This window comes from Pseudomonas sp. MIACH, from assembly GCF_001269925.1.
GTDB lineage: Bacteria > Pseudomonadota > Gammaproteobacteria > Pseudomonadales > Pseudomonadaceae > Aquipseudomonas.
The window spans coordinates 227,338-284,060 of record NZ_LHVO01000056.1 but is presented as its reverse complement, the minus strand read 5'-3'; the positions used below and the strand labels follow the sequence as shown (position 1 = coordinate 284,060).

General features: G+C 59.4%; 52 protein-coding genes and 2 pseudogenes (1 of these 54 running past the window's edge). 28 read left to right on the top strand and 26 right to left on the bottom strand.

Annotated elements, in window-relative coordinates:
- A protein-coding gene (gene tam / locus AD670_RS24100) for a trans-aconitate 2-methyltransferase (RefSeq protein WP_053138292.1) crosses the window boundary here: on the top strand, positions 1–417 show its 3' portion. Its footprint begins 345 nt before the window's first position; the window shows 417 of its 762 coding nt (coding positions 346–762); its start codon lies off the left edge, out of view; its stop codon occupies positions 415–417.
- Between the two features lie 21 nt (positions 418–438).
- Here the strand turns inward: tam and AD670_RS24095 are convergent, their stop codons facing one another.
- Positions 439–1,002, bottom strand: a complete 564-nt coding sequence (locus AD670_RS24095; protein WP_053138289.1) for a cysteine hydrolase family protein — start codon at positions 1,000–1,002, stop codon at positions 439–441.
- Between the two features lie 96 nt (positions 1,003–1,098).
- Between AD670_RS24095 and AD670_RS24090 the strand changes: the two genes are divergently transcribed.
- From AD670_RS24090 to AD670_RS24080, 3 genes are all read left to right on the top strand, one after another.
- A complete protein-coding gene (locus AD670_RS24090) occupies positions 1,099–2,058 on the top strand; it encodes a GlxA family transcriptional regulator (RefSeq protein WP_053138286.1) in 960 nt (319 codons plus the stop codon).
- A 171-nt stretch (positions 2,059–2,229) separates the two neighbouring features.
- Positions 2,230–3,339: a DUF3182 family protein gene (locus AD670_RS24085; protein ID WP_053138284.1), complete on the top strand. Its 1,110-nt coding sequence runs from the start codon at positions 2,230–2,232 to the stop codon at positions 3,337–3,339.
- Positions 3,329–4,084: a S9 family peptidase gene (locus AD670_RS24080; RefSeq protein ID WP_053138282.1), complete on the top strand. Its 756-nt coding sequence runs from the start codon at positions 3,329–3,331 to the stop codon at positions 4,082–4,084. Before AD670_RS24085 ends, AD670_RS24080 begins: the two co-directional genes overlap by 11 nt.
- Positions 4,085–4,089: 5 nt before the next feature.
- Here AD670_RS24080 and AD670_RS24075 read toward each other — a convergent pair whose 3' ends face one another.
- The 3 genes from AD670_RS24075 to AD670_RS24065 are packed head-to-tail and all read right to left on the bottom strand — an operon-like array spanning position 4,090 to position 7,074.
- Positions 4,090–5,046 (bottom strand): lysylphosphatidylglycerol synthase domain-containing protein, encoded by a 957-nt coding sequence (locus AD670_RS24075; protein ID WP_053138280.1) that lies wholly within the window; start codon positions 5,044–5,046, stop codon positions 4,090–4,092.
- The gene (clsB, locus tag AD670_RS24070) at positions 5,036–6,298 is read right to left on the bottom strand and encodes a cardiolipin synthase ClsB (protein ID WP_053138278.1); all 1,263 of its coding nucleotides are present in this window, start codon (positions 6,296–6,298) and stop codon (positions 5,036–5,038) included. Before clsB ends, AD670_RS24075 begins: the two co-directional genes overlap by 11 nt.
- Positions 6,295–7,074 (bottom strand): endonuclease/exonuclease/phosphatase family protein, encoded by a 780-nt coding sequence (locus tag AD670_RS24065; RefSeq protein ID WP_053138276.1) that lies wholly within the window; start codon positions 7,072–7,074, stop codon positions 6,295–6,297. Before AD670_RS24065 ends, clsB begins: the two co-directional genes overlap by 4 nt.
- Before the next feature lie 188 nt (positions 7,075–7,262).
- Between AD670_RS24065 and AD670_RS24060 the strand changes: the two genes are divergently transcribed.
- On the top strand, positions 7,263–9,362 hold the full coding sequence (locus AD670_RS24060; protein ID WP_053138273.1) for a mechanosensitive ion channel family protein: 2,100 nt from the start codon (positions 7,263–7,265) through the stop codon (positions 9,360–9,362).
- Between the two features lie 11 nt (positions 9,363–9,373).
- Here the strand turns inward: AD670_RS24060 and AD670_RS24055 are convergent, their stop codons facing one another.
- The gene (locus tag AD670_RS24055) at positions 9,374–13,621 is read right to left on the bottom strand and encodes a DEAD/DEAH box helicase (RefSeq protein WP_053138270.1); all 4,248 of its coding nucleotides are present in this window, start codon (positions 13,619–13,621) and stop codon (positions 9,374–9,376) included.
- A 166-nt stretch (positions 13,622–13,787) separates the two neighbouring features.
- Between AD670_RS24055 and AD670_RS24050 the strand changes: the two genes are divergently transcribed.
- Positions 13,788–14,672, top strand: coding sequence for a sugar nucleotide-binding protein (locus tag AD670_RS24050; protein WP_053138340.1), 885 nt, complete (start codon positions 13,788–13,790; stop codon positions 14,670–14,672).
- Positions 14,673–14,797: 125 nt separating this feature from the next.
- Here AD670_RS24050 and AD670_RS24045 read toward each other — a convergent pair whose 3' ends face one another.
- The 5 genes from AD670_RS24045 to AD670_RS24025 all read right to left on the bottom strand — a co-directional run bounded on the left by AD670_RS24045 (position 14,798) and on the right by AD670_RS24025 (position 18,707).
- Positions 14,798–15,496 (bottom strand): OmpW family protein, encoded by a 699-nt coding sequence (locus AD670_RS24045; RefSeq protein ID WP_053138267.1) that lies wholly within the window; start codon positions 15,494–15,496, stop codon positions 14,798–14,800.
- A 94-nt stretch (positions 15,497–15,590) separates the two neighbouring features.
- Positions 15,591–16,112 carry a DUF3299 domain-containing protein gene (locus tag AD670_RS24040; RefSeq protein WP_053138264.1) on the bottom strand — a complete coding sequence of 174 codons (522 nt, stop codon included), beginning with the start codon at positions 16,110–16,112 and terminating at the stop codon, positions 15,591–15,593.
- An 11-nt stretch (positions 16,113–16,123) separates the two neighbouring features.
- Entirely contained in the window at positions 16,124–17,389 is a 1,266-nt protein-coding gene (locus AD670_RS24035) for an ABC transporter permease (RefSeq protein WP_027605183.1), read from the bottom strand.
- Position 17,390: 1 nt separating this feature from the next.
- On the bottom strand, positions 17,391–18,101 hold the full coding sequence (locus AD670_RS24030; RefSeq protein WP_053138261.1) for an ABC transporter ATP-binding protein: 711 nt from the start codon (positions 18,099–18,101) through the stop codon (positions 17,391–17,393).
- A 6-nt stretch (positions 18,102–18,107) separates the two neighbouring features.
- Complete coding sequence (locus tag AD670_RS24025; RefSeq protein ID WP_053138259.1) at positions 18,108–18,707, bottom strand: DUF2796 domain-containing protein; 600 nt, start codon at positions 18,705–18,707, stop codon at positions 18,108–18,110.
- Positions 18,708–18,838: 131 nt separating this feature from the next.
- Here AD670_RS24025 and AD670_RS24020 point away from each other — a divergent pair, with 131 nt between their 5' ends.
- Positions 18,839–19,186, top strand: coding sequence for a hypothetical protein (locus AD670_RS24020; RefSeq protein ID WP_053138257.1), 348 nt, complete (start codon positions 18,839–18,841; stop codon positions 19,184–19,186).
- Here the strand turns inward: AD670_RS24020 and trxA are convergent.
- The 4 genes from trxA to AD670_RS24000 form a co-directional block, all read right to left on the bottom strand.
- On the bottom strand, positions 19,183–20,055 hold the full coding sequence (trxA, locus tag AD670_RS24015; protein ID WP_053138255.1) for a thioredoxin: 873 nt from the start codon (positions 20,053–20,055) through the stop codon (positions 19,183–19,185). The genes AD670_RS24020 and trxA overlap by 4 nt on opposite strands.
- Before the next feature lie 72 nt (positions 20,056–20,127).
- The gene (locus AD670_RS24010) at positions 20,128–21,129 is read right to left on the bottom strand and encodes an Abi family protein (RefSeq protein ID WP_053138252.1); all 1,002 of its coding nucleotides are present in this window, start codon (positions 21,127–21,129) and stop codon (positions 20,128–20,130) included.
- Between the two features lie 263 nt (positions 21,130–21,392).
- Positions 21,393–22,046 carry a methyltransferase gene (locus AD670_RS24005; protein WP_053138249.1) on the bottom strand — a complete coding sequence of 218 codons (654 nt, stop codon included), beginning with the start codon at positions 22,044–22,046 and terminating at the stop codon, positions 21,393–21,395.
- Positions 22,043–22,498, bottom strand: a complete 456-nt coding sequence (locus tag AD670_RS24000) for a YbaY family lipoprotein (RefSeq protein ID WP_053138246.1) — start codon at positions 22,496–22,498, stop codon at positions 22,043–22,045. Before AD670_RS24000 ends, AD670_RS24005 begins: the two co-directional genes overlap by 4 nt.
- Before the next feature lie 139 nt (positions 22,499–22,637).
- Between AD670_RS24000 and nrdR the strand changes: the two genes are divergently transcribed.
- From nrdR to AD670_RS23950, 10 genes are all read left to right on the top strand, one after another.
- Positions 22,638–23,108: a transcriptional regulator NrdR gene (gene nrdR, locus AD670_RS23995; protein ID WP_027605190.1), complete on the top strand. Its 471-nt coding sequence runs from the start codon at positions 22,638–22,640 to the stop codon at positions 23,106–23,108.
- Positions 23,105–24,241: a bifunctional diaminohydroxyphosphoribosylaminopyrimidine deaminase/5-amino-6-(5-phosphoribosylamino)uracil reductase RibD gene (gene ribD / locus AD670_RS23990; protein WP_053138243.1), complete on the top strand. Its 1,137-nt coding sequence runs from the start codon at positions 23,105–23,107 to the stop codon at positions 24,239–24,241. Before nrdR ends, ribD begins: the two co-directional genes overlap by 4 nt.
- A 47-nt stretch (positions 24,242–24,288) precedes the next feature.
- Entirely contained in the window at positions 24,289–24,951 is a 663-nt protein-coding gene (locus tag AD670_RS23985; protein ID WP_032884562.1) for a riboflavin synthase, read from the top strand.
- A gap of 15 nt (positions 24,952–24,966) precedes the next feature.
- Positions 24,967–26,058 (top strand): bifunctional 3,4-dihydroxy-2-butanone-4-phosphate synthase/GTP cyclohydrolase II, encoded by a 1,092-nt coding sequence (ribBA, locus tag AD670_RS23980; protein WP_053138239.1) that lies wholly within the window; start codon positions 24,967–24,969, stop codon positions 26,056–26,058.
- 89 nt (positions 26,059–26,147) lie between these two features.
- The gene (gene ribE / locus AD670_RS23975; protein WP_003176356.1) at positions 26,148–26,624 is read left to right on the top strand and encodes a 6,7-dimethyl-8-ribityllumazine synthase; all 477 of its coding nucleotides are present in this window, start codon (positions 26,148–26,150) and stop codon (positions 26,622–26,624) included.
- Positions 26,621–27,121 carry a transcription antitermination factor NusB gene (nusB, locus tag AD670_RS23970; RefSeq protein WP_053138236.1) on the top strand — a complete coding sequence of 167 codons (501 nt, stop codon included), beginning with the start codon at positions 26,621–26,623 and terminating at the stop codon, positions 27,119–27,121. The genes ribE and nusB overlap by 4 nt, the downstream gene beginning before the upstream one ends.
- Before the next feature lie 18 nt (positions 27,122–27,139).
- The gene (gene thiL, locus AD670_RS23965) at positions 27,140–28,105 is read left to right on the top strand and encodes a thiamine-phosphate kinase (protein ID WP_053138232.1); all 966 of its coding nucleotides are present in this window, start codon (positions 27,140–27,142) and stop codon (positions 28,103–28,105) included.
- A gap of 242 nt (positions 28,106–28,347) precedes the next feature.
- Complete coding sequence (gene ribA, locus AD670_RS23960) at positions 28,348–28,965, top strand: GTP cyclohydrolase II (RefSeq protein ID WP_053138226.1); 618 nt, start codon at positions 28,348–28,350, stop codon at positions 28,963–28,965.
- Positions 28,962–29,381, top strand: a complete 420-nt coding sequence (locus tag AD670_RS23955; RefSeq protein WP_053138218.1) for a hypothetical protein — start codon at positions 28,962–28,964, stop codon at positions 29,379–29,381. The genes ribA and AD670_RS23955 overlap by 4 nt, the downstream gene beginning before the upstream one ends.
- Positions 29,378–30,166, top strand: coding sequence for a cobalamin-binding protein (locus AD670_RS23950; RefSeq protein WP_053138215.1), 789 nt, complete (start codon positions 29,378–29,380; stop codon positions 30,164–30,166). Before AD670_RS23955 ends, AD670_RS23950 begins: the two co-directional genes overlap by 4 nt.
- A gap of 18 nt (positions 30,167–30,184) precedes the next feature.
- On the opposite strand, the gene AD670_RS23945 is transcribed toward AD670_RS23950, so the two are convergent.
- From AD670_RS23945 to ycaC, 6 genes and pseudogenes are all read right to left on the bottom strand, one after another.
- On the bottom strand, positions 30,185–32,074 hold the full coding sequence (locus AD670_RS23945; RefSeq protein ID WP_053138211.1) for a TonB-dependent receptor domain-containing protein: 1,890 nt from the start codon (positions 32,072–32,074) through the stop codon (positions 30,185–30,187).
- Between the two features lie 93 nt (positions 32,075–32,167).
- Positions 32,168–34,066 carry a 1-deoxy-D-xylulose-5-phosphate synthase gene (gene dxs, locus AD670_RS23940; RefSeq protein WP_053138208.1) on the bottom strand — a complete coding sequence of 633 codons (1,899 nt, stop codon included), beginning with the start codon at positions 34,064–34,066 and terminating at the stop codon, positions 32,168–32,170.
- Positions 34,067–34,176: 110 nt separating this feature from the next.
- Positions 34,177–35,064: a (2E,6E)-farnesyl diphosphate synthase gene (ispA, locus tag AD670_RS23935; RefSeq protein ID WP_053138206.1), complete on the bottom strand. Its 888-nt coding sequence runs from the start codon at positions 35,062–35,064 to the stop codon at positions 34,177–34,179.
- Complete coding sequence (locus AD670_RS23930; RefSeq protein ID WP_003176346.1) at positions 35,061–35,303, bottom strand: exodeoxyribonuclease VII small subunit; 243 nt, start codon at positions 35,301–35,303, stop codon at positions 35,061–35,063. The genes ispA and AD670_RS23930 overlap by 4 nt, the downstream gene beginning before the upstream one ends.
- Before the next feature lie 85 nt (positions 35,304–35,388).
- Positions 35,389–35,520: pseudogene (locus AD670_RS32075) on the bottom strand (DUF4172 domain-containing protein); the annotation flags it as partial.
- A 93-nt stretch (positions 35,521–35,613) separates the two neighbouring features.
- On the bottom strand, positions 35,614–36,246 hold the full coding sequence (gene ycaC / locus AD670_RS23925; protein ID WP_027605204.1) for an isochorismate family cysteine hydrolase YcaC: 633 nt from the start codon (positions 36,244–36,246) through the stop codon (positions 35,614–35,616).
- A 261-nt stretch (positions 36,247–36,507) separates the two neighbouring features.
- Here ycaC and AD670_RS23920 point away from each other — a divergent pair, with 261 nt between their 5' ends.
- From AD670_RS23920 to AD670_RS23880, 9 genes are all read left to right on the top strand, one after another.
- Positions 36,508–37,197 (top strand): YjfI family protein, encoded by a 690-nt coding sequence (locus tag AD670_RS23920; protein ID WP_082341038.1) that lies wholly within the window; start codon positions 36,508–36,510, stop codon positions 37,195–37,197.
- A 17-nt stretch (positions 37,198–37,214) separates the two neighbouring features.
- Positions 37,215–37,913: a PspA/IM30 family protein gene (locus AD670_RS23915; RefSeq protein ID WP_053138203.1), complete on the top strand. Its 699-nt coding sequence runs from the start codon at positions 37,215–37,217 to the stop codon at positions 37,911–37,913.
- Positions 37,914–37,970: 57 nt separating this feature from the next.
- Entirely contained in the window at positions 37,971–38,531 is a 561-nt protein-coding gene (locus tag AD670_RS23910; protein ID WP_053138200.1) for a rhomboid family intramembrane serine protease, read from the top strand.
- A gap of 72 nt (positions 38,532–38,603) precedes the next feature.
- Complete coding sequence (locus tag AD670_RS23905) at positions 38,604–39,638, top strand: ion channel (RefSeq protein WP_053138197.1); 1,035 nt, start codon at positions 38,604–38,606, stop codon at positions 39,636–39,638.
- Complete coding sequence (locus AD670_RS23900; RefSeq protein WP_053138194.1) at positions 39,625–40,299, top strand: DUF2491 family protein; 675 nt, start codon at positions 39,625–39,627, stop codon at positions 40,297–40,299. Before AD670_RS23905 ends, AD670_RS23900 begins: the two co-directional genes overlap by 14 nt.
- 15 nt (positions 40,300–40,314) lie before the next feature.
- Positions 40,315–40,743, top strand: a complete 429-nt coding sequence (locus tag AD670_RS23895) for a DUF350 domain-containing protein (protein WP_053138190.1) — start codon at positions 40,315–40,317, stop codon at positions 40,741–40,743.
- An 18-nt stretch (positions 40,744–40,761) separates the two neighbouring features.
- The gene (locus AD670_RS23890; protein ID WP_053138187.1) at positions 40,762–41,469 is read left to right on the top strand and encodes a DUF1190 domain-containing protein; all 708 of its coding nucleotides are present in this window, start codon (positions 40,762–40,764) and stop codon (positions 41,467–41,469) included.
- Positions 41,470–41,481: 12 nt separating this feature from the next.
- On the top strand, positions 41,482–42,639 hold the full coding sequence (locus tag AD670_RS23885; protein ID WP_053138184.1) for a glutathionylspermidine synthase family protein: 1,158 nt from the start codon (positions 41,482–41,484) through the stop codon (positions 42,637–42,639).
- A 183-nt stretch (positions 42,640–42,822) separates the two neighbouring features.
- Entirely contained in the window at positions 42,823–43,059 is a 237-nt protein-coding gene (locus AD670_RS23880) for a hypothetical protein (protein WP_053138181.1), read from the top strand.
- 46 nt (positions 43,060–43,105) lie between these two features.
- Here AD670_RS23880 and AD670_RS23875 read toward each other — a convergent pair whose 3' ends face one another.
- Positions 43,106–44,977: a DUF2075 domain-containing protein gene (locus AD670_RS23875; protein WP_053138179.1), complete on the bottom strand. Its 1,872-nt coding sequence runs from the start codon at positions 44,975–44,977 to the stop codon at positions 43,106–43,108.
- Positions 44,978–45,001: 24 nt separating this feature from the next.
- Positions 45,002–45,385, bottom strand: a complete 384-nt coding sequence (locus tag AD670_RS23870; protein WP_053138177.1) for a nucleotide pyrophosphohydrolase — start codon at positions 45,383–45,385, stop codon at positions 45,002–45,004.
- Between the two features lie 877 nt (positions 45,386–46,262).
- On the opposite strand from AD670_RS23870, the gene AD670_RS23865 reads away from it, so the two are divergent.
- Together AD670_RS23865 and AD670_RS23860 are read left to right on the top strand one after the other, a co-directional pair.
- The gene (locus AD670_RS23865; RefSeq protein ID WP_053138174.1) at positions 46,263–48,365 is read left to right on the top strand and encodes a site-specific DNA-methyltransferase; all 2,103 of its coding nucleotides are present in this window, start codon (positions 46,263–46,265) and stop codon (positions 48,363–48,365) included.
- Positions 48,366–48,368: 3 nt separating this feature from the next.
- Positions 48,369–50,963 carry a DEAD/DEAH box helicase gene (locus AD670_RS23860; RefSeq protein WP_053138170.1) on the top strand — a complete coding sequence of 865 codons (2,595 nt, stop codon included), beginning with the start codon at positions 48,369–48,371 and terminating at the stop codon, positions 50,961–50,963.
- 264 nt (positions 50,964–51,227) lie between these two features.
- Here AD670_RS23860 and AD670_RS23855 read toward each other — a convergent pair whose 3' ends face one another.
- The 4 genes and pseudogenes from AD670_RS23855 to AD670_RS23840 all read right to left on the bottom strand — a co-directional run bounded on the left by AD670_RS23855 (position 51,228) and on the right by AD670_RS23840 (position 56,643).
- Positions 51,228–52,493 carry an HNH endonuclease gene (locus AD670_RS23855; RefSeq protein WP_053138168.1) on the bottom strand — a complete coding sequence of 422 codons (1,266 nt, stop codon included), beginning with the start codon at positions 52,491–52,493 and terminating at the stop codon, positions 51,228–51,230.
- 646 nt (positions 52,494–53,139) lie between these two features.
- Positions 53,140–53,943 carry an IS21-like element ISPsy20 family helper ATPase IstB gene (gene istB, locus AD670_RS23850; protein WP_053138165.1) on the bottom strand — a complete coding sequence of 268 codons (804 nt, stop codon included), beginning with the start codon at positions 53,941–53,943 and terminating at the stop codon, positions 53,140–53,142.
- Positions 53,936–55,400: pseudogene (gene istA, locus AD670_RS23845) on the bottom strand (IS21 family transposase). Before istA ends, istB begins: the two are co-directional and overlap by 8 nt.
- Before the next feature lie 466 nt (positions 55,401–55,866).
- A complete protein-coding gene (locus AD670_RS23840) occupies positions 55,867–56,643 on the bottom strand; it encodes a S24 family peptidase (protein WP_053138164.1) in 777 nt (258 codons plus the stop codon).
- Positions 56,644–56,723: the final 80 nt, after the last annotated feature.

Genomic DNA, 56,723 nt, shown 5'->3' with positions numbered 1-56,723 from the left:
GTCGACCAGCTGGCGCCTGGCGGCACGCTCGCCGTACAAACCCCGGACAACCTCAATGAACCTGCTCACCGGCTGGCGCGTGAAGTGGCGGCAGATGGCCCATGGGCGGCAAAGATCAGTACGTTTCAACACAATGAGCGCCACTCGGTGAGCTACTACTACGAGTTGCTGAGCAAACACTGCAGCACCGTGGATATATGGCGAACCACCTACCAGCACCCGTTGGCGGATCATGGGGCTGTGGTGGAATGGTTCAAGGGCTCGGGCTTGCGGCCATTTCTCGCGCCACTGACCGATAGTGAGAAAGCCGCCTTCCTACAGGAATACCAGGCGCGGATTACCCAGGCTTACCCAGCTCTGGCAGATGGCACCGTATTACTGCCATTCCCGCGCCTGTTTATCATCGCGACCCGCTAACGGCATCCAAGTAAGCAGCGGTTACGCCGCTGCTGCTTGCGCCTTCAAATACTCATCCGCTGACACCACACCCGCGTAACCAAACGCCAACGACGCCATATACGCGCCATGCACCTGTGCAGCCGGAATTACCTGCCCGTTGAACTCCAGATCGCGGGTGGCACATGCGTCATAAATCACCGTGACCTTGTAGCCCAGGTCCGCTGCGGCCCGCACCACCGCATCGATGCACATATGGCTCATGCTGCCGACCACCACCAGTTCGGTGATGCTGCGCTGCTCCAGCAAGGCGCGCAGATGGGTTTCGCGAAACGCATTCACGAAATGTTTAAGCACCACCGGTTCGCTGTCCTCGTTCAGCACCTTGGGGTGCAAGTAAGCGCCCTCGGAGCCAGGTGTGAAGAACGGCGCATCCTCGGACGTGAATTCATGGCGCACGTGAATCACTGCATCACCGTTCTGGCGAAAGGCCTGGAGCACTTGCGCCGCCTTGTCCGCAGCGGCCTCCACGCCATCGAGCGGCCACTTGCCTTGAGGGAAGTAGTCGTTCTGGATATCGATTAGGATGAGCGCTTGCTTGGCCATGGGTATTGCCTCGTGATGGGTTGATGGGGCCAGTATCTTAGCTGGCGCCGGGGCGCGGGATTGGCTGCACCGACAATAACAGGGGGAAAACTGACAATGGCGGTTGTTGAGCTGGGCGTGTTGATCTACCAGGGGGCGCAGTTGGCAGCGGTGCACGGCTTGACTGACCTGTTCGGTGTCGCCAACCGGATCGCCGCCGAGCATCAGTCTGCGCAGTTGCCGTTGTTGCGGGTCAGCCATTGGCAAGTGGACGCCAGTGGCCAACCGGTCCGGGGCTTCGACAGCCATCCCGGCCCTGATCAACCGATGATGGCCGTGCTGGTGCCACCGTCGATTGGCGAGTTCAGCGAAGAGCAGGCGCCCCCTGCATTGTTGGCGTGGATTCGCCAGCAACACGCGGCCGGCACCGTACTCGGCGGCGTGTGCATCGGCTCGATCATGCTGGCGCGCAGTGGGTTGTTGGATGGACGTAGCGCCACTACCCATTGGTCTTCCGCCAAGTCCTTTGCCGCACGTTACCCTGCCGTGCGCCTGGAAGCGGATAAGCCCATCGTCGATGACGGCGACTTGATTACCACCGCCGGGCTGATGGCCTGGTCCGAGTTGGGCCTACGCCTGGTCGACCGCCTGATGGGGCCGAGCATCGCCGCTGACACCGCGCGTTTCCTGGTCATCGAACACAGCGACAGCGCCAGCCAATGCGGCAGTAACTTTGCGCCGATCCTCAGCCATGGCGACGCGGCCATCCTCAAGGTCCAGCATGGATTGCAAGCCCGCGGCGCAGTGGACGTGTCTGTCGCCGCCATGGCGCTGGAGGCGGGGTTGGAGGAGCGCACCTTCCTGCGACGTTTCCGTAGTGCGACCGGCCTGAAGCCCACCGAATACTGCCAGCACCTGCGCGTGGGCAAGGCGCGGCAGATGCTGGAATTCACCAACGCCACCATCGACCATATCGCCTGGACCGTGGGCTACCAAGACCCCAGCGCCTTTCGCGCCATTTTCAAGAAAATCACCGGGCTGGCCCCCAGCGACTACCGCAGCCGTTTTGGCGTGTGAATCGTGCAGAACGCCGTGCGTTCAAGGCGGCGTCGTGCAGAATCAGGCAGGCCAACTGCCATCGCCTTTTCGGCAACGGCTTGATTTTAAAAGCATCCTCTTGGAAACAACCTTGGCGTGATACCTGCAGCCTTCCCCTCACACACATGGCGGGATGGCCAAGGGGGACGCATGACCCCGATTCAACGCAAAAAATGGATCGTCGCTCACTCCACGCGAGAGGGCGCGCCCCAGCATGAAGTCGAAACCAACCGCGCCTTGGCCCGTTGGCTGGCGCAGATCCTGGGGCTCAAATTCGGCGGCAGTTACGACCCACAAAAGCATGCCGACCGTGACCTCTACCTGCTACCCACACAAACGCTGGTAGGCCCTGCCCAGGCCCGCGAACTTCACGTCAACGGCCCGGCGGACCTGTGGGGCGGTTACGTCGATCACGACTTTATCTGCACCAAGGCCATCAGCCATGGGCTGCTAAGCCCCGAAGCGAAAGCCCCCGAGGGCTGGTCGCCGTTATTCTGCGAGCGTGTACGCGATGTTGTTCTAGCGGGGCTCAGCGTATTTGCCTTGGCGGATGCACGACCTGCCGCCGAACGCCTGCTTTACAGCGGGCCGATTCGCCTGAAACCCGTGCATGCCTGCGCTGGGCGCGGCCAGGAAGTTATCCACAGCCTTGATGCATTCGAGGCCGTGCTGGCGCGTCCGGAAGCGGCCCAGATGTTCAGCGAGGGCGTGGTGCTGGAACAAGACCTTCACGATGTGGTCACCCATAGTGTGGGCCAGAGTTTTATCGGTGATCACGTGTTCAGTTACTGCGGCGAGCAATACCTGACCCAGGACGGGCAGGGCGAAGAGGTCTATGGCGGCTCCAACCTGCTGGTGGTGCCGGGCGGCTACGAAGACTTGCTCACGCTCGACCTGCCCGACGGCGTGCGCCAAGCCATCGAACAGGCCCAGGTCTTCGATGCGGCCGCCGATGAGGCTTACCCTGGTTTCTACGCTTCCCGGCGCAACTACGACATCGCCCAGGGCCTGGACAGTCACGGCCAGCGTTGCAGTGGCGTACTCGAACAGTCCTGGCGCATGGGGGGCGCCAGCAGCGCGGAAGTCGCGGCGCTGCAAAGTTTTATCAACCATCCCGGCCTCAAGGCCATTCATGTGTCTTCGGTAGAAACCTACGTGGACCAGGCGCTGCCGGCGGACGCTATCGAGGTGTACCGAGGCCCCGCCGAAAACAGCGACTTTCTTCTCAAGTACGTGACGGTTAAATCTTATGACGGCTAGAAGCGAAAGCATTGCGATCGACATCGATGACGAACAGATGAGCGGCACGTTCCTCAGCCCCAAATCGAAGGTGCCAGGGGTGTTATTCGTGCACGGCTGGGGCGGTAGCCAGGAGCGTGACCTGGAGCGCGCCAAAGGTATCGCCGGCCTGGGATGCGTGTGCCTGACGTTCGATCTGCGTGGCCACGCGGGCACGGGTATCCCGCTGTCCCGCGTCACCCGTGAAGACAACCTGCGCGATCTGCTGGCGGCCTACGACCGACTGCTCTCGCACCCGGCCATCGACACCTCGGCGGTGGCGGTGGTGGGCACCAGCTACGGCGGTTACCTGGCGGCGATTCTCACCTCATTGCGCCCGGTGCGCTGGCTGGCGCTGCGCGTGCCGGCGCTGTACCGCGATCAGGAATGGCTCAAGCCAAAGCGTGACCTCGATAAGGCCGACTTGATGGATTACCGCAGCACGCTGGTGCATGCCGAAACCAATCGCGCGCTGCATGCCTGCGCGCAATTTACCGGTGATGTGCTGATCGTCGAATCCGAAACCGACGACCATGTGCCCCATGCCACCATCATGAGTTACCGCGCGGCGTGCCAGCAGACCCATTCGCTGACGCACCGCATCATCGACGGTGCCGACCATTCCCTCAGCGATCCGGTGTCCCAGCAGGCCTACACGTCGATCCTGGTGGACTGGATCACCGAGATGGTGGTGGGCGAGCGGTTGAGCATCATCCAATCCAAATAACGCGATCAAGCGGGTGTTTTCTTCACCCGCAACGCCTTCGCCTTGGCCTCGACCCCCAGGTACATCACCAGCGCGATGAGCAGCGGGCAAATAAAATAGATCGCCCGATAGGCAATCAGTCCCGCCAGCAAACTGCCCCGTGACGCCTCATGCTGCAGCAGTGCAATAAACACCGCCTCGAGTACGCCAAGGCCGGCCGGGATATGAGTGACCACACCGGCAATCGCGCTGATCAGCAGTACCCCGAGCACCAGCGGGTAGTCCAACTTGGCGGGCAGCAGGGTAAAAATCACCGCCGCCATCAGCGACCAGTTCAGCGCGCCCAGCGCCAGCTGCAAGCACGCCATGCGCAGCGACGGCAGGTTGATCTCGATCCCGCGAATCGACCACGCGCGTTTTTTCGAAAACTGGCACGCCGCCAGGTAACCCAGGCTGGCCAGTATCAGCAACACGCCAACCCCTTGCAGTGCGCCGCTGCTGAGCTTCCAACCCGGTGGCATCGTCACCAGCCCGCTGCTGAACACCACCCCGGACAATGCCATATAGCCAAACCAATTGGTGGCCAGGCTCAGGCCGAGAATCTTGGCGATATTGCCGGTGCTCACCCCCAGCCGCGAATACAGCCGGTAACGCATGGCGATCCCGCCGACCCAGGCGCTGAGGTTGAGATTGAACGCGTAGCTGATGATCCCGACCGGCAGGATCTGCTTCCAGCCCAGCGGCTGGCGGATGTAGGTGCGGCCGATCAGATCGAAGCTGGCGTAGACGAGAAAGCTACACAAGGTCAGCGTGCTGGCGATAAACAAGGTGCGCAGCTTGAAGTCGCCCAGGGTCTCAACCACTTCGCTCCAATCAATGCGCCGAGCCAGCAGGGTGAACAGCACGATCAGCGCGAGGAAGAAGGCGATGGTCAGCGGTTTTTTCCAGCGCTTGAAGCGTGATCCGTTGTTTTCAGACGTCATGGGCCTGACTCTCGAAGGGTTTCAAGCGTGGCTTGTGCGCCGGCAACCAGCCCGTCAGCGCGGGGAAGTGGCGCATCACATGGAACACCAGGAATCCGACGGTCAATCGCCATAGCCACAGGCGTGGCTTGCGGTTTTCCGGCATGGTCTGGCAATGCTCCTTGGCGAGTACGTCCAGGCGTTCGTATAGCTGCTGATTGAACGCGCGGTCACGAATCAGTACGTTGGCTTCCAGGTTCAGCGACAGGCTCAGCGGGTCGAGGTTGCTCGAGCCCACCGTGCTCCACTCATCATCCACCAGCGCGACCTTGCCGTGCAGCGGGCGCTGGCAATACTCATGAATCACCACGCCGTCCTTGAGCAGGTAGTCGTAGAGCATGCGCGCGGCCAGCTTGGCCAGCAGTACGTCGGGCTGGCCCTGCATGATCAATTGCACGTGCACCCCCCGGCGTGCGGCGTTGCGAATTTCGCGCAGCAGGCGGTAACCGGGGAAGAAGTAGGCGTTGGCAATCACCGCGCGTTGTTGGGCTTTGCTCAAGGCATGGATATACGCCTCTTCAATGTCGTCGCGGTGTTGCAGATTGTCGCGGTAAATCAGGCGCACCCAGCCGTCGCCTTTATCGGACGACCAAGCCGAAGGCCTTTGCTGGCGGCGCCGCCACCCGCGTCGCGTGCGCACCTGGCGGCCGCTTTGCGCGAGCGCGAAATGATGCAGGTCGGCCACTGCCGGCCCCGTGACCTGTACGGCGTAATCCTGCTTCGCTTCGGGGCCAAAGTCCCCCAGGTGATCGGCAGAAAAATTGATCCCGCCGATAAACGCCACGGCGGCGTCCACCACCACGATCTTGCGGTGCAGGCGGCGGAACCAGTTGGTCCGAATACCCAGGGTCTTGGACGCCGGGTCAAACATCTGTACGGCCACTCCGGCCTCGGCCAACTCTCCGAGAAAAGCGGGGCTCAGTTCGCCGCAGCCAAAACCATCCAGGCTGACCACCACCTTGACCCCACGCTGCGCCGCCTCGATCAAGATGCGTTGCAGCTCGTGGCCGACCTTGTCTTCGAAGAGGATAAAGGTCTCCAGCAGGATCTCCCGCTGCGCCCCACGTAAGGCCTCGAACACTTTGGGAAAGTACGCCTCGCCGTTCTCCAGCAACTCGACCTGATTGTCAGGCTGCCAGCCGTAATCGAGGTCGCGGGCCTTGGCTTCATCCGGCGGTTGATCGGTAGCAATGTGCTCGACGGCAATGTTCATAGCTCAATCTCCACCGACAGCGGTACGTGGTCTGACAGATGGGACCAGGGGCGGGAGGTCAGCACCCGGGGGTTATGAATCTTCAAGTTGCGCACATAAATGCGGTCCAGCGGCAGCAGCGGCAGGCGGGCAGGGAAGGTCCGCGCCGGTTTGCCGAGGGCGTGCACGAACACTTCCGTAAGGCCGCTTTGGCTCAGGTCGGCGCGCTGGCGCCAGTCATTGAAATCGCCGGCAACTACCAACGGCGCATCCGCCGGGATCTCGCTGATACGCTGCTCCAACAAGCGCAATTGCTGCTGGCGATGCACCTCACGCAAACCCAGGTGGATACAGATCGCATGCACTTCCTGCCCGGTCCCCGGCAGGCGCAGCACACAATGCAGCAGGCCACGGTTTTCATGGCCGCTTTGGGAGATGTCGAGGTTGTCGTAACTCACGATCTGGAATTTCGACAGCAACGCATTGCCATGGTCGCCATGGGGGTAGACCGCGTTGCGCCCGTAGGCGAACTGCGGCCAGATGCTGTCGGCGAGGAACTCGTACTGCGGCATGTTCGGCCAGTCGCTGTAGCGCTGGGGATGGCGCTCGTGGGTGCCGTGGATTTCCTGCAGAAACACCATATCAGCGCCCACACTGCGCACCGCTTCGCGCAGCTCGGGCAGGATGAAGCGTCGGTTCAAGGCGGTGAAGCCCTTGTGGATATTGACCGTCAGCACCGTGAAGCGAGTGATGGCGACGCTAGGGGTGATGGGCACCCAGTCGGGGATCGCAGCCATGATTGCTCCTGTGAAAGGGTGGGGGCCTGACCCCCGTTTATGGCTGACTGCGATTTTTGGCCGAAAGTTTCCATCGTCCTACGGGCGGCATAAACCCATTTGGATCAGTGCCCGGCAATCAAGCAGGGGAACGATCCAGGCTCAAACCCGTCAGTTCCTTACAGACCCTTCTGAAGGAGCCCGGTGTTTTGCTGAATCTAAAGACTGCATTACTGCTCGGCGCGCTGCTGTTTTGCGGCAGCGGCGCACTGCAAGCCGCGGCCACCGCGCCGGAAGCGCCGGCCAAGCCGGAACTGCTGGTGGAGGGCGGACTGCTCGGTGCCATCAGTTCCAGCATCGATGATGTGCAGAACAAGCTCGACCTCAATCAGAACCTCGTTGACGCCTGGCGCCTGCGCGCGGACCGCGCGGCGGATGAGGTCGGCCGGCTGGTTGACCAGACATCGGAGCGTTCGCCGTGGAGCGTAGCCGGCGATTTCCTGCTGCTGTCCGGGGTGTGGGCAGGTGCCTTTGCGCTGTTGACGCTGCTGGGACGTTTTATCGTGCGGCGCCTGAGTCGTCGCCCTTTCGTCGAACGGCGCAGGCGCCTGCAAGGCGTGCTGGGTTACGTGGTGCCCTACACGATCCCGGCGCTGATCTGCCTGCCGTTGACGCTCTACGTCAGCCACTTTTTACCCACCTCGATAGGCCGTGCGCTGGCGCTGTGTTTTGCCTACGCCACCAGCAGCGGCATCTTTTCCACCTCCATGCTGCTGTGCGTCATCGTCATGTTCAATGTCGGCCACAAGCGACCGGCGGTACAGATCATTCGTGACTACTGCCCCAAGCCGCTGTTCCTGATCGGCTTCCTCGCCGCCCTCAGCGACGCCCTCACCAGTCCGCAAATCGCGCGTCAGTTCGGCGGTAATATCACCAGCAGCATCGCCGTATTTACCGGCCTGTTCGCGGCGGTCATCTTTGGCGTGCTGGTGGTGCGCCTGCGCCGTCCCGTGGCCCACCTGATCCGCAATCGACCACTGGCCCAGCGCCTTAAACACCCGGCATTACAGCAATCGCTGCGGGTGTTTTCCGGGCTGTGGTATTGGCCGATCCTGTTGATGGTGCTGGTCTCGGCGATCAACCTGATCGGCGCCGGCGACGACAACCAGAAGGCCCTGCGCTGTGCGCTGTTCACCACCATTCTGTTGATTGGCACGGTATTCCTGAGCACGGTGCTGCAACACCTGTTCAGGTCCCGCAGCCAGGTGGCGATCCAGCGCAGCAGTGCCTACAAGGAACGCTTTCTCAGCCTGTTGCATGCGATCTTGCGCATCGTCATGGCGATTGCCTTTATCGAAATCCTCGGGCGCATATGGGGCATATCGCTGTTCGAATTTGCCCAGCGCAACTCAGTGGGCCGCGCGATCAGCGACTCCCTCAGCAGCATCGGCCTGATCCTGCTGATGACCTGGTTGTTCTGGGTGGTACTCGATACGGCGATCCAGGAAGCGCTGAAACCGCCGGTGAACAAACGCTCCAGCCGCCAGCCCAGCACCCGGGTGAAAACCATCCTGCCGCTGCTGCGCAATGCGATCAAAATCATCCTGGTGGTGATCTGCGCAATCACCACCATGGCCAACCTGGGCATCAACGTTGCGCCGCTGCTGGCGGGTGCCGGTGTGGTCGGCCTGGCGATCGGTTTCGGTTCCCAGCAACTGGTGCAGGACGTGATCACCGGCCTGTTCATCATCATCGAAGACACGTTGTCCATCGGCGACTGGGTGGTGCTCGATTCCGGCCACGCCGGCACCGTCGAAGGCCTGACCATCCGCACTCTGCGCCTGCGCGACGGCAAGGGCTTTGTGCATTCGGTGCCGTTCGGGCAGATCAAAGCGGTCACCAACCAGTCGCGGCAATTTGCCTATGCGTTCTTCTCGGTGCAGTTCACCTACGACACCGATGTGGACAAGGCCGTGGAACTGATCCGCGAGGCCGGGCAGTCGATTCGCGACGATGTGTTCCTCAAGTACAACCTGCAAGGGCCGCTTGAGGTGTTTGGCGTCGACAAGATGGACCTTAATGGCGTGGTGCTCACGGCGCAGTTCCGTACGGTGTCCGGTGGGCAATATGCGGTGAGCCGTGCGTTTAACCAGCGTTTGAAAAAGCTTGTGGATAACTGTGATGAGGTGCACTTCGCGCAGACTTATCCACAGCAGGTTTTGCTGCCAAAGCGTAACGCCCAGGTGGATGAGCCGGATGAAGAGATGCCAGCGTCGGTGGTGTTGACGGAGCAGCCCAGGCCTCAATGAGGCCTTCAACTTCAATGCCTGATCAGCTTCTCCTGCACCGCCTGCTGATCAACATCAAGCAACACCTGCTGCTTGCCGGCGACCCTCACCGCCGCCGGCAACCCATCCCGATACACAACCCGATTCCCACTCACCGCCGGCACCTTGCTGCCCGGCAACAGTGTGCCCACCAGGTTCAGCGGGTCAGCCCCACACACGGCAATCAAACTCCCGTCATGGGGCCGACGCCGCACTTCGCGCAGCAACGGGATCGCCTCCGGCAACGCAAACTGCTCACCCGCCAACCCGCTGACAAACCGTCCACCGCGAATCTCACCCCGTGCCTCCAGCCGATGGAATGTGCGCAGCAATTCGCGCCAACTCGGCAACCAATCCGCCTCGCGCTCCAGCAAGCGCCAGAACACCACGCCATAGCGGCGCAGCAAGGTCATCGCCACATGCTCCAGGGTCTCGGCCGAGTGCGGGGCGGCAGCGGTCGATGGGCGGCGAATCAGTGCCCAACGCCCGGCATCGTCCATACCGCCGATAAACGCCCCACGCCCGCGCCGACCGCTGCGCGCCTGGCGCTTGCTGGTCGGGGTGGTCAGCGCGCGCAGCCCGGCAAAGCTGTCGGCATTCACCAGCCCGGCGCCGACCAGCTCCTGCAAGGCGGTTTCCAGTTCGCTGCGCAGCAGATGGGCCTCGTGCACCAGCTCATCGAAAAACAGCGCGCCGTGTTCACGCAGGGCCAGGTGGACCTTCTGCGCCTTGGGCGACAGGGTCGTGCTGTCGGTGGGTTCGGTCAGCCCGCTCCACAGCGCCACCTGGGCACGCGGTAACAGCACCACCGGCGTGCTGCGCAGGGCAATGGCGCTGGCCTTAGTGCTCAAGCGCGTCCACACCAGCTTGCCGCTGCGGCACAGGTCGTCGAGCCAGGTTGATGAGTAATCCTTGATCCGTGCACTGAGCAGGTCACTGTCCCAGGCCGACGTGGCGGCGGCATACCCTTCGAACTGCCCGACAATCTGCGGCAACATCGCGCTGCCCTGGCCGCGCGTGCTGTCGGACAGGTGCTGCCAATCGAACAGGAAACGCATGAAATCCTGCAGCGCCACCGGCTCGATTTCCCGGCGCAGGCGTTTGACCGTGTAGCGATGAATGCGCGCGAGAAGATGCCGTTCGCACCATTGTTCCTCAAGTGCTCCGGGGCTGAAGCGACCGCGCAGCACGTAGCCTTCCTGCTCCAGACGGGCCAGCGCCTGGGTGACGTCGGTCACCGGTAAGGCCAGCGGCGCGGCGATCTCGATCAGGTGCTGCGGGCCGAAGCCACCGAGGCGCGCGCGCAGCACCTCGACGAGTGCGTCATCAAAGGTCCAGGGCTCATCGAAGCCGGGGAGCAGTGGCAAATTGTGGGGATAGATCGCCTGCAAACACCCCAGGCGTTCCACCGCTACCCACAGGCCATTGGGCAATTGAAAGGCGCGGCCGGCCTTGGCCAAGGCGTTCAGCCACTCTGCCCATTGCGCCGTGACTTCGTGGCTGGCGATGCACGCCAGGCTCATCAGCGCCTCATGCATTTCATCCACGCCATGGGGCGCCGGCCAGGCCTCTTCGCACACGCCGGCGATGGCGTCCGCATCCAGTGCGCCGAGGTCGTCGGTGCTCTGCGGGTCGCTCCAGCGGCGGTTGAGCACGGCCTGGGTGCGGCGTTCTTCCAGCGGTGCATCGTCGAGAAAGGTGTAGGGGCGCGCGCTGAGGATTTCGGCGGCCATGGGCGAGGGCGCCGGCAGGTCGCGGCTGATCAAGCGCACTTCGCCGCGCTCCATACGCCGCAGCAAGGCAAGCCAGGCGTCGCTGTCCATGGCTTCGTGCAGGCAATCGTCGAGGGTTTGCTCCACCAGCGGGTGCTCGGGCACTTCGCGTTCGCCGGCGAGGTTTTCCAGGCAGGCGATCTGGTCGGGGAACACACTGGCGATCAGGTCTTCGCTCTTCATGCGCTGGATCTGCGGCGCCACTTTGCGCCCGGCGGTAAAGCGCGGCAGCGCCAGGGCCACGCCGGCGTTCCAGCGCCAGCGCACGCCGAACAGCGGCGCATCCAGCACCGCCTGGATCAGCAGGTGCTCAGCACTGTTGCTGTTGAGGTAACGCCATACCTCATCCAGCTCGAAACTGTGGCTGGTGGACAGCGACAGCACGATCGCGTTTTCACTGGCCGCCGCTTGCAGCTCAAAGTTGAAGGTGCGGCAAAAACGCTTGCGCAAGGCCAGGCCCCAGGCCCGATTGACGCGGCTGCCGAACGGCGTGTGGATGATCAGTTGGGTACCGCCGGACTCGTCGAAAAACCGCTCCATGATCAACGTGTCCTGGGACGGCAACGCGCCGAGGGCCAGGCGCGCGCGGGCCAGGTAATCGAGGATCTGTTCGGCGCTGGCGCGGTTCAGGCCGAGGGTGCCGGTGAGCCAGTCTTGCGCCGGTTGCAGGTCGCCGGGGCTGGCGCTGAGCAGGCTGTCGAGTTGCCCCTGCAAACGCGCGACCGCAGCGGATAACTCATTGCTGCGCCCCGGCGCTTCGCCGAGCCAGAACGGAATGGTCGGCGGTTGGCCATGGGCGTCTTCGACCCGTACTTTGCCAGCTTCGACCCGCAAGATCCTGTAGGACGTATTACCGAGCTGGAAGATATCCCCGGCGATACTTTCCACCGCGAAGTCTTCGTTGACGCTGCCGATGTTCAGGCTCTGGGGTTCGAGCAACACGCTGTAGTCGGCATTGTCGGGGATGGTGCCGCCGCTGGTCACGGCGGTCAGCCTGGCGCCACGGCGGCCGCGCAGGGTGCGGGTCAGGGCGTCGCGGTGCAGGTACGCGCTGCGGATACCCTGGCGGCCGTTGTAGCCGTCGGCGAGCATCTGCAGCAGTGCCTGGTAGTGGCGTTCATCCAGGGTGGCATAGGGCGCGGCGCGGTGGATCAGGTCGAGCAGGGCCTGTTCCGGCCACTCCTGGGCACTGACCTCGGCGATGATCTGCTGGGCCAGCACGTCCAGCGGCGCCACCGGGATCTGCAAGGTGTCCAACTCGCCCCGGCGTACACAATCGAGCAGGGCGGCGCATTCGATCAGGTCGTCGCGGGTCGTGGCGAACAGGCGCCCCTTGGGCGTGCCGCCGACCTGATGCCCGGAGCGGCCGACCCGCTGCAGAAAGCCGTTGATGGAGCCCGGCGAAGCGATCTGGCACACCAGGTCGACATCGCCGATATCAATCCCCAGTTCCAGGGACGCGGTGGCGATCAACACTTGCAGCTCGCCCGCCTTGAGCCGTTGCTCGGCGTCCAGGCGCATTTCCTTGGCCAGGCTGCCGTGGTGGGCGGCGACGGCGCTCTTGCCCAGGCGCTCGCTCAAGTGCCGGGCCAGGCGTTCGGCCAGGCGCCGGGTGTTGACGAAGATCAGCGTGGTGCGGTGCTCACGGGCCAGTGCAGCGAGGCGGTCGTAGACCAGCTCCCAGACATCGTTGGCCATCACCGCCGACAGCGGCACCGGGGGCACTTCGATATCCAGGTCGCGGGCGCGGGCATGGCCGATGTCGACGATGTCGCACGTCCGCTCGGTGCCCACCAGAAAGCGCGACACCGCTTCGATGGGTTTTTGCGTGGCCGACAAACCGATGCGGGTCAGCGGCTCGGCACACAAGCCTTGCAGGCGCTCCAGGCTCAAGGCCAGGTGGCTGCCGCGCTTGCCGGCGGCGATGGCGTGGATTTCATCGACGATCACCGTGCGCGTGCTGGCCAGCATCTGCCGGCCGGAGTCCGAGCCCAGCAACACGTAGAGCGATTCCGGCGTGGTCACCAGGATATGCGGTGGGCGCTTGCGCATCAGGGCGCGGTCTTTTTGCGGGGTGTCGCCGGTACGCACGGCGGTGCGAATCACCAGCGGTGGCAGGCCCAGGCGCTGCAAATGCTCGGTGATCCCGGCCAGCGGGGTTTGCAGGTTGATCTGGATATCGTTGGACAGCGCCTTGAGCGGCGACACATACACCACCAGTGTCTCGTCCGGCAGTTGCCCGCCATTGGCCAGGCCCTGGTGAACCAGGTCATCGAGCACCGCGAGGAACGCCGTCAGCGTCTTGCCGGAGCCGGTGGGCGCCGCGATCAGCGTTGAACGGCGCTGGCGGATCAGCGGCCACGCCTGGGCCTGGGCGCTGGTCACCGAGGGGAAGGTGTGGCGGAACCAGGTGCTGACGGCGGGGTGGAAGCCGTTCAACACCGAGTCGGTTGATTCAGGAAGGTTCATGCCTAAGTTATGCGGTCCACTCCAACAAGTTGCAACCCCGCACTTTATCCGTGACGGTTGCGCTACAAACCCGCAAAATGCAAGGATTCTGGAATAACCCTACGGCATGCCTCACCCGCCTGCCGACAATAACCATCGTTCCAAACAGACCGGGCCTGCTCAATCTATGCGAATGCGCCTTATGTTACTGGGCGGCGGGAATGCCCTCGGGCAGGCGCTGATTCGCCTCGGTGCAGAGGAAGACATTGGTTTCCTCGCACCCAAACCGCCCCAAGACGGCTGGGATGCCGCGAGCCTCACCCAATTGCTCGACGACACCCGTCCCGATGCGTTGATCAACCTCGCCTACTATTTCGACTGGTTCCAGGCCGAAGCCGTCAGCGAAACCCGCCTGGCCGCCCAGGAGTTCGCCATCGAACGCCTGGCCGAACTGTGCCAGCACCACAACATTACCTTGCTGCAACCGTCCAGCTACCGCGTGTTCGATGGCTCCCGCGCCACTGCCTACAGCGAAAAGGACGAGCCGGTGCCCCTGGGCCTGCGCGGCCAGGCGTTGTGGCGTATCGAACAGAGCGTGCGCGCCACTTGCCCGCAACACGTGTTGTTGCGTTTTGGCTGGCTGCTGGATGACAGCGTCGACGGCACCCTCGGGCGCTTTCTTGCGCGGGCCGAAAAACCGGATGAGTTACTGATGGCGGATGACCGTCGCGGCAACCCGACGCCGGTGGACGATGCGGCGCGGGTGATCATTTCGGTACTCAAGCAACTCGATTGCGCGGCGCCGCTGTGGGGCACTTACCACTACGCCGGGCATGAGGCGACCACGCCGTTGGCGCTGGGCCAGGCGATCCTCTCCGAGGCGCGCAGCTACCACTCGCTGGCCATCGAAGCCCCCACCGCCCAGGCCCACGCGGCCCGGCCGGATGCGGCAGACGAACCGCAGCATGCGGTGCTGGCCTGCAAGAAAATCCTCCACACCTTCGGCATCAAGCCCCGGGCCTGGCGGGCGGGGCTCCCGGCGTTGCTCGACCGGTTCTATCGCCACAGCTGATACAACACAAAAGCAAATGTGGGAGGGGGCTTGCTCCCGATAACGGTGTATCAGTCAATGAATCTGTTGACTGACACGCTGCTATCGAGAGCAAGCCCCCTCCCACATGGGTTATGCAGTGTTGCTTAGAACTTGTAGCCGATACCCACCATGTAAACCATCGGGTCCACGTCCACATTGACCTTGGCACGGGTGCCAGGTGCCACGGCGTTGTTTTCCACGGTGGCCTTGGTGCTGATGTCGATGTAGCGCGCCTGGGCGTTGATCATCCACTTGTCGTTGATCATGTAGTCTGCGCCGATCTGCGCAGCCCAACCCCAGGAGTTCTCGGCCTTGAAGTTGCTGAAACCGGCTTCGGAGGCGCGGCTGCCGACGTGTTCGTCGTAGATCCAGGTGTAGTTGATACCGGCGCCTACGTACGGTTGGAACGGGGATTTGTTGTCCAGTGGGTAGTACACGACGCTCAGGGTCGGCGGCAGGTGTTTCAGCGTACCGAGCTTGCCGTTGGCGGCGCCGAGGGCGGTGCCCTTGATTTTTACGTCATGCTCGAACGGTGTGGCGGCCAGCAGTTCGATACCGACGTGGCTGGTCAGCATGTAGGCGAAGTTCAAGCCCAGTTGGGTGTCGCTGCTCATGGTCGCCTTGCCGCCCAGATTGGCGCCGGCCAGTGGGCCCTGGTCAACCTTGACGGTGCTGCTGTCCGCCTTCGGGTTCACGGTGATTGCACCGGCACGAATCAGAATGTCGCCCGCTTCGTGAGCGTGGGCAACCGGGGCGACGAGGGCGAGCGCGAAGAGGGACGCGCCGAGCAGGGACTTGTTCATGGGAGCTCCAGAGGACGTTTAAAAGTTGTACGTCCAATGGTAAAGATCGTTCCGTCCGGTCTTTTGACTCAGCTCAATGAAAGGGCGATCAGCGTTATTCCGGCAGTTCGTAGATATAAATCTTTTCGGCATCCATCTGGTAACCGGCATCGGCCAGTTCACTGGTGGACGGTTTGACCTGCATCGCGCCCTCGATCCAGTACGGCTGGTAGAGCTCATCGAGCTTCACCCCGACTTCACTTTTCACATGCACGATCTGGTTCGATGGCGGCGGGGGTACGTGGATGCACGCACCGAAATACGGCACCAGCAAGAACTCGGTGGTGCGGCCTTCTTCGCTGACTTCCAGCGGCACGATATAGCCGGGCAGACGGATGTGCTGGCCATCGAGGCTCTGCACCACCGGCGCATTGGGCAGATCCTGCTTGGCCGCTGGCGCCGCTTCGACGGACAAGGCATCGGCCATGTTCGACAGGTTGTGCAGCGGTTTCATGTTGGGAATTTCCGGCGGCGCGTCCGGCGGGATCATCTCCTGCCAGGACAGGTCCTTGGGCTGATCCTCCGCCCAGGCGGGCACCGCCACCAGCAGCAATAACGCAAACAGAACGCGACGCATCGAAGCCTTCCTCATAAACGTATGGACAGGCCATCGGCCAGGGATTGTCGGTAGGCGCGCCAGGCGGGCACGCTGCCCATCAACAGCGCTGCGGCGAGGATACCGGCGAGCAGGGTCCATTCATATTCGCTGGGCCACGACATCGGCAGGTCCAGGCCGTAATTGGCCTGCAGATACCCGCGCGAGGCGGCGATGCACACGTACAGCAAGCCCACGCCTGCGATCACACCGGACAGGGCCAGGGCGAAGGCTTCGAAGATCAGCAGCGTCGCGATATGCCATGGCCGTGCGCCCACCGAACGCAGGATGGCCATTTCGCGGCGGCGTTCGTTGAGGCTGGTGAGAATCGCCGTGAGCATGCCGATCAAGCCGGTCAGCACCACGAACAGCGAGATCACGAACAGGGCTTTTTCGGCGGTGCCCATCATGCTCCACAGCTCTTGCAGCGCCACGCCGGGCAAGATCGCCAGCATCGGCTCACCACGGAATTCATTGATCTCCCGCTGCAGGGCGAAGGTGGAAATCTTGTTGTTCAGGCCGAGCATAAAGGCCGTGATGGCCTGGGGGGTGAGGTCCATGTTGCGCGCCTGGTCGGCACTGATGCGGCCTTTGCCCTGGGCCGGTACGCCGTTGTGCCAGTCGATATGGATCGCCTCCATACCGCCGAGGCTGATATGCAGCGTGCGGTCCACCGGCGTGCCGGTGCGCTTGAGAATGCCGACCACGGTGAACGGCTTGTCATCGTGCTTGACCAGGCTGACCACCGCCACGCCGTGGGCCAGCACCAGCTTGTCGCCAAGCTTGTAGTGCAGGGCGTCGGCGACTTCGGCGCCGAGCACCACTTCGAACGGGTCGGTGGCGAAGGCACGGCCGCTGGCCAGCTCCAGGTTCTGTTTGCGCCCGTACTGGTAGTGCTCGAAGTACGACTCGTTGGTGCCCATCACCCGGTAGCCGCGATGGGAGTCGCCGAGGGAAATCGGGATCGCCCACTTCACCTGGGGGCTGGCGGCGAAGTGCTCGTAGCTGTCCCAGCGAATGTTGTTGGTGGCGTTGCCGATGCGGAACACTGAGTACAGCAGCAGGTTGACCGAACCGGAGCGCGCGCCGACGATCAGGTCGGTGCCGCTGATGGTGCTGGCGAAACTGTTGCGCGCCTCAACGCGCACGCGTTCCACCGCCAGCAGCAGGCACACCGACAAGGCGATGGCGAAGGCGGTGAGGATCGCGGTAAAGCGGCGGTTAGCCAGGCTGGCCATGGCTAGACGAAACAGATACATCTCAAACCTCTGCGGGCGTGGCGGCGCGATTGAGTTCGGCCAGCGACAGGTTGCGGTCGAACAGCGGCGCCAGGCTCTGGTCATGGCTGACAAACAACAGGCTGGCGCCGGCTTCGCGGCATTCGGCGAACAGCAGTTGAATGAAGGCTTCGCGGGCGTCGTAGTCCAAGGCGGAAGTGGGCTCGTCGGCGATCACCAGCTCCGGTTGGCCGATCAGTGCACGGGCGGCGGCCACCCGTTGCTGTTGGCCGATGGACAACGAGTCGGCACGGCGCTCCAGCAGGTCTTTGTCCTTCAAACCCAGGTGCGCCAGCAAGGTCGCGGCAGCCTGGTCGACGCTGCCGTGGCGTTGGATCGCCCGTTGCGCGCGCAGCTTGGAAAAGTGGCAGGGCAACTCGACGTTCTCGCGCACCGACAGGAACGGCAGCAGGTTGAACTGCTGGAAGATATAGCCGGTGTGGTCAACGCGAAAGCGGTCCCGCGCACCGGCCGAGAGTTCGGTCAGTTCCTGGCCGAGCAGGCGGATGCTGCCGCGGCTGGGCTTCTGTACGCCGCCGAGCAGGCCGAGCAAGGTGGTTTTGCCACTGCCGCTCGGCCCCTTGAGAAACAGGGTTTCCCCCGCTTCCAGGCGGAACGCGGGGATGTCCAGTAACTGTGGGTGACCGGGCCAGTTGAAGCCCAGGTCAGACAGTTCAATCAATGCGTGGGTCATGGGGACTCAGAACTTCAGGGTGGCTGCTGTGGCCGTCGCTTCAACACCTTGCTGGCCGCTCGGGCCGATCAGTTGTACCTGAATTTTCTGGGTGGCGGGGAAGGTCTTGAACACCTGGGTCAGGTCCAGGTTGCTCAGCGCGGTCGGCGTGGCACAGGTGAATTGGTAGTGGGCGTGGATTTCACTGTGATCGTGATGATGCTCGTGGGCGCCGTCTTTGGCGTCGTGGTCATCATCGTCATCGTGGTCGGCTTCCGGTTTGTCGCCGAACAGCGGGCTGTTGAGCTCCTGGCTGCTGATCACGCAACCGGCGGCCTTGGGCAGGCTGAACAGGGTCAGTGGGTTCTCCAGCTGTTTGCGGGCGGCGGCGACCTTGGCTTTGTCGGCTGCGCTGGTGGCGAGGTGTTCGAAGCCCACCAGGTTCATCGCCGGGCTATCCAGTTCAAGCTCCAGGGCCTGGCCGTCGAGTACCGCGTTAAGGCGGCCGACGCCATGTTCGTGGGCGCCGAGGCTGCCGTGTTCGTGATCGTGGTCATGCTCGTCGGCGGCGTGAGCAATGGCGAGTGGCAGCAGGGCAAACGGCAAAGCAAGCAACAGACGGCGCATGGGAAAGCTCCTGGAGATGAAAGTTTTGTTATGTGATCTTATAACAATAGTGCCGAGAGTTTGACCGCCCGCTTGGCGTTGCGCAAGCCGCATGGGAGCATGCTCGTCAGAAAAATGCAGGAGTAAGGACGATGTTGCGAATTCGTGGAACCATCGGCGACCTGCCGGTGGACTTGACCCTGGAGCTGGACGACGGCGATTGGGCGCGACTCGGCGCGCAGTTGCAGGCAACGCCCACGGCAAGCGCGCCCGCCGCGCCCGTAGCGCCGGTCAAGCACAATGATGATCTATGGCAGAGCGCCCAGGACCTGTTGCGCAACGCCGGGCAACTCAGCGGCCTGGAACTGCTTGATCGACTGGAAGGTTTGGCGGGGGATGCTGCGGCGGGCAAGCGCCTGTTGGTGCGCCTGCGCCACAGCGCCAAGGTGAAAGTGGCCAGCGGCGGGGATACGCCGCTGTACAGTTGGATCGGCGATTAGTACAGCGCGGCGAACAACTTGCGGCGGTACACGGTCACCAGCGGGTGATCATTGCCCAGCAGTTCGAACACCTGCAGCAAGGTCTTGTGCGGCAGGCCTTCGCTGTAGCTGCGGTTGCGGATAAACAGCTTGAGCAAGCCTTCCAGCGCCGCGTCGTATTGCTGGCGCGCCAGTTGCTGGATGGCCAGTTGATAGGCGGCTTCGTCGTCCTGCGGGTTTTGTGCCAGGCGGCTTTTCAGCTCGGCGGCGTCTGGCAGGTCGGCGGCTTGGCGCAGGAAGGTGATCTGTGCCTTGGCCCCGGCAAGGGCGGCTTTGTGGGTGTCGCTCTTCACCGCATCGAGCACGGTTTGGGCTTCACCCAACTCACCGCGCTCGGCCAGGCAACGCGCGTACAGAATCAACGCGGCGGCGTTGGTGTTGTCTTCACCCAGCAGCGCCACCAGCACGGTCTCGGCTTCGCTGATGCGGCCGTCAGCGAATAGCGTCTGCGCCTGTTCCAGAGGGTCGGCCGCAGCCGGTGGCGGCATCTTCACATGCGGTTCCAGCATCGCCCGCACCGCCGACTCCGGCTGCGCACCTGCAAATCCATCCACCGGCTGGCCATCCTTGAACAGCACCACCGTCGGCAGGCTTTGAATGCCAAAGCGCGCGACGATGTCCTGTTCGGCCTCGCAATCGACCTTGGCGAGCAGCAACTCGCCCTGATAACTCTCGGCAATCTGCGCCAGCATCGGCATCAACGCCTTGCACGGCGCGCACCACTCGGCCCAAAAATCCACGAGCACGGGTTTTTCGAAGGAATTCTGGATCACGGCCTGGTCGAAGTTGGCGCTGGTGACGTCGAAGATGTACGGCGTGGGCTCACTCATGGGGCGTCTCGAATAAAGCGGGAATGGGGCAACTATAAGGGCTGGCGAAGGCTACCGGAAGCCGCATGGTGCTCAGGTGCTGGACGCATGCCAAAAAGGGTCTTTATACCAATCGAGAGGGAAGCCCATCGCTTTCAGGCTAACTTCGGGAAATTCGCAAGTCAGTTGATGCAGGCGTTGGTCCCAGTGGCTGTTGGGGCTCAATTGATGCATAAAGTGATTGAGGATGCAGAGCGCTGCAAAAATGCGGGTGTGCGGCCCTGGCTGAAAGAGATGTCCCGGCCATAAGAAGTTGGCGCTCTTCGGAAGTTCGGGACGAATGCCTAGCTCCCGGTTCCACAGTCGCGAATGATGGGCACACATGTTGCGAATGGTAGTCAGGGTGTGCAGCCAAGACTGCATCAGGGGCGCCGCAAGTCCCAGGCGCTTGGCAATGGCTTTTTTGTCCGCGTCTTTCGCCAAGCCTTTATATAAATGGGATAAATCACCCAGCGTCAGTTCTTCCAACATGGCCCAGCCTGGCATAAGAGGTGGATGGGCGTATGTAACGGTGTAGTGGCGGGCGTAGCTTTCTTTTGCCCTTTGGCGTTTAAGCAGGCTTTTTCTCATGTCGTCGGCGCGCGATCTATCGATGCGCTCGCATTCCCGCTGGAAGTCACGCATGGCTGTGGATTGCTTGGTGGACAGCGTCGTAAGCAGCCGCTGATGATCGAACGCTTCGTGGAACATCAATGGGTTGATATACCAGTGACTGCCATGGGCGGGCCCCATGTGGTTGCTGATGACGGAGCGCGATGCAATTTCGACTCTCTCGATGGCATCCATGGTGAGTAAACGAAGCCGTCGATCAAAGTCGTAAAGACGAGTTAGCTGACGAAACTGACTGCCGTCACGAAAGCGATGGTTGACATCCTCCGGCTGCTGGAACGGCCGCATATAGGGGCTGAGTCGAAAGAAGCTGACCGATTGTAAAAAAGACTCGGCGCGAACCTCGTCCTGAACATTCAACCCACGGTGCTTGAGCAGCTGCAGCTGAGCTGAAACGTCAATTGCGGGCTTGCTGAATGTCCTCATGCCTAAAAAACACCGGGCATAAAAAACCCGCACAATTTGTGCTTGGCTACTGACGCAACCAGAGGCATGGCGGGTGTATTGCCGCAGAGATTAGGTAGCTGCGTGCCTTTTTGCAAGGCCTTTATGGGGCGGCCAATGAGCGGAATTGTCTGGAAAAACATGCGGGTGGATTGCCCTGGACTCGTGCGGAGGGAGGGCATTTTCCACAGCCACTCTTTTTCTGTCTCAGCCAACTTATTGCCAGAAATTTGTAACGCGTGGGCTTACCGCCGCGAATGGTACAGGCTCACCTTGCGAAACTCCCAAGGCTCGGCCAAGTCCGGCAACGTCAGTGCATCGAGTATCTCCAGCCGCCGATAAGCCGGGTGCTGGAAGTTCCGCACGCGCGAGTCCGCCACCAGCGCTTCGCGGCCTCGGCTGAGGAAGTGGTCGAGCAACGGCAGGTTGGCGCGGTCGTAGAGCACGTCGGCGACCAGGATCAGGTCGAAGCGGTCGGCTTCGGCGAAAAAGTCTGCCGAGTAGCGCAACTCCACTCCATTGAGTTCGGCATTCGCACGGCAAGACGCTAACGCCAGCGGATCCAGGTCGCAGGCCACCACTTCCAGCGCGCCGGCTTTAACCGCCGCAATTCCGGCCACACCGGAGCCGGCGCCGAAATCCAGTACGCGCTTGCCTTTCACCCATTGCGGGTTCGCCGCCAGATATCGCGCCAGCGCCAAACCACTGGCCCAGCAAAAACTCCAGTAGGGCGGCTCATGCAGGATGCGTCGGGTTTCCTCGGGGCTGAAGGCGCGGTCCATGTTGTCCGCATCCAGCAGCCACAATGAAAGCTCGGTGTCCGGCAGCGGGCAGGGCACGAGTTGGGCGTCGCCGATCAGCGCGCTCAGGGCGCGCTGCAAGTCCAACGGTGGCGTCATGGTGCCTTGACGAGTTCCAGGGGACCGGTGGTCTGGGTGATCGCCTGGGTGATGCGTACGGCGGGCAGGTGCAGGATCAACTGGCCGGACTGGCTGGCGCGGCCACGCAATTCAACCCGCGCGCCGGCCGGGAACGTCTCGGGGTTGAAGCGCAGGCGGAAAGCCAGGGGCTTGCCGTTGCCGGTCAGCACACTGCTGGCGAGCAATTGTTGCGGGCGCGAACGGTCATCGATCACCAGCAGGGCCATCTCGACTTCGGCGCCGGCCGGCACATTGGTCAGGCTGCCGTTGATTTCACGCTGGTAGGCCGGCAGGGGACCGAGGTCTTCAATACCTGGGACTTTTTTCTCCTGCGCGGGCGCAGGTTGGGGCGTGGACGGCTTGGGGGCTTCGCTGCTGCAGGCGACCAGGACACTGAACAGGGTGAGCAAAACAAGTGGTCGTAACTGCATGTACGGCTCCAGAAAGGACAAAATCCGTGGCTTGAAATATAAGAAACATATAGGCCTGCCTATATACCGTAAAGGCTATGGCTTGTCTTGCCACGGGGATGCGCTACCATGGCCCTCCCTTTTTTTGTTGCCTGCCACCATGCACTGTCCCTTCTGCGGTGCCAACGACACCAAGGTCATTGACTCGCGTCTGGTCGCCGAGGGCGATCAAGTGCGTCGCCGGCGCGAATGCCTGGCCTCTGGCTGCGGTGAACGTTTCACCACCTTCGAAACCGCCGAACTGGTATTGCCACGTCTGATCAAGTCCGACGGCAGCCGCCAGCCTTTCGACGAAGAAAAACTGCGCGCCGGTATGCAGCGTGCCCTGGAAAAGCGCCCGGTGAGTGTCGAGCGGCTGGAGGCGGCGCTGGCGCATATCAAGCACAAGCTGCGCGCCACCGGCGAACGCGAGGTCAAGAGCCTGGTGGTGGGAGAGTTGGTGATGGGCGAGCTGCAAAAGCTCGACGAAGTCGCCTATATCCGTTTCGCCTCGGTGTATCGACGCTTCCAGGACCTCAATGAGTTCCGCGAAGAGATCGACCGCCTGGCCCGTGAGCCGGTCAAAGAATGAACCCACTTTCTGCTGAACAGGCTGTGCTGGACGCCCATTACATGGCCCGCGCCCTCGAACTGGCGCGCAACGGCCTCTACACCACTCACCCCAACCCGCGTGTGGGCTGCGTGATTGTCCGCGATGGGCAGATTGTCGGCGAAGGCTGGCATGTGCGCACGGGCGAGCCCCATGCCGAAGTGCATGCCTTGCGGGCTGCCGGTGACAAGGCCCGCGGCGCCACGGCGTACGTAACCCTTGAGCCCTGCAGCCACTACGGCCATACCCCGCCATGCGCCGATGCGCTGGTCAGTGCCGGGCTGGCGCGGGTGGTTGCGGCGATGCAGGACCCTAACCCGGAAGTCGCCGGACGCGGTATGCAGCGCTTGGCCCAGGCCGGGATCGAAATACGCAGCGGTGTGCTGGAAGGTGAAGCGCGGGCCCTGAACAAGGGCTTCCTCAAGCGTATGGAGCATGGCCTGCCGTTTGTGCGGGTCAAGCTGGCGATGAGCCTGGACGGTCGCACCGCCATGGCCAGCGGCGAAAGCCAATGGATCACCGGCCCTGCCGCGCGTGCCGCCGTACAACGCCTGCGCGCCGAGGCCAGCGTGGTGCTGACCGGCGCCGACACCGTATTGGCCGACGGTGCACGCCTGACCGTACGCGCCGCCGAACTCGGCCTGGATGAAGCCACCACGGCCCTGGCTATGTCGCGTCCGCCGTTGCGTGTGCTGATCGATGGCCGTTTGCGCGTGCCGCTCAACGCACCCTTCTTCAAGGCCGGCCCGGCGCTGGTCATCACCTGCGTCACCGCCGAAAACCAGTTCCCCCGTGGCCCCGAATGCCTGGTGGTACCGGGTGTGGACGGCCAGGTCGATCTGCGCTCGGCGCTGGTGGCCCTGGCCGCCCGTGGCGTCAACGAAGTCTTGGTGGAAGCCGGCCCAAGCCTGGCGGGCGCATTTGCCCAGCAAGGCCTGGTGGACGAATACGTGATTTTCGTCGCCGGCAAGTTCCTCGGCTCCGCTGCCCGGCCTTTACTCGACTGGCCGCTTGAGAAACTCAGCGAAGCCCCCCAACTCAAGATCACTGAAATGCGCGCTGTTGGCGACGACTGGCGAGTCACTGCCATCCCTGTGCCAGTAGCGAGCGTATAATTCTGACCGGGCGCTCAAGTGCCCGCCCCGTTTTCCAGGAGAAGGCCATGTTCACCGGCATTATCGAATCCATCGGCAGCATCCGCGCCATGACCCCCAAGGGTGGCGACGTGCGCCTGCTGGTTGAAACCGGCAAGCTCGACCTCGGCGACGTCAAGCTGGGCGACAGTATTGCCGTCAGCGGCGTGTGCCTGACCGTCATCGAACTGCCGGGCAACGGCTTTGCCGCCGACGTCAGCCGGGAAACCCTGGACTGCACCGCGATGAACGACCTCAAGGCCGGCAGCCCGGTCAACCTGGAAAAAGCCCTGACGCCGACCACCCGCCTGGGTGGCCATTTGGTCAGCGGCCACGTCGACGGTGTCGGCGAAGTGGTGGCTCGCAGCGAAAATGCCCGCGCCGTGGAATTCCGCATCCGTGCGCCCAAGGAGCTGGCCAAGTACATCGCCCACAAAGGCTCGATCACCGTCGATGGCACCAGCCTGACCGTGAACGCCGTGAACGGCGCCGAATTTGAACTGACCATCATTCCCCACACCCTGAGCGAAACCATCATGGCGTCGTACCAGCCTGGTCGCCGGGTGAATCTGGAAGTCGACTTGCTTGCCCGTTACCTGGAGCGCCTGCTTATGGGCGATAAGGCCGCAGAGCCTGCAACCGGGAACATCACTGAGAGTTTTTTGGCCGCTAACGGCTACCTGAAATCCTGACCAAGGGGGTGCCCTGTGGCGCTCAATAGCATCGAAGAACTGGTTGAAGACATCCGCCAAGGCAAGATGGTCATCCTGATGGATGACGAAGACCGCGAAAACGAAGGCGACATCATCATGGCCGCCGAGGCCTGCAAGCCTGAGCACATCAACTTCATGGCCAAGCACGCCCGTGGGCTGATCTGCATGCCCATGAGCCGAGAGCGCTGCGAGTTGCTCAAGCTGCCGTTGATGGCGCCGCGTAATGGTTCGGGATTCGGCACCAAGTTCACCGTATCGATTGAAGCGACCACCGGCGTCACCACCGGCATTTCCGCCGCTGACCGTGCCCGCACCGTGCAAGCCGCTGCCGCCAAAGACGCCAAGGCCGAAGACATCGTCAGCCCAGGCCACATCTTCCCGTTGATGGCTCAACCGGGCGGCACCCTCGCTCGCGCCGGCCACACCGAAGCCGCCTGCGACCTGGCGCGCATGGCCGGTTTCGAGCCCAGCGGTGTGATCTGCGAAGTAATGAACGACGACGGCACCATGGCCCGTCGCGCCGAACTCGAAGCCTTTGCTGCCGACCACAACATCAAGGTCGGCACCATTGCCGACCTGATTCACTACCGGATGATCCACGAACGTACCGTTCAGCGGATTGCCGAGCAGCCGCTGGACAGCGAACTGGGCCAATTCAATTTGGTGACCTACCGTGATTCGGTGGAAGGCGACGTGCACATGGCCCTCACCCTGGGCACCATCTGCGCCGACGAACCGACCCTCGTGCGTGTACACAACATGGACCCGCTGCGCGACCTGCTGATGGTCAAGCAACCGGGCCGCTGGAGCCTGCGCGCCGCGATGGCTGCGGTGTCCGAGGCTGGCAGCGGTGTGGTGCTGCTGCTGGGTAACCCGGTGGATGGCGACGTGCTACTCGCGCATATTCGCGAAACCGCCGAGCAGACCCAGGTGAAAACGCCGACCACCTACAGCATCGTCGGTGCCGGTTCGCAGATCCTGCGTGACCTCGGTGTGCGCAAAATGCGCCTGATGAGCGCACCGATGAAATTTAATGCGATATCCGGATTCGATCTGGAAGTTGTAGAATACGTGCCCTCCGAATAAAGGCCGGCGCTTTTTGCCCCCTTGTTCGCGGTTAAATCATCACTGAGGGACGCACTTTTCGCGTCCCGGCTCTTTAAGAGATTTGTCGAATGACCCTGAAGACCATCGAAGGTACCTTCATCGCCCCCAAAGGCCGCTACGCCCTGGTGGTTGGCCGCTTCAACAGCTTCGTGGTTGAAAGCCTGGTAAGCGGTGCCGTGGATGCCTTGGTTCGCCACGGTGTGAGCGAGAGCGACATCACTATCATCCGCGCCCCTGGCGCCTTCGAAATTCCACTGGTTGCGCAAAAAGTTGCTCAGCAGGGTGAATACGCGGCGATCATCGCCCTGGGCGCGGTCATTCGTGGCGGTACTCCGCACTTCGAATACGTGGCCGGCGAATGCACCAAGGGCCTGGCCCAGGTGTCCATGGAGTTCGGCGTGCCAGTCGCTTTCGGCGTACTGACCGTGGATTCCATCGAACAAGCCATCGAGCGTTCCGGCACCAAGGCCGGTAACAAAGGCGCTGAAGCTGCCCTGTCCGCGCTGGAAATGGTCAGCCTGCTGTCGCAGTTGGAGGCCAAGTGATTTCCGACGAGAGCGATCGTTTCAACCCACGCGATGAGCGTCCAGCGGACGCCGGCAAACCTTCGAAAAGCGAAAAGCGCCGTGCTGCCCGTCAGCTCGCGACCCAGGCGCTGTACCAGCGTCATATGGCCGGCACTTCGCTGAACGAAATCGAAGCGCAGTTTCGCGTCGATAACGACTTCACGTTTGCCGACCAGAGCTACTTCCACGACATCCTGCACGGTGTGCCGGCCAACCTGGACGAGATCGATGCCGCATTGTCGCCGTGCCTGGACCTGACCCTCGAAGAGCTGGACCCGGTTGAACTGGCCGTACTGCGCCTGTCCACCTGGGAGCTGCTCAAGCGCGTCGACGTGCCGTACCGCGTGGTGATCAACGAAGGCATCGAACTGGCGAAAGTCTACGGTTCGACCGACGGTCACAAGTTCGTCAACGGCGTGCTCGACAAGCTGGCTCCGCGCCTGCGTGAAGCCGAAGTGAAGGCGTACAAGCGCTAACCTGCGCTTGAGTCCTGAATGGGCGAGTTTGAGCTGATCCACAATTACTTCGCCGCCGCGCCGTGTGCGCAGGGCGGCGAGGGTATTGCCCTGGGGATCGGCGACGACTGCGCCTTGCTGGCGCTCCCCGCCGGGGAGCAGCTGGCAATTTCCACCGATACCTTGGTGGCCGGCGTGCACTTTGCCGACCCCTGTGACCCGTTCCTGCTCGGCCAGCGCTCGCTGGCCGTGGCGGTGAGCGACCTGGCCGCCATGGGCGCCCACCCCCTCGCGTTTACCCTTGCCCTGACCACGCCGACCGTCGATGCCGATTGGCTGCAACGCTATGCCCAGGGTTTGAACGCCATGGCGCAAAACTGCGGCGTGGGCCTGGTGGGTGGCGACACCACGCGTGGCCCGCTGAGCCTGACCCTGACCGTGTTTGGTCGTGTACCGACCGGTCAAGCGTTGAAGCGCAGCGGCGCACAGCCGGGTGACCTGCTGTGTGTGGGGGGCGAGTTGGGCAATGCCGCCGGTGCCTTGCCGCTGGTATTGGGGCAGCGCAACGCCGACGCAGCGATTGCCGGCCCGCTGCTGGCCCATTACTGGTCGCCGCAACCGCAGTTGGCGTTGGGGCTGGCACTGCGGGGCAAGGCGACGTCTGCGATGGATATTTCCGACGGGCTTCTGGCCGATTGCGGGCATATCGCCAAGGCCTCGGCTGTCAGTCTGTTGATCGAGCGCCAGGCGCTGCCGTTGTCCCAGGCCTTGCTGGCGTTTGTCGGGGATGACGCGGCGCGGGTGGCCGCACTCAGCGGTGGTGACGACTACGTACTGGCGTTCACCCTGCCGCCCCTGGAACTTGCGCCATTGCTGGCCGGCGGCTGGCCGATCCACGTGATCGGCCGGGTCGAGGCGGGGCAGGGTGTCACGTTGCTCGACGCCAGCGGGCAGGACATCACCCCGACCGTGCGTGGCTATCAGCACTTTCGCGAGACGCCCTGAATAGGCTGCCGCGCTACCCTGTAGGAGCGAGCTTGCTCGCGAAAAGCGCCAGGACACCGCGTTCACCCAGAATACCTGCGTCATCGCTGACGATTTTCGCGAGCAAGCTCGCTCCTACATAGAATCAACACGAAGGCCAATCAAACCGATTGATCTTTAACAGCGATAATTCAGCTTAAGCGTCTGTAGGAACGTGCTGTTACAATGGCCGCCTTTGTAAAAACTGAAATCAGGAGCACACGGTGCCCGTCGTTTTCGTTGCTGCTTCCAAGCTGCCTACCCCTTTTGCCACGTTCACCATGAATGGCTTTCTCGAAGAAGCCACCGGGCGCGAACACGTTGTGCTCAGCCTCGGCGAGATCGCCGATGGCGCACCGGTTCTCGGTCGCGTGCACTCCGAGTGCCTGACCGGCGATGCGCTGTTCAGCCAGCGCTGTGACTGCGGCTCGCAACTGGAAGCGGCGATGCGCGCCATCGCCCGTGAAGGCCGTGGCGTGCTGCTGTATTTGCGTCAGGAAGGCCGTGGCATTGGCCTGCTGAACAAGATCCGCGCCTACGAGCTGCAAGACGGCGGCGCCGATACCGTCGAGGCCAATGAGCGACTGGGCTTCGCCGCCGACCAGCGTGACTACGCGATCTGCCTGCCGATGCTGGAGCACCTGGGCGTGAAATCCCTGCGCCTGATGACCAACAACCCGCGCAAGGTCAAAGCCTTGACCGAGATGGGCATCACCGTGGCCGAGCGCGTGCCGCTGCACACCGGGCACAACCCGCACAACAAACTCTACCTGGCGACCAAGGCCAGCAAGCTCGACCACATGATGGGCAATGAGCATCAAGGCGAGGTCGACCGCGCGTGACCCGTGGCCAGGTGAAACGACGACTGTCCTTCAACTGGTGGCAGTACCTGGCCCTGGCGCTGTTCCCGCTGTTCGTGATCAACCTGGTGTTTGGCCAGGCCGAGCCTTTGCTGCCGGTGCTGGCGATGCCGTTCTTTATCGCCGGCGTGGCCTCGATGTTCCTCAGCCTGCGCTACTTCAACGGTTATAAACACGCCCTGATCGCCACTTCCAAAGCCCTTGATACTGCTGAAGAGCCGGCCGCCTGGATCACCCTGGCGGCCCGTCGGCGCACGGCCTTGATGGTGGCGGCGGTGCCGGCGTGGGTGGGCGCATTGGCGGTATTCGTCGGCCTGGAGGCGGTGCCGCTTTTCCTGTTGGCGCTGTCGACGATGGTGCTGTTTTACCTCTACCGCATCCCGCGTCAGTTGGGATGATGCGCCGCTGGCTGGCGATGCTGTTGCTGGCATTCAGTGCCCAGGCCCTGGCGGTCGAGCGTGTCGTCAGTCTGGCGCCTTCACTTTCTGAAATCGTGGCTGAACTGGGTGCTGCCGATCTGTTGGTGGGCGTGCTCGATGGCGGCGACCGGCCGACGGCACTGGCAAACGTGCCGTCGGTGGGGCGTTACGGCCAGCTCGACATGGAGCGCCTGCTGAGCCTCAGGCCCGACCTGATCCTGCTCTGGCCCGGCAGCGTCGGCCCAGCCCAGCGCGAGCAGCTGCAGCGCCTGAATATCCCGGTGTATGTCGCCGAACCCCATAGCCTTGAACAACTCACCACTCAGGTCCAGGCCATCGCCGAGCAACTGGGCCGCGCCGACGCCGGCCGGCAATTGGCCGCGCAGTTGCGCCAGCGCCTGGTGCAGTTGCGTCAGCGTTATCAGCGTGCCGAACCGTTGCGGGTGTTCTATCAGGTGTGGAATCAGCCGCTGTACACCGTGGGCGGCGGCCAGATCATCAGCGACGCGCTGAGCGTGTGCGGTGCGCGCAACGTGTTTGACGACCTGAAGCTACCCGCGCCGCAGGTCAGCATCGAGTCGGTACTGCAACGTAATCCTGAGATGATCCTGGTGGGCGATCAGGTGCAGAGGGAAGCCTGGAAGGCCTGGCCAACCATGGCGGAGCGAGTGCGGCTGGTTCCGGACAAAGGCCTGGAACGGCCCAGCGGGCAGATGCTGGAAGCGCTGGCGCGGCTGTGTCAGGTGATTGCTCCGAGCCGCTGAGACCAGTCCAGGCGACAATCAGATTTCAGGTGTCCAGGTCACGCCAAACATCCACACCCGGCCTTCTTCACGGTAATCGTGATTGTTGACGAATGCCGGATCGTCGTAGCTGTAGCGCGCCCGCGCATAGGACTTGTCCAGCAGGTTATCGACCTTCAGCGACAACGCCACTTCCCGCGTCACCGCCCAACTCCCGCGCAGCCCGAGCAACCCATAGCCGCCCAGGCGCTGCGTGTTGTCTTCATCGTCATAGCTGCGGCTGATCGCCTGCCAACTGGCGCCCAGGCCCACCTGATCGAATTGCCGGTCCAGGTCCAGGCTCAATGTGCGCCGCGCCCGGCGGGCCAGGGTGTGGCCACTGTCGCGGTCGCGCGGGTCGATGAGTGACAGCCCGAGGTTGCCTTGCCAGCCGAACAGGTCCTGCTTGAGTGCCGCCTCAAAACCGTTGATGCGTGCCGACGCCACATTCTGTGGCTTGCCGGTTTGGTCGAGAATGATCGCATCGCTCAAATCGGTGCGGTACAGCGAGGCCTCCAGGCGCGTGCTGTCACTCAACTGGCTGCGCCACTGCAGTTCGTAGCTCTTTGATGTTTCGGGCTGCAGGTTGGGGTTGCTGTACTTCGTGTCCGGATAATAGAGGTCGTTGAAGGTCGGCGCGCGGAAGCCTTCGCTGTAGCTCAGCAGCACGTCATTGTCGGGGTTGACCGGCAAGGTCAGGGTGCCGCTCCAGCTGTTCTGCCCGCCGAACTGCTGGTTCTGGTCGTGACGCAGGCCCAGTTCGGTGGAAAACCACTCGCTGTGAAAGCGATGCTGCACAAAGGCGGCGCGGTTCCAGCGGCTGTTTTCGGTAAACGTGGTGGAGCCGTGGAAGCGGTCTTCGTACCAGTCGCCGCCGAGGATCAGGCTGTTCTGGTCGTCCAGGGCCAGGTCGTTTTGCCAGTTGATCGAGTCGCGGTAGGTGTTGAACACGCTGAAATCATTGCTGAGGGTGTCGCGCTTGGTGTCGCGGTTCTCGCTGTGGCCCAGTTCCAGGCGCGATTGCCAGCGCTCATTGAGCCTGGCGTCGATATAGCCGCTGGCACTGCTCACAGCGTAGTCGGTGTAGGGTTTCTGCCCGACGGTTTGCCCGGTGGTGGTGTCGTAGCGGCCGAAGCTGTTGTCGTACTCCGACTTGCCGCGGTTATCCAAGAGATTGAAGCCCACCTCCAGTTCATCACTGAAGGAGTGGCTGAGGTTCAGGCTCACGGACTGGTTGCGATAAGCATCATGGTCACCGTCGCTGGGGAACGACTGGTGGGTGGAGTTGATGCCGGCAGTGTCATCCAGGCTCGCGCCCAGGTTGAAGCGTGTCTGTTCGTCACCACCCGAAAGGCCGAGGCTGCGCTGCCAGGTGTTATGGCTGCCGAACCCCAGCTTCACGCGCGGTTGCACGCCCTGCTCGGCATTACGCCGGGTGAATACCTGGATCACCCCACCGATCGCGTCGCTGCCGTAGATTACCGAGCGCGAGCCGCGCAGCACTTCCACCCGCTCAATCTGATCGACATTGAGGTATTGCAGGCCGCTGTCGCCGGACGTGGTGTTGGCGATGCGCTGGCCGTCGACCAGCACCAGGCTTTGGGCCGACTTGGTGCCCCGCAGGTAGATGCCCGGCAAACTGCCACGGCCACCGGAGGGTGCGACTTGTACACCGGGCACACGGCTGAGCAGGTCGGTGAGGCTGGTGGGTTGCAGGCGGTCGATGTCGTCGCGGGTGAACACGGTGTTGGCGGCGCTGCTGTCGTTGCGTGCCTGAACCTGACGGTTGGCGCTGATAACGACGTCGGGGAGTTTCAGGGCGTTGTCGCGGGTGTCGGCGAGCAATTCAGGGGAGGGCAGAAGCAGCAGGGCAAGGTACAGGTGTTTCATGGGCTGTCCATAGCGTTGAAGATGGCACCAATCAAATGTGGGAGGGTGCGAGTCGAATCGTCGCACCGCCCCTCCCACATTGGGTCCCGGTTTCTACTGGGCCAGCAGCGCTAGGCGCTCGCGCACCGAAGCCTCGATCCCTGCTTCATCCAGCCCGCACTCGGCCAGCATCTGCGCCGGTTTGGCGTGTTCGACATACGCATCCGGCAAGCCCAGGTGTAGTACCGACTTGAGGATATTCTCCCGCGCCAGGAACTCACTGACTGCCGCACCGGCACCGCCCATGATGGCGTTTTCTTCGACGGTCACCAGCAGCTCATGGCTAGCGGCGATTTCGCGCACCAAGGCTTCATCCAGCGGCTTGACGAAGCGCATGTCGACCACGGTGGCGTCGATCTTCTCGGCCACCTTGAGCGCTTCGGCCAATTGCACGCCAAACACCAGGAATGCAGCCTTGCTGCCCTGGCGACGCACAATACCCTTGCCGATTTCAATCGGTTCCAGGTCTTTCTCGATCAGCGCATTCGGGCCGTTGCCCCGTGGGTAACGCACGGCGGCCGGGCCGTTATACAGGTGGCCGGTGCTGAGCATCTTGCGCAGTTCGTTTTCGTCGCTCGGCGTCATCACCAGCATGCCGGGGATGCAACGTAAGTAGGACAAGTCGAAGCTGCCCGCGTGAGTCGGGCCGTCTTCACCGACTAAACCGGCGCGGTCGATGGCAAACAGCACGTCGAGGTTCTGCACCGCGACGTCATGCACCAACTGGTCGTAACCGCGTTGCAGGAACGTTGAGTAGATCGCCACGACAGGCTTGGCGCCTTCGCAGGCCATGCCAGCGGCGAACGTGACAGCGTGCTGCTCGGCAATGGCCACGTCGAAATAGCGCAGCGGGAAACGCTCGCTGAACGCCACCAGGTCGGAGCCTTCCTTCATCGCCGGGGTAATGCCCACCAGGCGCGGGTCGGCGGTGGCCATGTCACACAGCCATTCGCCGAACACGCCGGAGTACTTCGGCCCGCTGGCTTTTTTCGGCGCCGCGGCGGGAGCGTCCACCGGTTCCAGCTTGGTGATCGCGTGGTAGCCGATCGGGTCGACTTCCGCCGGCGCGAAGCCTTTGCCTTTCTTGGTGACGATATGCAGGAACTGCGGGCCCTTGAGGTCGCGCATGTTGCGCAGCGTGGCAATCAGGGTCGGCAGGTCATGGCCGTCGATGGGGCCGATGTAGTTCCAGCCCAGTTCTTCGAACAGCGTGCCGGGGACCAGCATGCCCTTGGCATATTCTTCGGTACGCCGGGCAATTTCCCACGCGCCAGGCAGGCGCGAGAGCACTTTTTTGCTGCCTTCGCGCATGCTGGCATAGGTGCGGCTGGAGAGAATCTTGGCCAGGTAATTGGACAGGCCGCCGACATTGCGCGAGATCGACATGTCGTTGTCGTTCAGGATCACCAACATGTTGGCGTTCACTTCCGGCGCATGGTTCAGTGCTTCGAAGGCCATGCCGGCGGTCAGCGCGCCATCACCGATCACGGCAATCGCCTTGCGGTCGCTGCCTTGCAGGCGGGCGGCAATCGCCATGCCCAGCGCTGCGCTGATCGAGGTGCTGGAGTGGCCGACGCCAAAGGTGTCGTACTCGCTTTCCGAGCGGCGCGGGAAGGCGGCAACACCGTCTTTCTGGCGCAGAGTCGCCATGCGCTCGCGGCGGCCCGTGAGGATCTTGTGCGGATACGCCTGATGGCCCACGTCCCACACCAGCCGGTCATCCGGGGTGTCGAACACGTAGTGCAACGCGATGGTCAGCTCGATGACGCCCAGGCCGGCACCGAAATGCCCACCGGTCTGGCCGACCGTGTAGAGCAATTCCAGGCGCAACTCATCGGCCAGGGTTTCCAGCTCGGCTTCACCCAGACGACGCAGGCCGTCCGGCGTGGCAGCACGGTCGAGCAGGGGCGTGGACGGGCGCTTGCGGGGAATCTCTTGAAACGTCGTGGGCATCAGGCGAATCGTTATAGGTATAGAAGAGGCGGCAGTTTACCTCAAGCATCGCAAACTGCCCACGCAGAGCGCCGAACTTGGCTGATATGCGGCTGCAATGGCCGCCGTAATCAGTGGCGGCGTTCGACGATATACCGCGCCAGGTCACGCAGCGGCTCGGCCGCCGCGTCGAAAGGTCGCAGGGCATCCAGCGCTTGATCGCGTAGTTCGATGGCGTAGGCCTTGGCGGCTTCCAGTCCGAGCAGTGCAGGATAAGTCGGTTTGTCCCGTGCGATATCGGCACCTTGGCGTTTGCCCAGGGTCGCGGTATCGCTTTCCACGTCGAGAATATCGTCCTGCACCTGGAACGCCAGGCCCACGGCCCGGGAATAGGTCTGCAGCGCCGTGAGTTGCGCGGTTTCGGCACGCCCGCTGGCCAGGGCGCCCAGGTGGACGGCGGCTTCGATCAGCGCGCCGGTCTTGTGGCGATGCATGTGTTCAAGGGCCTTTTGATCCAGCTTGAGGCTGACCGAACCCATGTCGATCGCCTGTCCGCCGACCATGCCCGCAGGGCCGGCAGCCAGGGCCAGGGCCGTGACCATGCGCAGGCGGATCTCGGCGTTGGCGCTGCTCAAACGTGGGTCCAGCAACGCGCTGAACGCCAGGCTCTGCAAGCCATCACCGGCCAGGATCGCATAGGCTTCATCAAAGGCTTTATGGGTGGTGGGCTGGCCGCGGCGCAGATCGTCATCGTCCATCGCCGGTAAATCGTCGTGTACCAGGGAATACGCGTGAATCAACTCGACCGCACAGGCTGCACCGTTGGCCTGCTCGGCCGGCGCGCCCAGCGCTTCACAGGCCGCATAGGCCAGCAATGGGCGCACACGCTTGCCGCCATTCATCACGCTGTAGCGCATGGCTTCATAGAGGCGCTTCATTTCCGGGCTTGGCGCAACAAACAAGGGCTCCAGCGCCGCATTCACCCGGGCTTGGCTACTGGCCTGATACGCGTCGATCATTCCGGCTGTTCCGCATCGAAAGGTTCTTCGGCCAACTCCCCGTCACGCTCCAGCAACACCTGGACCTTCTGCTCCGCCTGCGCCAACGCGCTCTGGCAGTCACGGGTCAGGCCGATGCCTTGCTCAAACGCCGTCAGCGAGTCCTCCAGCGACAACTCGCCGTTCTCCAGACGCTCGACCAATGTTTGCAGGTCGGCGAGGGATTGTTCGAAATCGAGTGCAACTTTTTTGCGGGCCATGGCGGCTATTCCGGTAGACGGTAAACCGGCGCGACACTAGCAGACATGGGGATTCTGGGCAAATGAGCGGCAAATGAGTGGGGTGTCACTCGCCCCCTGTATTGACCTGATAACGCGTGCTGCGGCCGCCTACGGGGAGACGAACCAGGCAGTTTTTTTCCAGCAGGTCAGTCAGGTGTCGTGTCGCTGTCGCCTTGGATACCTGCTGCACGCTGCGTAACAGGGTTTTAAGGAGCCACTCGAGTTGGACGCTCGGTTGAATAACGAAAGCCTGCTTTTCAGGGCAGGCTTATCGCGAATCGCGGCTGGCTTACTTCTGGTGAGCCGTCAGCGCCGCATATCCATTCATCAAGTTGCGATAGTTGGGAATGCGCTGGGACAACAGATTGCCCAGGCCTTCGATATCGTTGCGCCAGTCGCGGTGCAGCTCACACGCCACCGAGAACCAGTTCATCAACTGCGCACCGGCCTGGGTCATCCGGCTCCACGCTGCCTGCTGCACCGTGGTGTTGAACGTGCCGGAGGCATCGGTCACCACAAACACCTCAAACCCTTCCGCCAGCGCCGACAAGGTCGGGAACGCTACGCACACATCCGTGACTACACCGGCAATGATGATCTGCTTGCGGCCGGTGGCCTTGATCGCCTTGACGAAGTCTTCGTTGTCCCAGGCATTGATCTGGCCTGGGCGGGCGATGTACGGCGCGTCCGGGAACATCTCTTTCAACTCCGGTACCAGCGGGCCGTTGGGGCCTTGTTCGAAGCTGGTGGTGAGGATGGTCGGCAGGTTGAAGAACTTCGCCAGGTCAGCCAGGGCCAGCACGTTGTTCTTGAACTCGTTGGGCGAGAAGTCCTGGACCAGGGAAATCAGACCGGTCTGGTGGTCGACCAGCAGAACTACGGCGTCGTCTTTGTTCAAGCGGTTGTAGGTTGGAGTGCTCATGGTTGAATCCTTTTTTGTTTAGGTTGGTTGGGCGTTGCGTTCAACATGGGCACAGATTAATGGGTGGGTGCTGGGGGATAAATCGGCTGGAATGGGTAATACCGTCAACTCAAAGGAGACAATTCATGAATTGTCAGTAGGACTGATCTTTTTAGTGGTCGGGAAAGTAAGTCAAAAAATCTCACGCGTGAGCTATTGAGTGTGGCAAAAAATGCCTGTAGATTTTCTCACGCGTGAGTTTTTCACAGCGAGGTCAGTACTATGAAAAGCAGCTCTCCATCGAGCCCGTCAGCCGGGACCGATATCGATTCGACAAGCCTTCAGGGAGAGCGCTCGAAGCCGTCCGCCAAAAAGCCATCGAGCTTTTACATGAAGCAGATGCGTGCAGGCCTGGCGGCCGCCGGCTATGTGAAACACGAGACTTGGGTGCTTCCCGAAAACCGAAGCTTGCTCAAGCAGATGGAGAAACAGCTTCGCCAGCCGATTCTGGCTGGCTCATTCATGTCGGAGAATTTCATGAGCGCAGGTACCAACTGGAATATCGATCGCCTCTTCACCGCTCTTCAGGCTCTGGACGACGTGGTGTCCAAGGACATTACGCTTTCTCTCGTGCAAGGCTCCGAGTCCAGCATCAAGCTGGAAATGAACGACTTCGGTGGCTTGCCGATTTACATCGCGGTGGTGGGTGAGCAGATCATCGTTGACACCGTTCTGGTCGATGTCGAGTCCATCAACGATGTCGCAAAATTTAATGACGCGGTGTTGCGCAGCCGGGAAATGTTCCCGCTGTCCTCCATCGGTATCGAGTCCATGCCTAACGGGCAAGTGGTCTACAACATGTTCGGTGCATTGAGCTCCGATTCCAGCCTGACCAATATCGTCACCGAGGTGAAAACCCTGGTCGACAACGTGCAGCGCGCGAGCGAAGCCTTCGAACGTTTCTTCAATTAAGTATTCGGGAGTATCCAATGACTCAGTCCATCTGGAGCAAATTGTTCACCGCGCTGCGTGGCGGTGCCAACGAAGTCGGCGAATCGATCGTCGACCAACAGGCCCTGCGCATCCTCGATCAGGAAATTCGCGATGCCGACACCGCGCTGGCCAACGCCAAGCGTGAGCTGGTCAGCATTATGGCCAAGCACAAATTGGCGACTGATCGCGTCAACGAGTACGACGCCAAGATCAAGGACCTGGAGTCCAAGGCAGTGGCTGCCCTGCAGGCCAATCGTGAAGACCTCGCCCTGGAAGTGGCCGAAGCCATTTCGAGCCTGACCAACGAGCGGGATGTCGAGCATAAACAAGCCACCGAGTTCGGTGGCTATGCGGAAGGCATGCGCAAGGACATCACCAAGGCTGAAAGCCGGATCAAAAGCCTGCGCCAGCAAGTGGATATGGCCAAGGCGCGCGACAGCGTACAGAAGGCCCAGGTCAGCGCCTCCATCGCCAGCGGCGGTGCCAACGGCAAGCTGGAAACTGCCGTCGGTACGCTCAACCGTTTGCAGGCCAAGCAGCAGCAACGCGCCGCTGAACTGCAAGCCCAGGATGAACTGGCAGATGCATCGACCGGGACCGACCTGGAGCGCAAGCTGCGCGACGCCGGCATCACGCCGAACGAAGGCAGCGCCAATGCGATTCTGGAGCGTCTGAAGCAAAAGTCGGCGGAGTAAGCAACGTCGCCGCAGGAAGGGCAGTGTCTGCCCTTCTTTTTTTACGTCGAGGTCAGGATGGACGCCCTGAAGGGTTTCAAGACAATCGCAGGCCTGGCCCTCTTCATGGTCGCGCTGCAACTGCTTAATGTGGCGACCGGTTACAGCCTCACGGCGTTCGGCCTGATCCCGAGAACGCTGCAGGGGCTGCCCGGCATCCTCACCTCGCCGTTTTTGCATGGGTCGTTCGCTCACCTGAGCGCGAACCTGGTTGCCTTTTTGATCCTAGGCACCCTGGTGATTATCGAAGGGCTCAATCGGTTCGTTACCGTCAGCGCGATCATTATCCTGCTGGGCGGTTCGTTGGTCTGGCTGTTCGGTTTTGCGGGCATACACGTGGGGGCCAGCGGTTGGGTATTCGGGTTATGGGCCTATTTGTTGTCTCGCGCCTGGTTCCACAGGAGCTGGAGCAACCTGATTACGGCCGCCGTCGTGGCGGTGCTGTATGGCGGCCTGATCCTTGGCTTCCTGCCTCGTCAGGGTGTTTCCTTCGAGGGGCATCTGTTTGGTGCATTCGCCGGATTTATTGCAGCCAAGGTACTTCTCTCCAAGCCACGCAGCAGGTTTAATGCCGGCTGAACGCACTTGAGCATCCAGACGTCGATGCGGTGGCGTCATCGGGAATCAAGTACCCAGGGAGTCAGGGACGGAATGTCGATTTTTCTTTTGCTGCGCATGTACGCCTCCTCCCTCTTTCACCGTTTCGGCTGGGCAGGCCTGGTCGTTGCCTTGGGCGTACACCTGAGCACGGCTTATCTGGGCCTGGTGTATCTGGGCGAGCAACACCTCACCGCTCCCGCCACGTTTGTTTACTTCTATCTCACCACCACGCTGACCGTCGGCTATGGCGATCTTGCGCCACAGACCTCGGCGGGGCGCGTGTTCGTGGCAACCTGGGTCATGCTCGGGGGCATTGCGCTGCTGACGGCAGCCATCGGCAAAACCACCAGCACTGTCATCGATGCATGGAGAAAAGGCATGAAGGGCAAAGGCGATTTCACCGGCAAGGTCGGTCATACCGTGCTCATTGGCTGGGAGGGCGCGTCCAGTGAACGGGTCATCGAGTTGTTGCTTCAAGACGAAACCTCGAACGACAACCTGATCGTCATCTGCGATTGCACCCTTGACGAAAACCCGATGCCAGGCAAAGCGGCGTTCATCCGTGGTGAAAGCCTGTCCTCCACAGCGTTATTGCTGCGTGCCGGTGTGCCCGGCGCCGAGCGTGTGCTGGTGCGAACCCCGTCTGATGATCTGACGCTGGCCACCGTGCTGGCGGTGAATCAATTGAGTCCGGTCGGGCATGTGGTCGCCCACTTCAATGAAAGTGAAATTGCCGCACTGGCCAGTTCCTACGCCCCCAGTCTGGAATGCACGTCAAGCATGGCCATCGAGATGTTGGTGCGCGCCTCTCAGGATCCGGGCTCGTCGGTGGTCATTAATGAGCTGCTGTGCGTGGGGGAGGGTGCCACCCAATACCTGATGAAATTGCCCGAGGCCTTTGAGGCCACGTTCGGCGATCTGTACACCCAAATGAAAGAACGCCACAACGCCACCCTCATCGGCTATCGCGCCAAAGGTGCCCAGCAACCCTCGATCAACCCGCCCAGCGCCACGCGCGTTGAAGGTGGCGAACTCTTCTACATCGCCTCCACCCGCCTCAAGGAAATCTCCAATGGGATGGTTTAAACAGTTGATGGGGCTTGAGGCCCCGCAAGCGAATACACACTCGAAAGGCGCCGCCGCCGAACCCCTGCCGACCACCGGGCCGCTGGGCCTGGCTCCGGGCAAAGGCGTGATATTCGACACGACCCTGAAGTTGTTGCTCGACGGGAAGACTACGGTGGTTATCCCCGGCTCCCAGGAAATCTGGAGCAACGGCACCGTTGACCTCGGGCAGTCGACCTGGCTGTCGCGCTACTACATGAACGACGAAGACTACTGGTTGCAGGTGCACACCACGGGCGACATCGCCGGGCAGGTCGAATCAGTGATCCTGTTCAACTACCTCAGTTACGTCCCCGTCAGCAGCGAAGCCGAGCTTCGCCGGCTGGCGGGGCCGCAGAGTCCGATCGGTTTGCCGACCTACACCCACAATGGCGTCGAGTACACGCGCGTGTGGGGCAGCGAGGATGGCCAGACGGAATTGGTGGCCATGAGCGAGCACGTGATAAACCCCGAGGACTCCTACAGCGTCGAGCACCGTTCGATGCTATATGCCCGTGACACAGGCCTGACCGATCGACGCGAGTTTCTGCTGTTCTCTGTCGAAGAAGATGCTGAAGGCACCGTCAGCCTGAGCACGTCGCTGGGCATTTCGCTGTACACAACCGACTTGAATGCGCTCTAAAAAAGGAAGAAGTCCATGCTAGAAGCTCTCTCCATCTCCCTAAACAAAGCTGCGGTGTTCGGGTTTGTCACCTACATCCTGGGGGCCGCAGTGGTGTTTGCGCTGTTCCAGTTCATCTACACCCGCGTCACCCCGCACAAAGAGTTCGAACTGATCCGTGCCGGCAACGTTTCCGCAGCAGTCGCCCTGGGCGGCGCCATCATTGGTTTCGCCATTCCGGCCAGCAACGTGATTGCCTACTCGATCAGCATCCTCGACTTCGTCGTCTGGGCGGTGATCGCAGCCGTCGTCCAACTGTTGGCGTTTCTGCTGACCAGCCTCGTGCTCAAAGGCACTTCCGAGCGCATCAAGAGAGGCGAGCTCGCAGCGGGCATCTACGTGGCCGCCGTGGCCATCAGCGTCGGCATGTTGAATGCCGCCTGCATGACGCCTACCCAGAACTGATTGCGCACGGAGCTCCCGATGAAACGAAGCAAGTACGTCCAGCTTTCGCTGGCAGCGTCGGTCGCCATGGCGATATCCGGCTGTGGGCCGACGGAAAAAACCTACGATTTGCAGAAAAAGTACAACTTCCAGTCGGTTCAGCAATGTGCCGATGAAAAACTTCCGGTGGACGTCTGCTCGGACGCCTACATGACCGCCATGGCCGAGCATCGCCGCATCGCCCCGGTATACGCGAGCCAGGCCGATTGCGATGCCGATTTTGTCGCCGGCTGGTGCCAGCTTGACTCCAATGGCCAGTTCATTCCCAAGCTGGGCGGTTTTGAACTGACCGCCGAAGGCCAGGTGACACAATCCCAGGTCGACGCTGCCAACGCTCAAGCAGGTAACGCTCAGGCCAGCGGCGGCTCCGGCTTCTCCACCAGCAGCCTGCTGACCGGGCTGCTGATCGGCAACATGCTGAGCAGCAATCGCAACAGCTACCGCTCTGAGCCGGTGTACCGCTATCGCGATGATCGCGGTGAGTACGGCAACTCGACGCTCAATCAGCGTGTCTCCAATGGCGCGACGTTTGGCCGCTCGAATCAAGCCCGGTACGGCAGCAGCAATTACACCAACACGCTGCGCACCTCCAGCAAGTCGAGCTCCGTGGCGTCGGCCACCTCCCGTGGCGGCTTCGGCAGCAAGGCCAGCGCACGCAGCGGCTGGGGCGGCGGGTCAAGCAGTTAAGGAAACCGGGTCATGAAGAAAATCCATTGCGCAGAGCGTGATGACTGGAAACAGACGGCTGAAAACCTTGGCTTTCTGTTCCATACCATCGACGACGAACCCTACTGGGACGAGAGCGCGTATTACCAGTTCACGCTCAAGCAAATCGAGCACGACCTCGAAGACCCGACCACCGAGATCCACGACATGTGCATGGACCTCGTCGCCCGCGTGGTCCAGAGCGAAGAACTGCTCGAACGCCTGAGCATTCCCGCGCCCTTCTTCGACATGATCCGAACCTCATGGCTCGAAGGCCACCCGCACCTGTACGGGCGCATGGACTTCTCCTACAACGGCACCGGCCCCGCCAAGCTGCTGGAACTTAACTACGACACCCCGACCAGCCTCTACGAGGCGGCGGCATTTCAGTGGGGCTGGCTGGAGCAATGCATCGAACGCGGCCTGCTGCCCAAGCATGCCGACCAGTTCAACAGCATCGACACCAAACTGCACCAAGCTTTCGCTCAACTGCAGGTCAACCAGCCTTTCTACTTCGCCTCGATGAAAGACTCGGTCGAAGACAAAGGCACCACCGACTACCTGCGCCTCGTCGCGGAAAAAGTCGGCATCGAATCGCGCCACATCGACATCGAAGACATCGGCCTGACCAGCGAAGGCCGCTTCGTCGACCTCCAGGATCGCTGGATTCCCCACCTGTTCAAACTGCACGCCTGGGAGTTCATCTTCCACGAGCCCTTCGGCGCCGCGATTGCCGAGAGCGACACGCAGTTTTTCGAGCCTGCGTGGAAATCCATCATTTCCAATAAAGGCATCCTGCCGCTGCTGTGGGAATTCAACAAAGGCCACCCGAATTTGCTCGCGGCCCACCTGGATACCGACCCGGGCAAAGCCGTGCCGAAGGGCTGGGTGCGCAAGCCGTTTTTCTCGCGGGAAGGGGCCAATATCGAGCTGCAGACGGCTGATGGGCTGGTCGTGAAAGAGGACGGGCCCTACACGGATGCGCCGTTTATCCTTCAGGAGTTCGCACCGCTGCCGCGGTTTGGGGACAGCTATACGTTGATTGGGTCCTGGGTGATTGGGGACCAGGCGGCGGGGATTGGGGTGCGGGAGGATAATAGTTTGATTACCAAGGATTCGAGCCGGTTTTTGCCGCATTTGATATTGGATTGAGGCTGGAGTTTAAAGGGTCAGCAGGGCTGATCCCTTTCATTTGCAGGACGTTTCCGAGAGAATCCCAATCGCATTGCGCCAGCGGGAATGCGTGACTAGGCTGCGGATCGTCACTGCCTATTCAGTGATCGGGTTTAGTCGCCTGAGTTCGATTGGTACACACTTTTTGATTGGAGTTGTGCCATGGAAAACGTTGTTTCAGATATGCCTTCTTCGCGTGGGCCTAACCCATTTTCCGTCAATGAAGAGCTGAGCTTCGAGGACGCCTGGGTGCGAGTGGCTGAGTTATTGCAGTGTGCGATGGCTACGTCGCAAGTGCTTGGGGAGCCGCAGGGTGCACCGCAGAGGGCGGTGATGCATTTGGTGGAGATGGCTAAGATGGTGGCGGACCGGGCGGTCGAGTGTATGGCGCTGAATTGATGTGAGGCACTTGCCTCGTGCTATCGAGGCAAGCGCCAATGAACCATCAATCCTGGTTTTGATTCGTAAGCCGACTCGCAAAGTACTGTGCGGTTTCTGTATCAGTACAGTAGAGGTAACAGCCTTTCATTCCTCGAGTCATTAACGTTCGGTACGTATTCTTGATGATCAGGTCTGTTTCCCGTTTGGCTAGTTCAGGTTGCTCCTTCATCATCTTCTTCCAACCGCGAATGGACTTGTCGTTTTTATCTCGCTCAAGAGCCGAGGTCAGAACGCTTCCATTTCGTACGATGAGATCCGGCCCGATAATCACGCCGATGTAATCGACTTCCAGACCTTGGCAGGTGTGGATACACCCGACCTGATCAACAGAGTTCTCTGCGATGATCCACAAACTTCCGTCCTGATCCAGATTCCATTGGCGTTCGTAGTCGCTGCCGATGATGATGTCGGATTCTCGAGCATCTTTTTTGCTACGCCACGGCCAGCAATAGCCGGCTACCACTCGGGCTTTGTTACTTTGGTTCTTTTGCTCGATGGCCGCATGCATGGCCTGGGGTGTACTGAATATTTTGAATTCATACTCGCTGTTATCTAGTAGTGGGTTAGCTGTCGCGCGAATATCTAGCACGTCGTCAAGCCAGGCTAAATAGCCATCAGACCCACTGCAACGAAACTGTGAGGAAAGCGTGTACTCCTCAACCTCAGCTCCTTTGGCTTTTGCAAAAGCGCGGATGGCTTGTTTGCTACCAATGTCATTCAAGGTGACTCGTTGATCCTCGTCGATGAAAAAAACTGAGCATTTGGCTGACTCGATCAATTCCTTGATTTGGTTCTCACCCAGATTTCCGTAAAGCCCGCTTTTTTCGTTTAGTCGATGGGCCTCGTCGACGATGAGCGCATCAAAAGTGTTGGGTTCGGTATCGATGAAGGCGCCTGAACCGGAGAATAGATTGGAGAAGTGACTACGTTTGATTGTACCCACCAATTTGCTTTCATAAACTTTTCGCGGGGCGGCATTTTTTGAGACGTACTTGCTCAGTAGCCCAAGGCTTGTAAGCCTAACGAGTAAATTGATTGCCAGGACTGTTTTACCCGTCCCTGGGCCGCCCTCAATGATGATTACCTTCGGCGCAGCCGCAGAGGCCACACTCGCAGCAGCAAGTGCGGATTCAAATGTCGCTTTTTGATCGTCGATCAATATGAATTCAGGCTGACCTTTTAGAAGCCCTTTAAGTGCGTCAGCTAAAGCTTTCGAAGGACGAATTTTTCCATTAGAAAGCTCATAGAGAATTTCTTTGTTATCGCCGTGATGAATATATGTCTTGATGAAAGCACGCAGTTTTTCAAGCTCATCCGGCCCTTTGAGGAACAGCGGAGCTTTACTGATGTACGCCTCATAATGCGCAGAATTTATGACGCCATCACTGACATAATTGTGAAGATAAGCACAGGGACGAACCTCAATGCTTTTGTCATAGACAGCCTCGTTGAAGCCTTCCAGCAATGCGGCGTACGACCAGACTTGGTAAGAGGGATGGATGGTTTCCACTACGCCGCCACCCAAGGCGGTTTTGACTATTGCATCTTTGGTGGTAGCTGTTGATTTACTCCACTGCTTTAACTCAATCAGGACAGCGTTTTTACCCTGCTTTGCGTCCCTGCCAGTCATCAAAAAATCGATACGTTTCGAGGATTGCGGGATGTGCAGTTCAATGGCCAATCCGGCGTCATTTGGTAGCTCCTCGTCTCGAAGCACCCTCGCCATGTACGTCAACGAGCCTTGCCAGGATTTAATTTCCGACGCGCCAACTCGCTTGCCTGTGGCTTCTTTGTAGTGCCTGAGAATGACCTCTTCAATGTCGTCGTTATCGTTGTCTTTGAGGAATTGCTGTTTGGTCGCAGCGTAAACGATCACGAGAAGTCCTTAGCGCGTGGGATATCAGAGTTGGTCGTACTTTTTGCTGGTGCTTTTGGCTTTATCGACTGGGTACTTCAAACCGTTAAGTGCGAGTTTGCTTTGGGTGGCTTCGTTGAGGTCGACGTCCAACACGCTGGCCAAGCGGACCAGATACATGAGAACGTCTGCGAGTTCGTCTTTTACGGCTTGGGCTGTTTCAGGGCGCTTTGCAGCGTCCACTGAGTCGGCTTCACTCATCCACTGGAAAATTTCGCAGAGTTCGCCCACTTCTCCCGTCAATGCTAGGAGAAGGTTTTTCGGAGAGTGGAATTGTCGCCAGTCACGATCATCAGCAAAGCGCTGCAATGAAGCAGAAAGATTTTCAACGTTTACCAGGTGCTCGGATGTGCTACCTACTTTGCTCACAGGCTCGCCTCTTGATCGCCGATGGTTATCGCATCCGTAAAGGATTTGGAAAACTAGACAGAGATTGTAAGAGAATTCTCTCTGGGTGTGAGTTTTTTGCGGTCTGAGTTTGAACTCGGTTTTTGAGGGGCCGATTACGGTCTGGAGAATGGAGGCAGGCGTAAGCCAGGCTGATTTAGCCGTTCATACTGATCGGGAATTAAAGACATTAAAAAGCCGGCTTGTGGCCGGCGTTACAGTCAGGTGATGGCCTTATTTTACTGGGGATTTTCAGCTTTTTTTGTTTTGTCCCCCCACATGTCCCCCCACCAAGGCGATTCGTAACTAGAATTCGTTTGCTGACCCTGTCTAGGCATTGAATATTGGCGCCGACCTAGAATTACCCCTATTGCCGAGATTTCACTGCCCCAGTCTGATTTCTCGCAAGCCATTACCTTTGCTCGATTTGTGCTGATTTGGACGTGGGTCAGTCTTGCGTCGGCACGTGGGTCAATTCGGCGTCGGCGTCAAAAGTCATACCTATTCGAACAACAGGTCGAGCATGCTGATTCAAGCCACCTATCGGCTCAGTCCACCATTATACCTAAAGACGGTTCGCTATTTTGCATTGCCCACAAAGCGGTTTAGTACTTTAGAATCCCCCATCATCGTCAGGAAAAATCCGGTGTTCTGTCGTAGCCGGGGCAATGCCGACGGCGAACGTTACCAATGCCGCGTTTACGGGTAAATAAAAGCTGTGTCATAGGCCAACGGGCGACCGTGCATTATAAGCCGATCCCAAGACGAACACTGAATATGCCCCGATGCATGCTGCATCCTGGGAACGCTACAACGTATTGCGCCGAAAATTCTGCGCCATGACGAAATAGGAGCTGCTGTGTCAAGACTGACCGAACTGATTGCCCAGGCGAGAGCGAGAGACCCACAACTGGGTACGGATTTGGATAGAGAATTCAAGGTCCTCTCCTCGCGCCTGCCTTTCGGCCTAAATTTCGAGCGCCACAGCCCAGAAGCTGTGGAACTGCCACTACGGCCTATTCGCAAAGGGGACAAAGTGCGCGTTCTGCCACCGCGTGGCTCAACAAAAAAGAGTGAAACGCATCTTTGGCGAGTAAAAGCAATATACAAAGCTACTAAAATTGCCGAGCTAGAGCTACTGGGAGCAGCCCAACCGAAAACCCGATCTATAGAACTGTGTGATTTGGTAGTAGTAGCCGAATTCCGCGACACGATCCATCCAGGACTGGTAAGTACTGGAAAGGTAGAGCGAGTTTTCGGCGCGCCTTACCACACCGTCATCAATGGCGAAAACTACCATGTATTAAAGGCTTTAACCTATACGCATAGGGGGAAGGTCGACGCCATTTATATAGATCCGCCATACAATTCAGGCGCCAAAGATTGGAAATACAACAACGATTACGTTGAAGGCGATGACTTGTACCGTCACAGCAAATGGTTGGCAATGATGGAGCGCCGGTTGCTGGTGGCAAAGGAACTGCTGAATCCCGCTGACTCAGTACTAATCGTCAGCATCGATGAGAAGGAATATCTGCGCCTTGGGCTGCTGTTGGAGCAAACATTTCCTGAAGGTAGCACCCAGATGGTCTCATCTGTGATAAACCGCAAAGGAGTAGTGCGAACGAACGAACTAACCCGAACCAATGAATTCATTTATTTTGTTAAGTTCGGGTCTGCGAAGTTGGCAGCTGAGCGCGAAACCTCTGGTGTGAAAGTGCGGTGGGCTAGCCTAAGGCGTTTTGAGGATTCCTCAAGACGAAATGGGCCTCAACCTCGGCCTGATCAATTTTATCCCATCTTCATTGGTATCAATTCAGGGCGCATTGAATCAATCGGCACTTCGCTTCCTGCAGGCGTTGAGCGCTCCACCGTGGCAGATATTCCTGGCTGCCACACTGTCTGGCCATTGAAGCCGGATGGCACTGAAATGATTTGGGGGCTCACCCCAGCCACACTCAAAAAGCGTCTATCTGAAGGCTTTGTAAAAGTCACTCCAGCTAAGCGAGGGAAGACTCCGACACTCTACTACCTAACAAGTGGGCAGATAGTAGAAGTAGCCAGTGGGGACTTGGTGGTCACTGGCCATGACCCGGATGGATCAGTAGTCGTCGAGTTCGCGACCGGTAAGGCATCCTTACCATCAACACAATGGGATCGAGAGTCGCATAACGCACAGTCGAACGGTACTGGATTATTGACGGCATTGTTACCAGGACGGAAGTTTCCGTTTGCAAAGTCTCTTTTTGCGGTTGAAGACTGCTTGCGGCTTGCCATTGGAGAGAAACCAAATGCTGTTGTACTGGACTTTTTCTCTGGGTCAGGAACTACAGCACATGCTGTTATGCGATTAAACCGCCAGGACGGCGGTAACCGCCAGTCTATTTCTGTTACCAATAACGAAGTTTCCGCAGATGAGCAGAATAAACTGCGAGAGCAGGGGTTGCGCCCGGGAGATCCTGAGTGGGAGCAATTGGGAATCTGCGACTACATCACCAAACCGCGTATCGAGGCCGCCATTACTGGCATAACGACGGCCGGAGAGTCGATCAAGGGCGAATATAAGTTCATAGATGAATTTCCAATCGCCGAGGGATTCGAGGCGAATGCCGAATTCTTTACCTTGAGCTATGAAACCAAAGATGCCGTCAATCATAACTTAGCTTATTCCCGCATTGCCCCCCTTCTTTGGCTTCGCGCGGGAGCTCGAGGTAAACGTATCGACACGCTCCCCGCTGATGGCTGGGCCGTGGCAGATGCTTATGCTCTGTTAACCAACGTAGACAAGGCTACGCCATTTATCAGCGCATTAAGTTCGGCCGACGATTTGCGCGCAGCCTTCATTGTTACTGACGATGACCGCCGTTTTCAGGCAATAGCACGCCGGTTACCAGAAGATGTAGAACCAGTGCGCCTCTATGAGTCCTATCTGACCAATTTCAGCTTTGCGAACGGAGAGTAACCCATGAAGTTCACTCTAAAGGACTACCAGCGTGACGCCGTGCGCGATGCCCTGGACAATCTAAAATGGGCACGCCAAGCCTGGCATAGCGGCAATCGCCCGCATGCCTTTTCCCTTTCCGCAGTAACTGGTGCGGGCAAGACAGTAATGGCTGCAGCAGCTTTCGAGGCGCTGTTCAATGGCGATGATGAGTTTGACTTCGATGCAGATCCTGGCGCGGTCGTGATTTGGTTCAGTGACGACCCTTCGCTGAATGAGCAAACTCGCTTCCGTCTGATGGAGGCCAGCGATCGCATTAATCACACTGATATGGTTGTAGTGGAAAATACTTTCAATCGCCCCAAATTTAATGCCAGGAAAATCTATTTTCTCAATACGCAAAAGCTAGGCAAGAATAGCTTGCTCGTGCGTGGGCACGACCAAGCAGAAATAGAAGCCAAGGCTGGAAATTTGCTGCCGGATACGCGCCCGGACCTTCGCGCCTACACCATCTGGGATACCATCCAAAACACCATTGAGGATCCGGATCTAACACTTTATTTGGTATTGGACGAAGCGCATCGAGGCATAGGCAGTCCGACCACAGCCAGTCAGAATAACAAGAGCACGATTGTTCAGCGACTCATCAATGGGTCCGGCGGTGTACCAGGGATACCCATTGTGTGGGGCATCTCGGCCACGGTGGAACGCTTCAACAGGGCAATCGAAGGTGCCGTCAAGCGCATAAAGTTACCGGATGTGGTAGTAGACTCTAACAAGGTGCAAGAGTCCGGACTTATTAAGGACACCATTCTCCTTGATATCCCTGATGATGTGGGCGACTTTGATACCGTACTGGTACGTCGTGGCGCTGACAAACTCAAGGCTTCTACTGAGGCATGGGCCGAGTATGCGAAGCAGCAGGGAGATTCGCGTAAAGTCGTTCCGCTAATGGTATTTCAGGTTCCCAACACGCCGGACCCAACTGAAATTGGACATGCGCTGGACACTATATATGCACGTTATCCAGATCTACCTGCGGGGAGCGTGGCTCACGTTTTTGGCGAGCGAACCATGCAGCGCTTCGGTAATCGCGACGTAGTTTATATTGAACCGCAGCGTGTTCAAGATTCGACCTGGGTCCGCATCCTGATTGCTAAGGACGCCATCAGTACAGGTTGGGACTGCCCACGTGCGGAAGTAATGGTGTCCTTTCGAGCTGCCAATGATCGAACGCACATTACTCAACTGCTGGGTCGTATGGTCCGATCTCCATTAGCGAGACGCATTCCTGGCGATGAGCGTTTAAACGCTGTCGACTGCCTGCTGCCTAGATTCAACCGCAAAACGGTTGAAAGCGTTGTTGATGCGCTGATGAGTGGTGATGATACCTTGGCCGCAACCCCAGGCCGTATCCTCGTCAATCCAGTGGAGATGAAGCCCAATCTTTCGGTTTCTACCACGGTGTGGGAGGCATTTGAGGCCTTACCGTCACAAACACGCCCACAGCGTGGCGCAAAGCCTGCAAAACGATTAACCGCGCTTGCCCAGGAATTGGCAGATGACGGCATTCTCGAGAACGCAGGCAGCAAGGCACACGCAGTACTTCATGCTGCGCTTGACAGGTTTCAAGATAGTCACCAGGACAAGATCAAGGCTAAGCGCGAGTCGGTCATGACTGTGGATGGTAAGACCGTGGTCGCAGACCTCAAAGGCAAAGCAAAGACACTTGAGGAGTTCTGGGAAGACGCAGACATGGCTGTGATCGATGATGCCTACCGGCGAGCTGCGCGCGCACTAACCCCGGATATTTCCCGATCATACGTTGAGCACCTTGCAAACCAAGTTGCCAGTGTGGAAGAAGACCCTGAAGCTTTTTTGGAGGCTATTGTTGAAGCGCGTGTAACCGTTGCAGGCTTGGGGTTGGTTACTGAAATCGAAGCATACTTCGATGCCGAAGCAGAAAGCCTAGCCAGGGCGTGGCTGATCCGATTTGGCCCACAGATCAAACTCCTCACTGACGATCGTAAGGAGTCGTATCGCCAGATAGTCGAGATGAGCAACGAGCCTCAGGATGTAGACTTGGTCAAACCTGAAGCTAAGTTTGAGCCAACTACAGTTCGCGAGAAAGAACAAGAAACTCTGTTGCCTACATGGAAATACCATCTGCTATGTGATGAGAAAGGAGTCTATCCGGCCGTACTGAATGACTGGGAGAGAGAGGTCGTCGAGACTGAGTGCAAGCGCAAGGGCTTTACCTTCTGGTATCGCAATCCACAGCAGCCTGGGCAGTCTTCGTTAGGTATCGCCTACATAGAAGCAGATCAATACAGAATCCTTCGTCCAGACTTTCTCTTTTTCGCGGAGGAAGATGGAAAAGTTTTGGTTGATTTGGTTGACCCACATGGCTTGCATTTATCTGACGCTCTACCCAAGCTGCAAGGGCTAGCTCAGTATGCTGAAACGCACTCAAGCTCCTTCCGGCGCATCGAGTCAGTAGCGGAGGTGAAGGGTAAACTACGAGCTCTTGATTTGACAAGAATGGATGTACGCCAAGCAATCAATGCAGCGACGGATGCGGTCAGTCTTTTTAGCGGGACCTTAGCGAATGACTACTGAGCTTTGGAAGCTATTTGCTTAACCTTAAAATAATTTTCCCTGGCACTTGGTTTCGCCTGATTTTTCCTGAAATGTAACCGTCCGGCCAGCACACTCCCCTGATCCCAATGCTTAAAGTGAAGGATTAAGAGGGCGTTCTGGCCGGACACCGTGAGCGAATAGGCATTGCAGATTGCGTTAAGGCGTACAATTAGTAATTGTCCGACCAAGTCATCTAACTGCCATCCCTACCGCGACCGTTTACTTGATGATGTAGCTATGAGGTCATAGCTTTCTGACCTGCTCTTGCACAATTTCGTAGGCTAGAATCCGGTAAAGCTTTCCTGTGTTAACAGCTTTTAAGAAATATGCTCGCCTTTCATCAAGCCACATTACATTAATGTGCTTGTTTCCGTCCTGCCTAGCTTCGATGCGTTTTTGACTTATAGCATCGTGGAAGTAACAAATGAATTCGCCTCGCTTGTTGTACAGGGGGAAAATGTCGCGTTTATTGTCTTGGCCGTCATAGCGGTAGTTAGGGTTTTCTATTTCAGCAATGGCTTCGTCCCTACAGTTGGGGTCAAGAGCGTACACAGGGCGTCCGTGCGTCATGCGTAGACATTGGTTGAGCATCTCCTCACCAGTAAGTTTGATGAAGCTCTGTGATTCCAGTGAGTTGATACCTAAAAACATCTTCCCCTCTTTAAGGTAACACTTCGGAGAGAGTACAACGCCGACAGCAAAATGGTCATGCAGCTTGATTAGGCACACCAGCCCCATGGTGTCACCATTGGCCAGAAGCAGGTAATGCTTGCGGCTTTCTAGATCCAAGTACTGATTGAAAGGATTCCAGATCTTATCTTCCAGTCCATTCCCGATCTTAACGTAATCGAGAACCTTATCATATTGCGCGTCGCGCAAGATCTCGGAGATTCTGATCGCTGCATAATCCTCAAAGTATTCAGGCAGGGTGTCTACTGCGAATTCATACGCTATCTTAAGTAAGCCAATTTTGAATTGAAGAGTGTCAATCGGCCAACTAATTGTATATTCGGATTGGTCGAGGTCAAACTCTTTATAACTCTTTACCACCGAATTTGCTGAAATATTATTTCGGGCAAGTGTCTTGGTGAGAATCTGATCAATTTTTCCTTCATCTTTCGGGTCGACCGAAACTCTGAGTTGAAGCTTCCCGTCTCTCTCTCCCCAACTGGTGCTGGGGAGTTGATAGAGCTCCAGTGTTCCACTGCTTCCAATATCCAGCCTGGCTTTCTTGTCGGGTGAATCCTTTCCAACAAAAGTGCCAGCGAACGGGTTAGGGACTTTTCCTGACTTTCCAGCAATCTCCTCGCCAAATCGGTACAGCTGAGAAAGCTTGTGATTAACGAGTGGTGAATCGACCTTCATTCCGAGTTCAGAGTTGCAATCTTTGCAAACTGTATTGATGTGATAGTAGCCGCCCAAAGAATCCGGAATTACATGCTCATCATTAAAGCAATCTGTCGTCTTTTTAATTCTACAAATAATGCACTTCATCAGTACGTCTTCCATGCGATCTCCTGGAGCGTCTATCACCTGGCGGCTCAATTGCCATAAGGGTGCGCTACTTTCACTGAAGGCTCGAAAGTAGTCTATAGGCAGTGTTGTTGTCTAGATGAGGATATCGTGAGAAATGGTGTTTACCGCTATACCGTGTTCAGCAGGCAGTCGCTCTGCCAGCTTTCATTCCTTTGAAAGTCGAATCAAAAACGAAGGATTGAATCGTTGGCGATCATTGAGTTACCGCTTGGTCGGCAAACGCTTACGGTGAAGTAGCCATCCTCAGATTCCTAGGGATGCGTCCGCTTCATCCGAGCACTTGCCAAATGATGCGCACCGATTACATCTGGCTAGCCACCGAGTCGATGGACGTGCTTGCAGGCACCGAGACCGCATTAGCCCAAGTAAAGTTTATAGACTGTATAACAGTTACTTTATTACGAGGCATCGTAATTTCGTACCGTTGGGGGTAACGTCTAGCGATCAGCTGAGGTCAGTGTTGGCGCTGATTGAAAACTGACCCACCCTGCCGATTGAAAATTGACCCAGGACGGATTGCTGATTTCTGTCCCAGCAATTGTGGATAAGCTTAGCAGCAGTGTTCCGATTAAAGACGCATCAAGCCCCACCGCATGCAGCAGGGCATTTATGGTGCGGATCAAAATGGCTCATCGTCCTCGATATCATTTCCGTCCTTTCGCTTTCGTTCGCGTGTTTTGATCTTTGTCTGGGCAGCCAATGTGCTGTGTTGCAGGCGGTAAGACTCGTTGCCTGTTTCAACGATATGGCAGTGGTGTGTCAGCCGATCCAGCAGCGCCGTAGTCATTTTGGCGTCGCCAAACACACTCGACCATTCCGAGAAGCTCAGGTTGGTGGTGATAACCACGCTGATGTGTTCGTACAGTTTGGACAGCAGGTGAAATAACAGGGCACCGCCGCTTTGACTGAAGGGCAAATACCCCAGCTCATCGAGTATCACCAGGTCTGTTCGTAGCAGTCCCTGGGCGATTCGGCCTGCCTTACCATCGTACTTTTCACGCTCCAGCAGATTGACCAGATCCACCGTGGAGAAAAAGCGCACGCGTTTGTTGTGGGCCGTAATTCCGGATACAGCCAAGGCACTGGCCAGGTGTGTTTTCCCGGTTCCAGGGCCGCCGATGAACACGACATTCTGCGCGGTTTCAGTGAACGCTAAGCTGGATAGATCGCTGACCAGCCGGGCATCAGCGCTGGAAGCGCTGAAGTCAAAGCCAGCTAAGTCACGGTGCATGGGGAGTTTTGCCATGTTCATCTGATGATTCACCGAGCGCACCGCGCGATCTGCATGTTCCTGCTGAAGCAGATGTTCCAGCAGCCATTTCGATGAAGCCGTCGACGCTGTTCCTTGAGATACCAGTTCTTCCCAAGCACTGGCCATGCCGTGCAGGCGCAGTTCTTTGAGTTCAGTCATCAGGTCACGCATTGCGATTCTCCTCATCGGTCGTACGGAGCCGGTCGTAGCGCGCCGTATTGGCAACAGGCGCGACCTTGAGTTGCAGGCTGGTTTCTACACAGGGAGGTGGTGCGGTGGAGGTCAGGCGGGCAAGGACATTGAGGATGTGATCGGCGCTCAGACTTCCCGATTCAAGTACCAGCTCCACCGCCACCAGCACAGGTTCGAGACCCGCAATTGGCACAGCAGCCAGTACCTGCATCATGATTCGATCACCGTTGGTGTGACGCCTCAGTCCCCGTTTGAGAAGCCGTAACGGTTTTGGCAGATCAGCAAATGGCGCGCCATTGCGCAGTGCACCAGGCTTGCGTTCGATGAGTGGGATGTAGTGCTGCCAGTCAAAACTGACCTGATCTCGATCAAAGAGGCGCTCATGGCTGGCGATCACCGTTTCGTCGGCAATGACCACGATCCGCGAAGGGTACAAACGGCTGCTGACCCACTGACCAACACGCTCGCAAGGCACCGAATAACGATTGCGCGCCACGCTGATCAGGCAGGTGCTAGAGACACGGACGGTGCGTTCCACGTAGCCATCAAAGGCCGTCGGCATCGGCATCATTTCAGCCTGCTCCAGCTCCAGGACTTCTGCCACCGTCAAACCGTTGTACTGCGGATGTACAAGTTCGGCCCAGAGCGTACGACAGCGTTGGCCGAGCCAGACGTTCAGCTCCTCGAAGGTATGGAACATGCAGTTTTGAGCATCGAGCCAGATTCGTCTCCGGCTGTCCTGCACGTTCTTTTCGACGATGCCTTTCTCCCAGCCAGAGGCCACGTTGCAGAAGTCCGGATCGAACAGATAGTGCGCGCACATCACGGAAAACCGGGCGTTGACCGTGCGGCCTTTGCCTTTGTTGACCTTGTCGACAGCCGTTTTCATGTTGTCGTAGATGCCGCGACGTGGCACGCCACCCAACGCTCCGAACGAACGGGTATGGGCATCCAACAGCATCTCGTGGCCTTGGCTAGGGTACGCAACCAACCAGAATGCGCGACTGGTGCACAGCTTCATGTGGGAGACCTGGATGCGTCGAAACAGGCCACCGATCAGCAGACTCTCTTCGCTCCAGTCAAATTGAAACGCCTCGCCGAGCGCAAAAGTCAGCGGTACAAGAGCGCACAAACGCCGTGAGCTGGCTGTAGCCGCCGTCGTAACCGTCGGCCTTGATCTGCTCGAAAAGCGCTTTGGCGCTCCTGCGGTTGTGTTTTGGCCGGAACGAATCGGCCTTGAGCGCCTGTTCCAGCGTCTCGTGGAAAGGGCTGAGTTTGTTGAAGGTTGCGCACCGTTGGTACGCCGGCTGAGTGGCTTCGGGCGCTCTGACCCATTTTCGGATGGTGTTTCTAGAAAGCCCGGTACGCTTGGCTATCTGATGCAGCGAGAGCTTGTCGCGGAAGTACATCCGCCGGATTTTCCCCAACATTTCCATGCTGATCACCCTGTGTTCTCCTGCTCAAAAAGTGAGCAGAAGCAGTTGAACACCTGGGTCAGTTTTCAGTCGGCAGAACAGCCTCTACTGGGTCAGTTTTCGGTCAGCGGCAACACCTTTGGCCCCCCACCTGTCCCCCCACTTCATCCTCGGATGAGGTCAAATGGCGTTGAACACCATCGGACAGGGAAATGTCTGAAACCCCCGGAATAGCTAAGCTATCAGGAAGATTCTCGGATGGGATAGGATTATTTCGGACAATTAAAAAGCCGGCTTGTGGCCGGCTTCTCTGTGACCGCCTCAGCTTGTTTTTGACAAACCTCAGCAGCCTTCAAATCGCTCAGCCCACATTGCGTCGGGCTGAATAGTAGGGGCATCTGCGGGAACTCCTCCGCTTCGCCGAGCAGGGTGGATAGCGCAAAGCCTCCCCCTGCCAAATGTGCGGCGCATGATACCCACATTCACTTCAGTTGCCCACCTCCGGATCCGATTTAGAGCCTTCCCAGCTCAAAAGATGCTCATCCAGCGGCACGGGTGGGCGGCGGTTGTTGAGGGTGGACCACCAGAACACCCACCCCACGATCTGGAAGTTCTGCTCAAACCGTTGTTCGTGCGTCAGGTATTCATCCGGGTGTTCGCCGGCGTTGTGGCTGCGCATGCGCAAACCACCTCCAGGGCGGTTGTAGAGGTATTTGATGCGTAGCATTCCATCGTGTTCGACGGCGTAGATTTCGCCGTCGATGATTTGGGTGCGGCCTTTGTCGATGGCGAGGGTGGCGCCTTGTTGGATGATGTCGATCATGCTGTTGTCGACCATGTAGGCGCCCAGCGCGCGGTCGGGGTTTACGTTGAGGGTTTCGAGGGTGTGCAGGGAGACGCGGATGCGTTCGGTTGAGGTGAAGGTGGGGTGGAGGGGGATCTCCACGTCGATTTTTTCCGGGGAGCAGGCGGGGCCTGAGAGGTATTTGCCGCTTCCTTCGCGGGTGGTGGGCAGTCCTTTTCTGGTTTCCGGGCCTTCGAGCAGGAAGTTGGCCGGTGGGTGTTTGGGGCCTTCGCCGGTGCGCAGCCAACGGTTGGAGACGCATAGCAGTTCTGCGATCTCGTTGAGTCGGCCCATGGGCACGCCGCGTTTGAACCAGTTGTTCACGTGTTGGGGCGTGACACCACGGTTCTTGGCGAAGTCGGAGGCGGAAAGATGAACTTCCCGTAATAGTGCTTTTAAACGATCACCTGATGTATTCATAAACGCAGAGTTTACTGGCCAAGAAATCTAATCAAATAAACCATGCGTTGAATTGCGCGTGTAGGTTTTGGCTTAGTTGT

Excerpts from the sequence above, each read along its gene's own strand:
- AD670_RS24095 (WP_053138289.1), bottom strand. The coding sequence starts at position 1,002 with ATGGCCAAGCAAGCGCTCATCCTAATCGATATCCAGAACGACTACTTC.
- AD670_RS24090 (WP_053138286.1), top strand. The coding sequence starts at position 1,099 with ATGGCGGTTGTTGAGCTGGGCGTGTTGATCTACCAGGGGGCGCAGTTG.
- AD670_RS24085 (WP_053138284.1), top strand. The coding sequence starts at position 2,230 with ATGACCCCGATTCAACGCAAAAAATGGATCGTCGCTCACTCCACGCGA.
- AD670_RS24080 (WP_053138282.1), top strand. The coding sequence starts at position 3,329 with ATGACGGCTAGAAGCGAAAGCATTGCGATCGACATCGATGACGAACAG.
- AD670_RS24075 (WP_053138280.1), bottom strand. The coding sequence starts at position 5,046 with ATGACGTCTGAAAACAACGGATCACGCTTCAAGCGCTGGAAAAAACCG.
- clsB (WP_053138278.1), bottom strand. The coding sequence starts at position 6,298 with ATGAACATTGCCGTCGAGCACATTGCTACCGATCAACCGCCGGATGAA.
- AD670_RS24065 (WP_053138276.1), bottom strand. The coding sequence starts at position 7,074 with ATGGCTGCGATCCCCGACTGGGTGCCCATCACCCCTAGCGTCGCCATC.
- AD670_RS24055 (WP_053138270.1), bottom strand. The coding sequence starts at position 13,621 with ATGAACCTTCCTGAATCAACCGACTCGGTGTTGAACGGCTTCCACCCC.
- AD670_RS24050 (WP_053138340.1), top strand. The coding sequence starts at position 13,788 with ATGCGAATGCGCCTTATGTTACTGGGCGGCGGGAATGCCCTCGGGCAG.
- AD670_RS24045 (WP_053138267.1), bottom strand. The coding sequence starts at position 15,496 with ATGAACAAGTCCCTGCTCGGCGCGTCCCTCTTCGCGCTCGCCCTCGTC.
- AD670_RS24040 (WP_053138264.1), bottom strand. The coding sequence starts at position 16,112 with ATGCGTCGCGTTCTGTTTGCGTTATTGCTGCTGGTGGCGGTGCCCGCC.
- AD670_RS24035 (WP_027605183.1), bottom strand. The coding sequence starts at position 17,389 with ATGTATCTGTTTCGTCTAGCCATGGCCAGCCTGGCTAACCGCCGCTTT.
- AD670_RS24030 (WP_053138261.1), bottom strand. The coding sequence starts at position 18,101 with ATGACCCACGCATTGATTGAACTGTCTGACCTGGGCTTCAACTGGCCC.
- AD670_RS24025 (WP_053138259.1), bottom strand. The coding sequence starts at position 18,707 with ATGCGCCGTCTGTTGCTTGCTTTGCCGTTTGCCCTGCTGCCACTCGCC.
- AD670_RS24020 (WP_053138257.1), top strand. The coding sequence starts at position 18,839 with ATGTTGCGAATTCGTGGAACCATCGGCGACCTGCCGGTGGACTTGACC.
- trxA (WP_053138255.1), bottom strand. The coding sequence starts at position 20,055 with ATGAGTGAGCCCACGCCGTACATCTTCGACGTCACCAGCGCCAACTTC.
- AD670_RS24010 (WP_053138252.1), bottom strand. The coding sequence starts at position 21,129 with ATGAGGACATTCAGCAAGCCCGCAATTGACGTTTCAGCTCAGCTGCAG.
- AD670_RS24005 (WP_053138249.1), bottom strand. The coding sequence starts at position 22,046 with ATGACGCCACCGTTGGACTTGCAGCGCGCCCTGAGCGCGCTGATCGGC.
- AD670_RS24000 (WP_053138246.1), bottom strand. The coding sequence starts at position 22,498 with ATGCAGTTACGACCACTTGTTTTGCTCACCCTGTTCAGTGTCCTGGTC.
- nrdR (WP_027605190.1), top strand. The coding sequence starts at position 22,638 with ATGCACTGTCCCTTCTGCGGTGCCAACGACACCAAGGTCATTGACTCG.
- ribD (WP_053138243.1), top strand. The coding sequence starts at position 23,105 with ATGAACCCACTTTCTGCTGAACAGGCTGTGCTGGACGCCCATTACATG.
- AD670_RS23985 (WP_032884562.1), top strand. The coding sequence starts at position 24,289 with ATGTTCACCGGCATTATCGAATCCATCGGCAGCATCCGCGCCATGACC.
- ribE (WP_003176356.1), top strand. The coding sequence starts at position 26,148 with ATGACCCTGAAGACCATCGAAGGTACCTTCATCGCCCCCAAAGGCCGC.
- thiL (WP_053138232.1), top strand. The coding sequence starts at position 27,140 with ATGGGCGAGTTTGAGCTGATCCACAATTACTTCGCCGCCGCGCCGTGT.
- AD670_RS23950 (WP_053138215.1), top strand. The coding sequence starts at position 29,378 with ATGATGCGCCGCTGGCTGGCGATGCTGTTGCTGGCATTCAGTGCCCAG.
- AD670_RS23945 (WP_053138211.1), bottom strand. The coding sequence starts at position 32,074 with ATGAAACACCTGTACCTTGCCCTGCTGCTTCTGCCCTCCCCTGAATTG.
- dxs (WP_053138208.1), bottom strand. The coding sequence starts at position 34,066 with ATGCCCACGACGTTTCAAGAGATTCCCCGCAAGCGCCCGTCCACGCCC.
- ispA (WP_053138206.1), bottom strand. The coding sequence starts at position 35,064 with ATGATCGACGCGTATCAGGCCAGTAGCCAAGCCCGGGTGAATGCGGCG.
- AD670_RS23930 (WP_003176346.1), bottom strand. The coding sequence starts at position 35,303 with ATGGCCCGCAAAAAAGTTGCACTCGATTTCGAACAATCCCTCGCCGAC.
- ycaC (WP_027605204.1), bottom strand. The coding sequence starts at position 36,246 with ATGAGCACTCCAACCTACAACCGCTTGAACAAAGACGACGCCGTAGTT.
- AD670_RS23920 (WP_082341038.1), top strand. The coding sequence starts at position 36,508 with ATGAAAAGCAGCTCTCCATCGAGCCCGTCAGCCGGGACCGATATCGAT.
- AD670_RS23915 (WP_053138203.1), top strand. The coding sequence starts at position 37,215 with ATGACTCAGTCCATCTGGAGCAAATTGTTCACCGCGCTGCGTGGCGGT.
- AD670_RS23910 (WP_053138200.1), top strand. The coding sequence starts at position 37,971 with ATGGACGCCCTGAAGGGTTTCAAGACAATCGCAGGCCTGGCCCTCTTC.
- AD670_RS23905 (WP_053138197.1), top strand. The coding sequence starts at position 38,604 with ATGTCGATTTTTCTTTTGCTGCGCATGTACGCCTCCTCCCTCTTTCAC.
- AD670_RS23900 (WP_053138194.1), top strand. The coding sequence starts at position 39,625 with ATGGGATGGTTTAAACAGTTGATGGGGCTTGAGGCCCCGCAAGCGAAT.
- AD670_RS23895 (WP_053138190.1), top strand. The coding sequence starts at position 40,315 with ATGCTAGAAGCTCTCTCCATCTCCCTAAACAAAGCTGCGGTGTTCGGG.
- AD670_RS23890 (WP_053138187.1), top strand. The coding sequence starts at position 40,762 with ATGAAACGAAGCAAGTACGTCCAGCTTTCGCTGGCAGCGTCGGTCGCC.
- AD670_RS23885 (WP_053138184.1), top strand. The coding sequence starts at position 41,482 with ATGAAGAAAATCCATTGCGCAGAGCGTGATGACTGGAAACAGACGGCT.
- AD670_RS23880 (WP_053138181.1), top strand. The coding sequence starts at position 42,823 with ATGGAAAACGTTGTTTCAGATATGCCTTCTTCGCGTGGGCCTAACCCA.
- AD670_RS23860 (WP_053138170.1), top strand. The coding sequence starts at position 48,369 with ATGAAGTTCACTCTAAAGGACTACCAGCGTGACGCCGTGCGCGATGCC.
- AD670_RS23855 (WP_053138168.1), bottom strand. The coding sequence starts at position 52,493 with ATGGAAGACGTACTGATGAAGTGCATTATTTGTAGAATTAAAAAGACG.
- istB (WP_053138165.1), bottom strand. The coding sequence starts at position 53,943 with ATGCGTGACCTGATGACTGAACTCAAAGAACTGCGCCTGCACGGCATG.
- AD670_RS23840 (WP_053138164.1), bottom strand. The coding sequence starts at position 56,643 with ATGAATACATCAGGTGATCGTTTAAAAGCACTATTACGGGAAGTTCAT.